This window comes from Globicatella sanguinis (assembly GCF_002847845.2).
Classification (GTDB): Bacteria; Bacillota; Bacilli; order Lactobacillales; family Aerococcaceae; genus Globicatella; species Globicatella sanguinis.
Genome location: NZ_CP126962.1, coordinates 1,326,444 through 1,384,114, shown reverse-complemented (window position 1 = coordinate 1,384,114; position 57,671 = coordinate 1,326,444). Strand labels below are relative to the sequence as shown.

The following is a 57,671-nucleotide window of genomic DNA, read 5'->3' as shown; positions in this document are numbered from 1 at the left end:
ATATTCAATTGTCCAGCATCTAACCACACCGAGTTATGAACAATTCGGTCCATAATCGCATCAGCATGAACCCCACCACCTAGTCGTTGATGCCAGTCGCTCTTCCTAAATTGAGTGCAGAAGATAGTTGAACCTGATTGATAACGTTTCTCAGTGATTTCAAAGATAAACTTTAAATCCTCGTCTGATAAGTCTTCTAACAACCATTCATCCAAGATAAGCAGGCCATAGTTCGAATATTTAGTAATCAGTTTTTTCATACCACTGGGTTTAAGCGTGGCTTCATCGCGTTCGACCAGAAGGTCAGGAAGTCGGATATAACGGGTTCGAACTTCTAACTTACAAGCCTCTTTACCTAGAGCGCAGGCTAAATATGTTTTCCCAGAGCCTGTGAATCCTTGAAAAACGACATTTCTATACCGATGAAGATAATTTCCTCTAGCCAGTTCTTGAATCACTTGTTGTTTAAGTTCTCGCTTCTCGTAGTAGATGGAGGTGACATCAGCTTCAGGCAAGCGGAAATTAGCCCGTTTGATCAATCCATGGACTTTCTTGTTATATTTCTCTTGATAGAGATAATCAATCGCTAATTGGAGTCGTTCATCAAAGGTCAGGGTGAGTGAATCATTCTCCAGTTCCTGCATTTCTAGCGCACTCACTAGCGGTTCTAAATCAAGCTGTCTCAACTTACGGATACTTTCACTGTTAATCATGATCTTCACCTCCGTAATAGGCTGCTCCTCTAACAAAGCCCATTGGCGGCTCGGGTTTGTGGTTCTCTTCGGATTGAGCTTGAACTGGATTGGTTAAGATGGCGTAGAGATGACGATATCTAGGGGAATGAATTCGCTCTAAGGCGATGTGACAAGCCGTTTCAAGGTCTTCATTCGAAAAAGATTGACTTAATTTGAGAATGGATTGACTGGGTTGGTAGCCTCGTTCTTTTAATGGTACTGTTTCAAAGACTCTTTGAATCACCTTGTGTGTGAAGGGTCCGATTGCTCTGGCTTGATTCAACAGCAAGGTATCATTCACTTGAGGACGATTGAATTGTTCGGGCAAATGCTCAGGGCTTGTCGAGAATTGATATTCTAAATAGCTTGGGAAGCGCTTATGAGTCGCGATACGTTCTTGATTGTAATAAACCTCAAGGAGACGATCTGTCACGCGTAAATCCACCTGTTTGCGAACATATTGGTAAGGGCAGGAATAGTTATTCTTTTGGAAAGTAATGTGACAGTCTAGTTTTACTTTGCGACCATAGACCCATTCTGCCACTTCATACGGTACCAACGGCAAGGGGCGCAAGGTTGGGTGTTCAACGGTTTCAAAAATTTGTTTGCGACTTCCTTCTCGTTTTTGGAACGGTGTTGCATTAAAGAGTGTGATACGTGTCATGATAGCGTCATTGAGTTCGTCAAGACGAGTAAAGATTTCATTTCTCAAAGGAGCAATAACTGCCATCGCAGTTTGATTGACGCCTCCTTCAACGGCAGCCTTTTGTTTAGGTTTCTTTACGCCCGTCGGCATAATCGCCATGACATAATGATCAGCTAAACCTTCATACTGGGCATTCAAAATAATATCGCCTTCTTTAGGATGTGAGATAACCCCCGTCTTTAGATTATCACTAATCAGGCGAATGGTTGTACCGCCCAGAAAATTAAAGAGGTTAACATGGCAACGAATCCAAGTATCACTGGTCATATCGAGGGTTCCTTCAACGTAAGTATATTGACTATAAGGTAGAACAGCCACAAAGAGATGCACTTCAATAAAGGCCCCGCTTTCAGGGTCTAAGAGTTGCATTGTCGCTCCAGCCCAATCCACTTGAGTAGAAACTCCAGGTTTATGTTTTAAGTGATTAGTGAGCTTATATTGGTCAATATGCTTATTGTAGTCTTCACAAAACTTACTGTATCCAACTGCAATGCTTTTCTGCTTCTTACATTCATCGACATACTCAGTCCACAACAACTTCAGTGTGACACCTACACGCTTAAGTTCCTCTTGCACATAATCGTAATCAGGCAAGGTATAGAGCGCCTCTGATTGGTGCTTGGAGGGAAAGAATTTTTGATAAACTTCTTGTTCAGATATGTTTTGGATATCTGCGTAAGTTAAATCTAACTCATCCGCACGTCGAAAGACTTCGCTGACAGAATCACGCCCGACTCTTTTTGGCTTAGCAATCATGTTTCTCGAGAGCCCTTGCTCTCTGAGTTCCATAATCAACTTGACCGGTATTTTTCTAGCCATTAAAAACAGCCTCCTTTTAGAATATTTTGAAGACGATGTCTTCAAAATAACTATACCTAAAAGAAAGGCCAAGGTGGACTCCAAACGTGGATTGATTGCCTTGATGTGCGGATTCGGGGTTAAAACAGGGGGTGCCTAGGGGATGCCTTGAATTGGCTACAGCCTGCCTTGAAAGCGTGGAATAATCAATTGCTATCATTTTCGGGAGTCACTGTCGATAGAGTCCATATAATTGTGTAAAAAGAAAGGGTCACTTATCCCTCCATAACTGGTACAATGTTTTTAGGAAAAATAAACAAACCAGGAGGAATTAAAATGACCCAAGTACATTTTACACTGAATTTAGAAGAAATTCAAAACTTAATTGACGTAGAAGTCAAAGACAACATAGCTAAGAGTATTCTAACCAAGGTTTTTAATCAACTGATGGAGAAAGAACGGGATGAATACTTAGATAACGAAGCCTATCAACGCGATCCCAATAGAATGACTTATCGTAATGGCTATTACAATCGTGACTACACAGCAAAACTCGGAACGTTAAACCTCAGAGTGCCAAGGACAAGAGATGGCAAGTTTTCAACAGAAATCTTTGAACGCTACCAAAGAAATGAAAAGGCACTTCCGTTAACCATGCTTGAAATGTATATCCAAGGTGTCTCTACAAGAAAAGTTTCGAAAGTCATTGAAAATTTATGTGGGAAAACCTATTCTAAATCATTTGTCTCTTCCCTTACGAAACAACTGGATGAAGAGGTTCGACAATGGCGTCATCACGATTTAAGTTCTGTCCAATACGCTTACCTAGTGGTGGATGTTATTTATATAAAAGTAAGAGAAAATCATAAGGTTGTATCCAAAGCTTGTCATATCGCAATCGGAATTAGTGAAGAAGGAAAACGAAGACTCCTCGGTTTTGACATCAGTGATGGCGAAAGTGATTACTCTTGGTCTCGCTTCTTTAACTACTTAAAAGAAAGAGGCCTAAATGGCCTTAAAATGGTTATATCTGATGCACACACGGGTCTAGTAAAAGTAATTAAGGAAAACTTTCTGAATGTTTCTTGGCAAAGATGTCAGGTTCACTTCTTAAGAAATATCTTAGCTAAAATACCGAAAAAAGAGACCAGAGAATTTAAAGAAGACATCAAGGCACTGTTTCGTATTCAGGATATTAAGATTGCCCGCATCGTTAAAAACGAACTTTTTAAAAAATATGAAGGAGAAAAGAAATATCAAGCCAGCTTAGCGATTCTTGATGAGGGATTTGAAGACGCCTTTACTTATCTTAACGAATCGGTTGTTCATCCTAGACTTAAAAGTACCAATTGTCTGGAACGATTAAATGAAGAGATTAGAAGACGGGAAAGAGTCATTCGGATTTTCCCTAATGTTGAATCCGCTTATCGCTTAATCGGAGCAATGTTAATCGATCAAGACGAAGAGTGGCTAACAGCAGATAGAATATATATTCAAATGTAATTCATTTTTTGCCCTTCAACATTTTAATTGCTTCTAAGAACCTGTCAGCAATTAGTTGATCGTTAAGGCAAAAAATGGAATAAAAAAATGTGCTAGTTATTTTTACACAATATTATGGACTTGACTTCACTGTCGAATGATTATCTTGATTTGTTAAATGAATGACTCGATTATTTACTTTGCTCTTTACTACGGTTATTAATATTTATCGAACCACTTCTACCACCAATCGTGATTTTGTCACCTAAGGCAATTGTACCACTTAATAGTAGTTCACTTAATTCATCTTCAATTTGTTTTTGAATAGCGCGTCGAATTGGTCTTGCACCATACTCTGGATCAAACCCTGCTTCAGCAATAATATCGACTGCGGTATCCGTTACACGGGCTTCAATTTCTAATTCTTCTAAACGTTTCACAATTTCAGCAGTATGTAATTTAACAATCTCACGAATATTTTCCTTACTTAATGAGTGGAAGACAACTGTCTCATCAATACGGTTTAAGAATTCTGGACGGAATGCACGTTTTAATTCTTCACGTATTCTAGATTCCATCGCTTCATGGTTTTGTGTTACTGAAACTGCACCAAACCCAACTGATTTCTCATCCCTTAAGGCTGTTGCTCCTAAATTGGACGTCATGATAATAATTGTGTTTCTAAAGTCTACTTTACGGCCTTTACCATCGGTTAAATGACCATCATCAAATACTTGTAATAAAATATTAAAGACATCTGGATGAGCTTTTTCGACCTCATCTAATAAAATAACACTATACGGCTTTTGACGTATTTTTTCAGTTAATTGCCCTGCTTCTTCATACCCCACATATCCTGGAGGTGATCCTACTAAACGAGAGACACTGTGTTTTTCCATATATTCAGACATATCAACCCGAATCATACTATCTTCGCTACCAAACATTGCTGTCGCTAAGGTTTTGGCTAATTCCGTTTTTCCAACACCAGTAGGTCCTAAAAATAGGAATGATCCAATTGGACGTTTTGGTGATTTCAAACCACTACGAGCTCTACGAATCGCTCTGGCAACTGCTTTGACCGCTTCATCTTGCCCGATTACACGTTCATGTAATTCAGCTTCTAGATTAATCAATCGTTTGCTTTCACTTGATTCCATTTGTTGGACTGGCACCCCCGTCGCTAAAGCAACTACCTGCGCCACATCTTGTGCTGTTACTTTCAATTGCGATACAGTTGAATCATCATTTGCTTTTTCTTTGGCTTTATCAAGTTCTGCTAATTGCTCTTCTAGAGCCACTTCTTTTTCTCTTAAATTTGCGGCTTCTTCAAAATCACGATTGAGAATTGCGGCTTCTTTTTTATTGCCAATTTCAGCTAACTGATGCTCAATTGTTTCAGTCGTGACTTTGTTTGGCATAATCGCAGAATCAATACGAACACGTGCAGAAGCTTCATCAATTAAATCTACCGCTTTATCCGGCAAGCGTCTTGCTGTCATATAGCGAGAACTTAATTTTACTGCGGCATCAACTGCTTCGTCAGTAATTTCGACTTTATGGTGATCTTCATATTTTTCTTTTAGTCCATTTATAATTAAGATAGATTCTTCTTGACTAGGCTCATCAATTTGTACTTTAGAGAAACGTCTTTCTAATGCCGCATCTTTTTCAATATACTTTTGGTATTCGTCTAAAGTAGTGGCACCTACTACTTGTATTTCTCCACGAGCTAAAGCAGGTTTTAATATATTAGAAGCATCAATCGCTCCTTCAGCTCCCCCAGCACCGATTAATGTATGCAATTCATCAATAAACAGAATAATATTACCGTCTTCAGAAATTTCTTCGATAATTTTTTTCATGCGCTCTTCAAATTCACCGCGATATTTCGTTCCTGCAACTAATGCTCCCATATCTAACATAATTAAACTTTTCTTAGCGATATCTTGAGGAACATCTCCTTGAATCATTCTTTGAGCTAATCCTTCTGCTATAGCTGTTTTACCGACACCTGGTTCCCCAACTAAAACCGGATTGTTTTTGGTTCTACGGCTAATAATTTGCACAATTCGGTGAACTTCTTTTTCACGTCCAATCACCGGATCCAATTCATTTTGTCTAGCTAGCTCAGTTAAATCTCTAGAAACTGAATCAAGTGTTGGTGTTTTAGACGTCTTTTGTGCCTCTTTATTGTTACGAGGATTTCTTCTACGTCGATTGTTACCACCACTGGTTGGGTCTTGACTAGCTAAGCCAATTAATTCATAAATTGTTTTGCGTAATTCATCAAAATCAACACCAACGTTTCTTAGTAAAACCGTTGCTAAAATTTCTTCTTTTAAAATACCTAATAATAAATGCTCAGTTCCAACTTTTGGTGCACCCAATCGTTTCGCATCATTAGAAGCATTCATAATAACTTTTTTAGCACGTGGAGAGTAAGGTATAACTCTTTCAGCATTGAGTCGCGGTTGACTAAATTTTCCATGTATGGCTTCTAATTCTAAAATCAATTCATTGAAAGTTGCACCATGTTCTCTTAATGCTTTTCCAGCAATTCCAGTTTCTTCACGAGATAAACCTAATAATATATGTTCTGTGCCGACTGCTTGATGTTGCATATAATAAGCTTGCTCTGCCGCATAAATCATCGCTTGTCGTGCACTTTCTGTAAATAGTTCTTCAAACATTTTTATTCACCTCTTATTCGTATGTATAACGGAGTTGGTATAGAAAAGTTTTTAATAATTGAGCTCTCGCTATTTGTTCTTCCTCCGTTATTGTTTGTAAAACAGCTTTTTCAATCACAGATAAAATCAAAGCAGCTTCCCTTTGAGTTATAATCTTTCTTTCTGTTAAAGTTTCGATGATATTGATCCCGTTTCGCTGACTTATCTGATTTCCAATTAAATCAATCATTTGATCGATTTCGTCTACTTCATCTACCAAATGGACTTTAAGTATCCGGATATAGCCTCCGCCACCTCTTTTACTTTCCACTAGGTATCCATGTTCTTGTGTAAAACGGGTATTAATAACATAATTGATTTGCGAAGGAACACAATCAAATCGATCGGCAATATCACTTCGCTTGATTTCAAGATGTTCTTGATTTTCTAAATACGCTTTTAAATACGCTTCAATAATATCCGTCATATTTCGTTGGGTCACAGTCTCGCCTCCTTTAACATTGACTTTCTTTGACCATTATACAATAATAATTCCTCTTTGAAAAGAGGAACGACTTAAAATCTTATATTTCGGTCATTATTTGACTAATTTTGTTTTAACCCTTGATAATTGACAGCATATCGTTGGAATAATTTATTCAATAATGGGAATAATAAGATAAAAAATACCACATTCCCAGCTGAATGAGCCAAATCAAAAGGTAAACCATTTAAATAATAAACCCAAAAGTTTTCTACTTGTATTAAAAAAGTCCACAACCACGAAATACTAAAGCCAAACAATATACCTGCAATACCGGTAACGACTGCTCGGCTACCAAATAATATATAATCTCTTTTTACCATTTTTTCTAATAATCTATTGCTGAAGTAGACAAAAATAACGACGATAAGATAGCTTATAATTTGTAACACGACCCATGGCCCCATTCCCAAAATGAGATTTGAAACTAGCATCGTCAAAGACGATACGATAACGCCATCTTTAAAACCTAATAAAATGGTCACAATTGCGATAATAGTTGTAACGGGTTGTACATTCGGTATGAACGCAAAGAAAATTCTCCCCACCACACATAATGTTGTTAATAAAGCAACTTGCGTAATCCATAATGTAAAACTTTTTTGTTTCACCAATTTTTTCCCACTCCTTACGACATTCGAAAATGCTTTTATCTATTTATATTCACTCACTATTATACCCGGAAACAGAGTAATTGTGTTCAAAATATTAATTAAATAAACAATTTTTTTGATGATTATAACGGGAGTGGGCCAGAAGTAGAAAATTCAATGATTTTCGCTTCGTTTGCCCACCCCGCACAGTTGGGAGTAGGCCAGAATTAGAAAATTGAATAATTTTCGCTTCGTCAGCCTACCCCCGCAAAGTTGAGTAGGCCTCAAACAAGTCGAAAGACGCAGGTTGAGGCTGCTCAACCACTGCGTTTTTAACTACCGAACAATTAGTTGATTGAATTTGTCAAATTTATACCTTACTTCTTTAAGACGCAATTTGAGGCCACTCAACCACTCCGCTTTTAATTACCGATCAATAAACTTGATTCAATTTATCAAAATGATGTCTAAATCTTAAGACGCAGGTGAGACCACTCAACCACTGCGCTTTTAATTAGCGAGCAATCAATTGATTTAATTTTTCAAGTTTATGCCCAGCTCATGAGCAATCATTTAAGAATTATTATTCATAATGACTACTAATACTACTAATAATTTATAAACTAAAGAGTTTTTTTATTAATACGTAATCAATTACGTAATAAAAAAAGACCCCAGTTACTACTACAACTGAAGCCTAGAAACATTGTTAAGTCAATGTTTAAATGATGCCGAGGACCGGAATCGAACCGGTACGGGTATCACTACCCGCAGGATTTTAAGTCCTGTGCGTCTGCCAGTTCCGCCACCCCGGCAAAGGATATTTTGGAACCTTTGATTATTACTAATCAATGCCGGCTAAAGGACTTGAACCCTCGACCCTCTGATTACAAATCAGATGCTCTACCAACTGAGCTAAGCCGGCCTGTGAATGTGATTCACAACATGATTAATAATACCTTATTTACATCTATATTGTCAATACAAATTATGACATTTTTACGAATTATTGCTGAAATCTTTCAATAAATTGGTCTCTTCCGGAACCTTGTCGATACCGTTGATAATGAGTAGGATTTTTCTTATAAAAATCCTGATGATAATCTTCAGCAACAAAAAATTCTGTTGCTTCAGTAATCGGTACTACAATTGGTTTTGAAAATCGTTGACTCAAATCTAAATGCTCTTTAGATTGTTCAGCTAATTCTTTTTGCTCAGGAGTTGTGTAAAATATTTCTGGTCGATACGAAGAGCCACGATCCACAAATTGTCCTTCTAAATCCGTAGGATCAATGACAGACCAGTATACTTCTAATAGCTTTTGATAAGGAATTATCGCTGGATCATAGGTAATTTTTACCGCTTCAGTATGGCCAGTCATTCCTGTTTTTACTTGTTCATAACTTGGGTTCATAACATGACCACCTGTATAACCTGATTCAACTGAAATAACTCCTGGCCACTGATCAAATGGATGTACCATACACCAAAAACAACCTCCAGCAAAAATAGCGACTTCTTGACTCATCTATATCACCTCTAATTAAATATGTTAGTAAAAAATTTTCGAATTGCTTCGATTATCGTTATAATAAATCTCATTACTGATTGTAAAAATTTTCCAAAAATTGATTTTTCAGGTATCGATTCATTCGCCACTACCTGTACTTCACTGTTTTGAGCCGTTGGTAAGTACTCGATGTTATAATGTTGAAAATCCATTTTTAATGTTCCTAAAAAATCTCCTTTATCTATTGGAGCGGTTATATAATTTTGGTATCCTGTTTTTTCTTCATTAGGTATAAATTGATAATCAATGTTTAATTGATTATCGCCTTTTGGTACACTGATTACGAAATCATCTGTATAGACAGAATGTATGATATCTCTCGTACCACCATCTACATTTATAACAGGGATTTCTTCCGTCAAACTCTCTTTTTTTACAATAATCTTCGTATCAAAACTGCTCTGAGCATATTGTATCAATTGTTCAACAGAATAATAGGGGTCTTCTAGATTCTCTGACACCCCGATTACTACTGCTAAATAGGTCGTTTCTTGATCGGTGCTACTTATCACTTGATTATAGCCATTTTGAGGAGCATAGCCAATAAACATTCCATTGACTGACAGTTTGGTGTCTTTTAATAATGGATTATTGCTTGTTGTTTGAAAAGCATCATCCGTATCTGCCTTAAAATTTAATTCCTTAGTCGAGGCATATTCTAAATATTGTGGATAATCTTTGTATAATCTGAAAGCCACTGTTATAATAGCCTCCGCACTCATTTTATTAGTTTGACCTTGATACTCTTCTACACCTCTCTCATAGTCATTAGGTAACCCCAAACTATCAACAAATTGATAATTTGAAAGTTGCCATTCACTTAACTTTTGTTCCATTAATTTTATAAAATCTGCTTCATTGGATGCAATTTTTTCAACTAGAGCCAACGCTGCACCATTCGCATTTTTTACTGCGATCGCCGTTATTAACTCTTCTACCGTATATGAAAAATCCTGTCTTAAAGGAACGTTCGGTATATCATAATCTTGACTGAGCTCATAAGCAGCATTAGAAATAGGGACTATATCCTCTAAATTAATTTTTTCTGTTTCAATTTGTTCAAAAACAATATATAGCAGTAATAATTTAGACAAGGAGCCAATTTCTAAAAGGTCTTCGGAATTTTTATTAAATAGAACCTGCCCATTATCGCCATTGATTAACATAATAGACTGAGCAGGTAAATTTTCAATATTTAATTCTTGAGCACTGACTAAACTATGCTTTGGTAGCACCAGGAATACAGATAATAATAAAATCAATATCTTATTAATCATCTTCATTTATAATCTACTCATCTCGATTCTAAATATCATTTCGTTATTCTCAATCATAGCATAAATGATACCATTATGTAACTCTACAATATTTCTAGCGATTCCTAAACCGAGTCCCGTCCCAGGAATAGCAGAATTTCTTGAGGTATCTGCCCGATAACTTCTTTGGAAAACTTTTTCCAATTCTTCTAATTTTAGAAGCTCACCATTATTGACTACATCCATAATAATCTGGTCATCATCATCTATTTGGTTAGCATTCATTTTTATTTTAGTGGCACCATGTCCATATTTTAGCGCATTTGATAATAAGTTATTAAATACTCGTGCCATTTTTTCTGGGTCAAAATGAACAATTAAGTTTTTAGGCATCACATTGATTTCAATTTCAATATTTTTTTCAGCTGCTTCTAATTCAAATTCTGCTGCCAGTTGTTCAAAGAAAAAATTTAGATGCACTTCTTCAGGGGTAACTTCATATGAAACTAATCTCGAAGCGGCGTAATCAAACAAATCATTAACCATCACTTGCATGCTCATTGCTTTTTTATAAGCAATATGCGTATATTCTAGTAACTGTTCTTCTGAATGATACCGTTTGTTTTCAATTAAACCTAGATAGCCGATGATAGAGGTTAAAGGGGTTCTTAAATCATGCCCCACATTGGCGATTAACTCATCTTTAGTCTTTTCTATTCGACGTTCTTCCTCCATCGCATGAACCGTACTATCAACCAAAGAATTAACACTCCGTACAATTTCTGATAATTCATCAACCTGCATATCTGGAATTCTTAATTGATAATTTCCTCTCGCAATATAAGTTAAGTATTCCAAAAGATGATTCAAGTGGATAGTAGAAATCTTACGCTTCATCTGCCAATATGCCAGTCCTATTCCTAAAAAAATTATCACAACAGCAAAAGATTGTTTTGCTAATTCTAACTTTGCAGGAGTCAACTTAAAATATTCATAAGCAGTCATTTCTTCTTCACCATACATACCTATAGGCACACTTAAGACCTCAATAAACAAGAGTGTGACACTCAAGTATAAAAAGTAAAGTACCCCCATGATAAGTAAAATTTCTAACACTAATTCAACTATTTCGTGTCGTCGAAATTTCACTGTAGGTAGTTTATCTTGACTAAGCTTCAATTTTATACCCAACACCCCATACTGTACGGATTACTTTTTCACCACCAGTCGCTTCCTCAATCTTATCTCTTAAGTGACTAACGTGAACCATAACCGTTTTGGCACTGACAACACTTTCTTGATTCCAAACAGCTTCAAAAATTTCATTCGCACTAAATACGCGATTAGGATGACTCGCTAATAGAAATAAAATTTCAAATTCTATTGCGGTAAGTTGAATTTGAACACCAGAAAGAGTGGTAACTTCATGAGATTCCTTCTTAATTTCCAGTGGACCGACCATGATGGTATCTGGTACTTCTGGTTGCATATAATTTTGTTGGCGTCTTAAAATAGATTTAATTCTCGCAACAACTTCTAATGGATTAAATGGTTTGGTGATATAATCATCGGCACCGCTAATTAATCCTTGTATTTTATCTGTATCTGATGATTTAGCACTTACCAGGATAACAGGCAAGCTCTTTTGGTTTTTTCGAATATATGATAAGACTTTCAAACCATCCACTTGCGGAAGCATAATATCCAATAATACCATATTTAGATTTGTTTCTTCCTCTAAAATATTTAACGCTTGTTGACCATTGTAAGCTTTTAAAACCTCGTAACCTTCGTTTTGTAAATAAATATTAAGCAACTCCACAATTTCACGATCATCATCTACGATTAAAATTTTTGTATTCATCACTTCACTTCCTTCTTCAATACTCTACTCTATTATACCTATTTTTTTAAAATAGTGTTAAAAAATCATTTAAAATAAAGAATTCTTAGGAAAATTTTATTTCATAGCAAAAAAAGGCTCTATACTTTTTGGTGTGGATTTATAGAAATGACTCTGTTCATTCACACCTTTATAAATCAATACAAAAAGTCATGGAATTCCGATATAATCTAATTAGCGACTAAACTATTAGAAAAGAGGAACTCACATGACCTATTCAGATGATATCAGAAAATTACTTGAAATAACAGACCCTAATATCACTTTTATTGAAGGATGTTTGGATCAAGATTCCATTACATTGAACGGTGTCGTTTACCAGACTGTATCTGCTAAGCTTTCTTATGACCCAGTGGCTTGCCCCTGCTGTCATCAAAAAAATATTAATAACTCTATTTTGAAGCATGGCTTTAAGCAAGTAAAAGTAAAATATGCTTGTTCTCTTGCCTGTCCTAAATTAATTCTGCTAAAAAACAACGTTTTATATGTAAAGCGTGTAAGAAAACCTTTATGGCACAAACCAATTTAGTAGAGCCAAATTGTCAGATTTCTAACTTACAAAAACAACTCGTAAAAGAACAATTGAGACTCGTACAATCTGCTTCACTGATTGCTAAAAATACCTATGTATCCATTAGTACGGTCTTTAGAGTACTCGATTCCTTGGAAACGCAGATGAAACCACAAACGAATACCCTGCCAACCACTTTATCATTTGACGAACTACGTACAACCAAATCATGTAAAGCAGAAATGTCCTTTATTTATGCCAATGCTTCTACTCACCAAATATTAGATTTATTAGACAGTCGTCAACAAGCGGATATCAAAAAACATTTTTTCCGTTTCCCATTGGACGTACGCCGTCAAGTTGAATGGATTACGATGGACATGAATCTTCCCTTTATTAGCATGATAAAGACACTGTTCCCATGTGCTAAGATTGTGATTGACCGGTTCCATATCATTCAATTACTCAATAGAGCCCTTAACAACCTAAGGATTCAAGTAATGAATCAGTATAAAAAGAAACCCTCGAAATGTGATTATAATAAGTTGAAAAAATTATGGAAATTACTTCTTAAAAACCGAGAAGATCTAGATTTTGAGAATTATCAAACCCATCGCCTGTTCGATGGATTAGTGACTGAAAAAATGATGGTAGAATATCTACTTACGCTTGATATAGGGCTTAGAAATGCCTATGAAAAAATAAATGATTTCAAATATGCCATTATGACACACGATGTCGAATTGTTTCATTATGAACTTCAAGAAATAAAAAAATATTCCTATCGTCAAGTGATTCGTACAGCGTTTAACACGATTACACGCTATCAAGAGTATATTACCAATGCTTTAACCGTCACATTGTCAAATGGACACCTGGAAGCAACCAATAATATCATTAAAACAATCAAACGAACTGGCCACGGTTATACTAATTTTAGACGTTTAAGATTAAGAGCACGCTATATTTTGTTAAGTAAGAACTGCACAAACCAAGACTATCGCCCTTTATATTTTAGTCAAGAAAAAGAATCAAAGACAAAGAAAACCGCTTAATTAGAAAAAACGGCCGTTCAACACAATTGTGTTGAACGACCAAAAATTCCGTGACCCACACCATTTGACAAAGAGCCCAAAAAAAAGAATGATGATTGCCATCATTCCTTTCTTATTTGTATAAAATAATAATCTATCGAAGATTATTTTACTTCTACAGAAGCTCCAACTTCTTCTAATGAAGCTTTTAATGCTTCAGCGTCTTCTTTAGATACGCCTTCTTTAATTGCTTTAGGAGCATTGTCAACTAATTCTTTAGCTTCTTTTAATCCTAAACCAGTAGCTTCACGAACTGCTTTAATAACTTTGATTTTTGAGTCTCCAGCAGATGCTAAGATAACGTCAAATTCAGTTTTTTCTTCAGCAGCAGCACCACCAGCAGCAGCTACAGCTACAGGAGCAGCAGCAGTTACGCCAAATTCTTCTTCGATTGCTTTTACTAAGTCATTTAATTCGATAATTGTTGCTTCTTTAATTTCAGCAATAATGTTTTCAATATTTAAAGCCATTTATATTTCCTCCGTTTATGTTTTTATAAGTAATAATTGATTATGCTGCGTCGTCTTCTTTAGATTCAGCCACAGCTTTGATAGCCAATGCAGTATTGCGAACTGGCGCTTGTAATACAGAAAGTAACATTGATAATAATCCATCGCGGTCTGGTAATTTCGCTAAAGCGTTAATATCTTCAGCTGAAGAAACTTCACCTTCAATTAAACCACCCTTGATTGATAAATGTTCTACTTTATCAGCAAATTCTGCAACAATTTTAGCAGGTGCCACTACTTCAGATTCAGAATAAACGATAGCTGATGGTCCTACGAAAACTGAGTCCATACCTTCGATACCTGCTTCTACTGCCGCACGACGTAAAATTGTGTTTTTAACAACTTTCATGTAAACATCGTTTTCACGTAATTCTTTACGTAAATTAGTAACTTCTTCTACAGTTAAACCTAATGAGTCTACAACGACTACTGATGCAGCTGCTTTTAATTTCTCTGCAACTTCTGTTACTTCTGCTTGTTTTTTCATGATTACTGTTTCTTTTGTCATAAGTTTCACCTCCGTCTTATTGAGCTAGAGATTTTCAAAAAAAATCTCTATGTCACCTTAGACACAGAGAGATAGATCCATAAATTCGGAACTTCCTCGGCAAGAAATTAAGGCGTTCGCCACTTGCTGTCTACGGTAGTTTAACACTTTATATATAATACAAAAAAGAATATTATAAGTCAACCCCTAAATGAGGTTGACTTTCATTTTTTTAAATTGTTGTTGGATCGATTTTAATTCCAGGGCCAAATGTAGTACTTAAAGCTAAGTTAGTGATATAAGTACCTTTAGCAGTAGCTGGTTTTAAGCGAACGATTTGATCGTGTAATGCTTTAAAGTTATCTGCTAATTTAGCATCTTCAAATGACACTTTACCAATTGGCACGTTTACGATACCTGCTTTGTCAGCACGGTAAGTAACTTGTCCTGCTTTAATGTCTTCAACAGCTTTAGTAACATCCATTGTTACAGTACCTGTTTTAGGGTTAGGCATTAATCCTTTAGGTCCTAATACACGACCTAAACGACCTACTTGACCCATCATATCAGGTGTTGCTACCATCACATCAAAGTCTAACCAACCATCGTTAATTTTATCGATTAAGTCAGCTTCACCAACAAAATCAGCACCTGCTGCTTCTGCTTCTTTAGCTTTTTCGCCACGAGCGATAACTACAACACGAGAAGTTTTTCCTGTACCGTGTGGTAATACCATAGCCCCACGAATTTGTTGATCAGCTTTTTTTACGTCAATGTTTAAATTGTATGAAACTTCAACAGTCGCGTCAAATTTTGCGAAGTCGATTTCTTTTGCTAAAGCGATAGCTTCAGTCATGTCATATTTTTTAGTGCGGTCAACTTTTTCTAAAGCTGCACTAAAGTTTTTGCTTTTTTTAGCCATTTTTTATTTTCCTCCTATACTTGTGGTTATAACGGTTTGACCTCCCACACCCGATAGAAAACGGGGCGAGAAACTACACTGCGCTTAATCTTGGACAGTGATACCCATAGAACGAGCAGTACCTTCAACGATGCGCATTGCTGCTTCTACGCTAGCTGCGTTTAAATCTTCCATTTTAGTTTCAGCAACTTCTTGAACTTGTGCTTTTGTAATAGTTGCTACTTTTGTTTTGTTTGGTACACCAGAACCTTTTTGGATACCAGCTGCTTTTTTCAATAATACTGGTACTGGTGGTTTTTTAGTGATAAATGTAAACGAACGGTCTTCATATACATCAATCACTACAGGAATAATGAATCCTGCTTGATCTTGTGTACGAGCGTTAAACTCTTTACAGAACCCCATAATGTTAACTTGCGCTTGACCTAAAGCTGGACCTACTGGTGGAGCTGGACTTGCTGCGCCGGCTGGAATTTGTAATTTAACTTGTTTTACTACTTTTTTAGCCACGAAAATTCCTCCTATATCTTTTTATTCGTGATGTGGTTTATGGAAAACCATTTCCTCCCACTCATTGTGCGTACTTGCGCACCCAAGTATACTAACATATAACGTGTTAGAAAGCAAGAAGAAAGTATTATTTTTCAATATCTGTTCTTGATTTTTGATTGAAAGTTCTAAAATTAAATTAGCCACTTAAATTGTGAATCCTCCCCATTTTTATGATTGAAAATAAAGCTGCTAGTTGCGGTTGGGAGGGGAACTATTTTATGGCTTTCAATACAACAGTAGCACTTTACTTAATGGGAGAATCGGGTAAGCTAAATGACTCGACCGAAAATTTAAGCGAAGTGCGGAAGGTCGGGGAGTGACCCCGCACCCGATTCGATGATTCAGTCAAGTGCTACGGTATAGAAAAAGTATAGAAAAAAACATCTCAAAACGTTATTATTGTAGTGACAAAACCAGAATAAAGGACGTTTTAAGATGTATCATCATTATAATTCATTTTCAGCAGAAAGCAAGACCCGAAATAAACATTTAACCTTGGACGATCGTCATAATATTGAGCGTTGGCACCATAGTGGTAAGTCTAATCGTGAAATTGCGCGTCTTCTAGATAAAGCCCCTCAAACGATTCATAATGAAATCAAAAGAGGGCTTGTGCTTCAACAAGTGAGAAAAGGTCGCTTCAAAAAGATTTATTCTGCTGAGTATGCTCATTCTCAGTATTTAAAACAGCGTGACAAGTGTGGCCGCAAAGTGTCACTTGATAAGGAAACCAAAGAAACACTCGTTCATTTTCTGACCGAAATGAAATATTCACCAGAAATGATCGTTCATTCTAATCTTGTCAACGTTCCTGTTTCAACGATTTACTATTGGATTCATAACGGACATTTAGGTTTAACATCGAATGACTTACTTTATCCACGTAAATCAAAGAAAAAACGTAAGAATACTAGCTCGCAATTTAGAGTGAAAGGTCAATCCATAGAAATGCGTCCGGAAGTCATTAATCAGCGTGGTGAGTACGGTCATTATGAAATTGACACCGTGATTCTAACGCGCAAGACCAATAAATGTTTACTCGTATTAACCGATCGTCGGACACGCCATCAAATTATTCGACTGATTCCGAATAAACAGGCGGCATCCGTCAATAATGCTTTATTAGATATACTCAATGAATATGCGATTAAATCAATTACTGCGGATAATGGTGTTGAATTTTTTAGACTGCATGAAGTCTTTCCTTATGAGCATATTTATTATGCCCATCCCTATTGTTCATATGAACGGGGAACAAACGAAAACCACAATCGACTAATAAGGCGGTTTTTACCTAAAGGAACAACAGATGTAACGGAATTAGAAGTAAAGAAAATTGAAAACTGGATTAATCATTATCCGAAAAGAATGTTCAACTACAAATCACCATTTGAGATGATGTACGCTGGCTAATTTAAACTTGAAATTTGCCTCTTGATTTTTGATTTTGTTGATTCTTTAAGTGTGTTAGATAGATAAATAATGCTACCATCATTACTCCTATCGCCAGTGTACAGATAAAAATCATATTGTTGGCATAAGGATATTGCTTATTATGATGTTGAATGGTTAATCCAAACACACCCAGTATGATTGCAATCATCATCATACCATTACCGTATTTTGCATAATAATAACTTGAAAATAAAGCTAATAACAATACCGTCATAATGGCCACAATCACCCATAACATGCCAGTAAATGTGATGCCAACTGACTTCATATAAGCGAATAAAGTCACAACGGTTTCAAATATTAACCAACCAACAAAAAATCCAGTTGGAAATTTAATTAACCAATTATTTTGTCGTAATTGACTATTTTGGCTAATGATTCGAATCCCTTTCAATAGATAATTAGTCGCAGCCGCAATAAATATTAATGACAATAATAAGGAATGATTCAACCAACTCACTATCCAAAAAATTGTCATTAAGCAACCAATACTGACTATTTCTTTCAATTGGTGATCAAAGATTTGTTTAAAGCGTTGATTCTTTGAGAAGTATTCAATATAAAGTAAATTCGTAATCAGCCAAAACATGCTGATTGCACCAATATACAAATAATTTTTATGAGGCATCAATAATGATTCGAATAGCTTTTGAAGGTTTTCCAAAGATGGTATCATCATATTTGGAAAAATTGCCAAACTTATTATTATTAGCGTGAAACCTAGTAATAATGGATAAATAATCGGAATTCTTTTAAATATCTCATTCATAGTAGATTAAATATCTTGTTTCTTAACTTGATGGAATTCGATTTCGGCTTCAGTCTCACGGCCAAACATTTCCAGTAAAACTTTTAATTTTTGATGTTCTTGATCAATTTCAACAATTGAACCGTTTAATCCAGAGAAAGCTCCTTCCACAATTTCAACATAATCGCCAACTTTTACATTCAATTCGACACGTTGTACTGGCGTTTCGACATCACCTAAGATTTGATCCATTTCTTCTTCTAATAAAGGCGATGGTTTACTTCCAGCACCGTGAGATCCGACAAAACCTGTCACTCCTGGTGTATTACGTACAATAAACCAAGCTTGATCAGACATCACCATTTCAATTAATACATAACCTGGAAATGTCTTAGCTACTTTTTTCTTTTCCTCTCCGTCGACTACTTCAATTATTTCTTCTTCCGGTACCACAATTCTGAAAATATTTTCTTCCATATTCATGCTTTCTTTACGTAATTCAATATTTTCTCGAACTTTATTTTCATAACCTGAATAAGTATGAAGTACATACCATTCTTTTTTTGCTTCCATCACAATTCCCCTCACTTATTTCCATAATAAAAAACCTACGGCTTGTAGGTTTTTGCTTTAACTCTATTATACAGATAAAATTTTAATTTGAAAACTATTTTATAATGATACTAACCAACTAATTAAATTAGCAAATACAGTATCCATACCTGCAAAATATAAACCAAACAAAATAATCATGACAATAACTGTCCATGTATATTTGTTAACTTCGCCTAAAGACGGCCAATTAACTCTTTTTAATTCTTCGAAAACACCTTTAATATATCCCATCGTTATCTTCCCATCCTAACTATTTCGTTTCTTTATGCACTGTATGTTTATTGCAATATCTACAAAACTTTTTAATTTCTAAACGGACATTTTTTCCAGATTGTGTTGGAGTCATGTGGTAATTGCGTTGGCCACACTCCGTACACGCTAAAGCCGTTTTCTTTTGTTGTGCCATAGCAATTCCTCCCCATCGATTTACTTACCACTATATGATATAAATCAATTACTTTTTTGTCAAGATAGAATAAAAGGTGTTGCGTTAAATGTTTGGTTATTTTGTTTTTGTGTAAGGATTGCTTTATCCCCTTTGTCATCTAAAATGCTGTCGACATTTTTTTCGGCAACGTGCTAGAGCATTTTCAATCACTCTTCTATCTTCGTTCATTTTTTTAGCAATATTAGACACACTATTATCTTCTTCCATCATACGATAGATAAAAACCATTTTTTCTAATTCAGATAAATCTTCAATTAATTGTTCAAGAGCATCTTTTGCGATTACCCATTCGAGGGTATCAGGACCCTCTTCAAATAATAAATCTCCATAAGTATACACTTCATTTTTGCCATCAACTAAACTCACCGGTTCATTTAATGATAGGAGATTTAGTTGTTTTTCACGCTTTTTTGCCATTATTTTCCTTAAATAATTAATTAAACGATTTTCATATATTCTCGCAAAATAACTGGCAACATAATATTTTCCCTCGATATCATAGTGTTCAATCACTAACATTAACGCAATGCGTCCTTCTTGAAAGTAATCATCCAATTCAAACCCCATAATAGGGTACTGTCTGAAACATTTTCGATATAAAGGTGTAAAACGATAAAATAATTCATTAAATGCTTCGTCATCAAACTCGGCCTGTAACATTACCACTAATTCTTCATTGCTTAAGTAGTCCAAACGCATGATTATCCTCCATTCAATTGGAGAAATGCATCCTCATTTATTCTTTATTTTTCGTTTCTAGCTCACGTCTCAAACGGTCTAAATCTGCTAACTGTTCAATTTGCCATGGGCTTCTTCTTCTTAGCATTCCATTATAATACGTTGAAATTTCAGTTTTAAGTTGCTGTTTTGTATAAGAAATTTCCACTGCTAATTCATTTGCCGATTGTCTTAACGCACCTCGTTGAAAAATTAGCCATTGCTCGGCATAGTCACTCGTTGCAACGACTACCCTATTTAGAGGTGTGATATATTGATTAACTTCTCTTTCGATATATGAGTCCGCCGTTTCCCCTTCTTTAGTGAACACAACTTGAAGATCGTACTCATCGTATCTTTGTGTAATCCCGGGAACTAAATAGGCATCAAAAATCACAAAAATTTCATCATAGCCTCTTACTTTTTTAAAATTAGATAGTTCCTGTAATAAGGTATCTCGAGCTAGCGCTAATTCATCTTTTTTCATCAAGCTCGCTAGATGTGGCCATGCCCCTATCATATTATAACCGTCGACAAATAGGATATCTTTTTTCTTAAGCATGTGACCACCTCCATATATTCTACTTACCTAGTCGATTGCGCGCCACTTCGTACATTAAAACACCTGCTGCTACACTAGCATTTAAGCTTTGAGTGGTTCCAGTCATCGGAATAGTGACTGTCCCATCACAAGCTGCTATCACATTTTGTGAAACTCCTTGGCCTTCATTACCAATAACGAGTGCAATGGCTCCTTCGCTATTCCAAGTACGCATATCTTCACCTGACATGGCGGTTGCAAAAACCCAGACACCTTTTTGTTTTAATAATTCGACTGTTTGAGCAATGTTGGTCACACGCACTACTGGTACTTTTTCAATTGAACCTGCTGAGGTCTTCGCCACGATACCGGTTAATCCAACGGCACGTCTTTTCGGTATAATGACACCATGAACACCAGTGGCTTCAGCTGTTCTTAGAATTGAACCTAAATTGTGCGGATCCTCTATGCCATCCAAAATTAATAAAAATGGAGCTTCTTCACGTTCTTGTGCCAATTGAAAGCAGTCTTCAAGTGTTTTATATTCAAATGGCGGCAAGGTAATTGCCACACCTTGATGATTCCCATTGTCAGTTAATTCATCTAATTTAGTTTTTGGGACTTCGATAAAAACGACTCCTTGTTGTTTCGCTGCTCTCAGTATATCTTTAACCCCGCTTCCCGTCAGTCCTTTTTGAATAAATAATTTATTTATTTGTTTTTTCTCTTTGAAAACTTTCATTACGACATGACGTCCGAATAAAACTTCAGAATATTCTTCTTTTTCGATTGATTTCGATCGTTTTTCAGAGTGTTGATGTTGTTTCATTTATTCTCCTCATTTTCAATATATTCAATTGCTAAAGTCATTAACTCAGTACATCGCTCTACTTGATTAGTTAAGGAGAGCCAACCAATTAGTGCTTCAAAGCCTGTCGCTTGACGATAATCGCCAATCGAGGCATTTTTTGCCTTGGTATTCGCTTTATTATTACGACCTCTTTTATAAATTTCAATCTCTTTTTTTGATAATCGTTCTTCTGAATCGATCCAGCTTTTCATAACTTTTGCTTGGCCTTCAGCTGATACATATTTTATCGCAGCACGATGCAACTTATTAGGGGACGTTTGTCCTGATTGAATCACATGTTTGCGCACAAACTGTTCATATACAGCGTCCCCCACATAAGCTAAGGCCGCACCGTTTAATAAGTCAAATGGATTAATCTCGGTCATTAAGGTGTCACTCTTTTCCAAGTTGTTCCCTGAGGCGTGTCATCTAATAAGATTCCTTGTGCTTTTAATTGATCACGAATCTCATCCGCTTTTGCAAAATTTCGTTCTTTACGTGCTTGATTACGTTCTTCGATTAATTGTTCAATTTCTTCTTCTAAAGTCTCTGTTTCTTTAAAAATAATACCAAAGATACTCATTAATTGCTCAAACTTAGATTGCATCCATTCAATCACTTCACGATTAACCACTGATGCTTCAAGGTACTTATTCATTACTTTGGTTAAATCGAAGATAACAGTTAAGGCATTCCCAGCTTGAAAATCATTGTCCATTTCAGCTTCGAATTGTTCAATTTTTTCTCTAATTGCTTGTTTATATTGTTGGTCTTGTTCTGTTAAATCCTGTGCTACTGCATCTTCTAAACGATGTTTTAGACGACGATTCACTTCTTTTAAGCGTTCCAAATTAATGGTCGCATCATGAATTGATTTTTCATCAAAACGCAAAGGTCGACGGTAATGGACCGTAGCTAATAAAAATCTTACCACTAATGGATCGACTTCCTTGATTAAATCACGTAATAGTACAAAATTCCCTAACGATTTACTCATCTTCTCATCGTCTTGACCAATCGTCACAAATCCATTGTGCATCCAATAGTTACTAAATGTATGCCCTGTAGCACATTCAGATTGAGCAATTTCATTTTCATGATGTGGAAATTGTAAATCTTGGCCCCCTCCATGAATGTCAATCGTCTCCCCTAAATATTTCGTTGCCATTACGGAACATTCGATATGCCATCCTGGGCGTCCTTCACCCCAAGGTGAATGCCAATGAATTTCTCCAGGTTTTGCTTGTTTCCATAGAGCAAAATCAAGCGGATCATTCTTTCTTTCCGCAATTAAATCTTGAACTCGCTCACTCGCACCCACTAATAATTCATCAATACTTTGGTCGGATAATTGACCATATTTATCAAATGAAGATGTTTTAAAATATACATCGCCTGATGATTCATACGCATAACCTTTTTCGATTAACACTTGGATGAATTCAATAATATCGCTAATATTTTCCATTACACGTGGATGAAGGGTAGCCGGCATGACATTGATTGCGGCGGTATCTTCTTTAAAAGCTTGAATGTATTTGTCGGCAATCGCTTCAGGAGTGATTCCTTCTTCATTAGCCGCTTTAATAATTTTATCATCCACATCAGTAAAATTGCTGACGTAATTCACTTCATAACCACGATAGATTAAATATCGACGGATAGTATCAAATGAGACGGCACTTCTTGCGTTACCAATGTGGATAAAATTATAAACAGTGGGACCACAAACATAAAAATTTACCTTTCCTTCTACTATCGGTTTAAAAATTTCTTTGGTTCTGGTTAAAGTATTATAAATTTGAATGGCCATAATATTCTCCGTTTCTATCAAGAAAGCCTGTCAAAAATGTGACAGGCTTCACTCTATTGATTATATTAAATTTAACACTTGATCGATATGATTAATTGCTTTTTCTTTTCCTAGAACTTCAATCACACTTGGTAATTCCGGTCCGTGCATTTGACCTGAGACCGCAATACGAATTGGCATAAATAACTGGCGTCCTTTAACACCTGTTGCTTTTTGTACTGCTTTGGTTAAAGGTTTAATATTTTCAGCAGTAAAATCTGCTTCGTCTAAATTCACTAATTGTTCACGCATGGCTTGGATAACAACTGGTGCGGTCTCATTCGCTAATTCTGCTTTAGCTGCTTCATCAATATGAAGCTCATCTCTGAAGAAAAGTTCAGATACTTCAACGACTTCAGCACCGTATGATACTTGTTCATGATATAAACTGACTAACTTAGTCACCCAGTCCATTTCTGCTGCAGATGGATTTTCACTGACTCTGCCTGCTGCTTTCAAATGTGGTAAGGCCAATTCCACTACTTTTTCTAGTGGAGCCTGTTTTACATAAGTATTGTTAATCCATTCTAATTTTTTAGCATCGAATGCAGCCGGTGAAGTTGATAAACGATTTTCATCAAATAAGTCGATTAATTGATCATGTGAGAAAATTTCTTCTTCGCCAACTGGTGACCAACCTAATAATGTAATAAAGTTAAACATTGCTTCTGGTAAGTAACCTAAGTTACGATATTGCTCGATAAATTGTAAAATACCACCATCGCGTTTACTTAATTTTTTATTGGTCTCACTATTCACGATTAAAGTCATATGCCCAAATCTTGGTACTTCCCATCCAAATGCATCATAAATCATCATTTGTTTAGGGGTGTTGGCAATATGATCATCCCCACGTAATACATGAGTGATTTTCATGAAATGATCATCGACTGTTACCGCAAAATTATAGGTTGGCATTCCGTCTCGTTTTTGAATGACCCAGTCGCCAGAAATATTTTTGGATTCAAAAGTAATGGGTCCTTTAACGATATCATCGAACTCATAAACAACATTTTCTGGCACACGGAAACGAATAACCGGAACCCGTCCTTCAGCTTCAAAAGCAGCTTCTTGTTCCTTAGTTAAGTGAGCATGTTGACCACCATAATGAGGCATTTCTCCTCTAGCTTTTTGCGCTTCACGCTCTTGTTCTAATTCTTCTTCTGTCATATAACATTTATAAGCCTTATCTTCAGCTAATAATTGTTCAATAAGTGGTTGATAAATGTGCAGACGTTCTGATTGACGATAAGGTCCGTATTCACCTGGTTTTTCTGGGGATTCATCCCAATCAATTCCTAACCAAGAAAGATTATCCATTTGACTTTGTTCACCATGCTCTAAATTACGTTTTAAATCTGTATCTTCGATACGAATGATAAATTCTCCGCCGTGATGACGAGCAAATAAATAATTAAATAAGGCTGTACGAGCATTCCCTATATGTAAATCTCCTGTTGGACTTGGTGCATAACGAACACGAATCTTTTGACTCATATTATAAAACTCCCTTTTTATCATTAGTTTCTATTCTACCATGTGAGTGGGCCGGTTTAGCAAAAATCATGCGCCCTGCTGCTGTTTGCAAAGCACTTGTCACAATAACATGGATCCACTCGTTCATATAATACTGACCATCTTCTACCACAATCATCGTTCCATCATCTAGATAAGCGACGCCTTGTTTGCGCTCAGTACCATCTTTTATTACTTGAACATACATTTGTTCACCTGGAATAACCACTGGTTTAATGGCGTTGGCTAAAGCATTAATATTAAACACCTTCACATTCTGAAATTCACAAACTTTATTTAAATTATAATCATTTGTGACAATCGCAGCATCCATTAATTTGGCTAATCGAATTAATTTACTATCGACTTCTGATATTTCTTCAAAATCACCTTCATAAAACTCAATCGGAATAAGTGCTTCTTTTTGCAACATATTTAAGGTATCAAGACCTTTACGACCTTTTGATCGTTTTAAGGAATCGGCAGAATCGGCAATAAATTGTAATTCTTCTAATACAAAATTAGGAATTACTAAGACCCCTTCAATAAAATTGGTCCTTACAATATCTACAATACGTCCATCAATAATAACACTTGTATCGAGTAACTTGTACTTATACATATTATCACTCGCTTTACGCTCTAGCAACTGTGAATCTTGATTAGAGGCAGTTTCTTTAACATTTTGTCTACTATTAATTAATTTCCCCCATTCTTCTTTACGACTCATCGCTGTTTGATACCCTACTAAAGCGGAAGTAACTGAAAAAATAAGTGGTAATGTTGAATTTAGAAAAGGTATATTTAGACTATTAAATGGTAATGAAAATAAATAACCAATTAATAATCCTACAAAAATACCAATCGTTCCTAATATTAAATTTGATGTAGCTAAGTTATTAACCCATTCGATTAATCGTTTAATTCCTTTTTCGATATATGGAGAAAGTGTCATCCCTAATAACATAAAAACAATAATAAAAATAATAGCATTCACATAGAGATTACTCATCCAAATCGGCGCATTAGGTATTCCTTTCCACAAAGATGGCGCAATGGTTAAACCAAAACTTAAACCAATTAACATCGAAAGAGCTGTAATAATTTTTTTAAACATCTTTTACCTCCTTTCTATTTTGGAAAAATTTTCATTAAAGCTTGTTTAATCGTTGATACCGGTATAATTTCTATTGCCAATTGGGTATCTTTAGGTGGCTGATTATTTTTTGGAATAAAAATACGTTTAAAACCTAATTTATTTGCTTCGCTAATCCGTTCTTTAATTTGGGTTACTCGACGAATTTCTCCCGTTAAGCCAATTTCACCAACGAAACAATCGTCGATATTGGTCGGTTTATTCCAGTAACTTGAGGCAATACTCACCGCAATCGCTAAATCGATAGCAGGTTCATCTAATTTAACTCCACCGGTTGTTTTAAAAAATGCATCTTGATTTTGTACCATCAAACCACAATGTTTCTCCATTACCGCTAATAATAAGGAAACCCGTTGGTAATCAATGCCACTCGCTGTTCTTTTAGCATTACCAAAAACAGTCGGTGTCATTAATGATTGTACTTCTGCTAATATCGTGCGTGTCCCTTCTAATGAAGGAACAACTGTTGATCCGGTAGCTCCAACCAATCGTTCTTCTAGAAATAACTCTGATGGATTATTTACTTCGGTCAACCCTACATCCAACATTTCAAAAACGCCAATTTCATTGGTAGAACCAAAACGATTCTTTACTGCTCGTAAAATTCTAAAGCGATTATACTTTTCACCTTCAAAATACAATACCGTATCGACCATATGTTCTAACATACGAGGTCCAGCGATATTGCCCTCCTTAGTCACATGACCCACAATAAAAATAGCAATTTGATTATCTTTCGCAATGCGCATTAATATATTGGTTGTTTCTCTAAGTTGCGATACACTGCCGGCTACTCCATTATGATTAGGTAAAGTCATCGTTTGAATCGAATCAATGATTACCATATCAGGTGATAAACGACTAATCTCATTCGCAATCACAGTTAAATCTGTTTCAGAATACAAGTAGAAATTATCACTATCCATCGAAAGGCGTTCCGCGCGCATTTTTATTTGTGATAATGATTCTTCACCAGAAACATATAATATTTTTTGGTTTTTATTCGCTAATTGTAATGAAACTTGCAATAATAGTGTGGACTTACCAATTCCGGGATCTCCTCCGATTAAAACCAATGAACCCGTTACGACCCCACCACCTAAGACACGGTCAAACTCTGAAAAAGCGGTATTGACCCTTGCTTCATTAATATATTGGATTTCATTTAGTTTTTTGGCATAATAATCGTCACCTGTTCTGTTGGACGCAATACTCGCTCGTTGAACCACTGTTGGCTGAACAATTTGTTCTTCCATTTGATTCCATGCGCCACATTCTGGACATTTTCCTAACCATTTAGGTGATTCATAACCACACGCCATACATTCATACATGATTCGTTTTTTTGCCATGTTGTTATTTTATCCTCCGCTTATTCATTATTAGATGAACCAAATCCTCCCGTTCTTTGCTTTTCACCACCGGTATCTTGATCTGTCTTCAAAAATTTAGTGAAAATGCCTTGTGCAATTCGTTCACCTTTTTGAATGGTCTGATCATTCAAACCAAAATTAATCATTTGCACATAAATATGACCTTCATTTGCTTCATTATTATAGTAATCTTGATCAATAATCCCGACACTATTAGGAATTGATAAAAAACGTTTTAGTGGATTACTTGAACGGTTAATAATCTGTAAGTATTCATCTTCCTGCATATAGGCTTTTAATCCGGTTGGAACTAAGGTTGGTTTCATCAATGTTTCTACTTTTATCGCTTCTTTTGACTTAGATTCCATAGGATGTTGAAAAATCCATTGTTTCATATCTTTCAAAAAATACGTAATCAGTAAACGCCAATAACTTGGTAATACCACCGTTTCTGCAGCTTCAATATCATATCCTGCGGCGTGATGAGTGGCTCTTTTGGGCAAATTGATTGCTTCATTTTGATACTTTGTAATAACTTCAAACCCTCTAATTGCTTGCTGAGTCATCGTTATCCTCCTTGATATTATTAATCATTCCTATTTTATCACTAAACCATTATTTCTCAAAACGTAATTTCTTGTTTTTTTAAAATATTTATTGAATCCCTAAATATTTTGAAAACCTTTTCTACAATATGTTGAATATATTTTGTGCACTGGGACGATAGATTATTAACCGTTTCCACTTTATAATTAAATCATACAAATAAAACAAAAGGGGTTATTATTGTTATGGTAGATATTAAATTAAAAAATATTCACAAAAAATATGAAGGTTCTGATTTTTATTCAGTAACTGACTTCAACTTAGATATTGAAGATCGCGAATTTATCGTTTTCGTAGGTCCTTCAGGATGTGGTAAATCTACTACTTTACGTATGATTGCTGGTTTAGAGGATATTACAGAAGGTGAATTATGGATTGGTGACACCTTAATGAACGATGTTGCTCCTAAAGACCGTGACATCGCGATGGTATTCCAAAACTACGCTTTATATCCACATATGACGGTATTCGACAATATGGCATTCGGATTAAAATTACGTAAATATCCAAAAGATGAAATTAAACAACGTGTTGATAATGCAGCTGAAATTTTAGGATTAAAAGAATATTTAGACCGTAAACCAGCAGCTTTATCCGGTGGTCAACGTCAACGTGTGGCTTTAGGTCGTGCAATTGTTCGTGATGCTAAAGTATTCTTAATGGACGAACCTTTATCAAACTTAGATGCGAAATTACGTGTGCAAATGCGTGCTGAAATTGCTAAATTACATCAACGTTTAAATACCACTACAATTTACGTTACCCATGACCAAACAGAAGCGATGACGATGGCCAGCCGTATCGTTATTATGAAGGACGGAATTATCCAACAAATTGGTACTCCTCAAGAAGTATATAATACACCTAACAACGTCTTCGTTGCTGGATTCATTGGCTCACCTGCTATGAACTTCTTCAAAGTAACCTATAAAGATGGTGTCATTTCTAATAACGAAGGATTACAATTAAATGTAACGGAACCACAACGTCAATTATTAGAATCTCGTGGATATAATGGTAAACAATTAACATTTGGTATTCGTCCTGAAGATATTCAATCAGAACAAGTCTTCTTAGATGCAAATCCTAACTCTATTGTTCACTCTACTGTCGTAGTTTCTGAGTTATTAGGTGCAGAAACAATGTTATATTCTAAAGTTGGGGATACTGAGTTTATCGCACGTGTAGACGCTCGTGACTTCCACAATCCAGGTGAAAATATTGATTTAGGTTTCAACATGAACAAAGCTCACTTCTTTGATAATGAAACAGAAGAAGTTATCCGCGCTTAATTTAAGAATGTTTAAATTTCGTGTATTGGGCAAAAAATAGAGAATATTCTTATTTTCACACTTTGCACAATGCTTGTAATGAATAGTATGAGATTTAAAAAGAAATTGTTAGATTTCTTTTTAAATCTCTTTTTTTCTCATTCATATTGCATTATAATTATTTTCTATGAAAATGAATAAAAATTATAATAATATTGTATTGAAAACGTTTTATAGTATCGTTATAATTAAATTATTAAAGTGGTATTTTTAGGAAAGGAGGACCGTATTTACTCCGCTTTTTTGCATTTATTTTTTGTTATCCCATTTAGGAGGAAATTATTATGATGAAATATTTACAACGTATTGGCCGTTCATTAATGCTTCCAGTGGCAGTATTACCTGCCGGCGCGTTATTAATGGGTATTGGTTATTGGATTGACCCAACCGGTTGGGGAGAAGGTAGTCCAGTAGCTAACTTCTTTATTAAAGCTGGGGGCGCCCTTATTGATAATTTACCATTGCTATTCGCAATGGGGGTTGCTTATGGTATGACTAAAAAACAAGATGGTGCTTCAATTATTGCAGGGGTAGTCGCATGGTTAACCATCACCAATTTATTAAATACAGATTCTGTTGCAAACTTAACTTCTATGCCAGTAGAAGAAGTTTCACCGGCTTTTGGTAAAATTGCCAATGCCTTTACTGGTATCTTATCCGGTTTAATCGGTGCTTTTGCTTTTGATAAATTTCATAATGTTCAATTACCAACTGCTTTTGCTTTCTTCAGTGGTAAGCGCTTGGCACCTATTATGGCGTCATTAATGGCGATTGTCGCGTCACTGGTTTTATTCTTTATTTGGCCAGCTGTCTATGGAGGATTAATTGCTTTTGGTACAGGAATGTCTAAATTAGGCGCTTTTGGTGCTGGTTTATTTGGTTTCTTTAACCGTTTATTAATTCCAACAGGATTACACCACGCTTTAAATGCTGTTTTCTGGTTTGATACAATTGGTATCAATGACCTTGGTAAATTCTGGGGTTCACCAGAATTAGGCGGGGTTGTTGGTGAAACAGGCCGCTACATGGCTGGTTTCTTCCCAATTATGATGTTTGGCTTACCTGGCGGGGCTTTAGCTATGTACCGCAAAGCACGTCCTGAAAATAAAAAAGTGGTCGCTTCATTATTTATCGCAGCTGCCACAGCGAGCTTTGTTACTGGGGTAACAGAACCATTAGAATTCTCATTTATGTTTGCAGCACCTGCTTTATATTTAATCCATGCTGGTTTAACGGGGCTTTCACTTTTCATCACTGCATCATTAAAATGGTTTGCAGGTTTTGGTTTCTCTGCTGGAGTACTTGACTATATTCTTTCATTTAGAGTACCTTATGCAACAAATATTATTATGTTAATTCCATTAGGTTTATTATTCTTTGCGATCTATTACTTTACATTTAGTTGGGCCATCGATCAATTCGATTTAAAAACACCGGGTCGGGAAGATGTCATCGCAGATGGTTTAGAAGAGGATAATCTTGATGCTCAAGTGACAGGAACACAATCTGACTATGCTCGTACCGCTAAAACAATCTTTGATGCTTTAGGTGGAAATGAAAATATTGAGGACATGACCTTCTGTGCAACTCGTCTAAGATTAAATGTAAAGGATTCTAGTATTATTGATGAAGCTAAAATTAAAGCAGCGGGTTCTCCGGGTATCTTAAAACCAAGTAAAACAACTGCTCAAGTGATTATCGGAACCCATGTACAATTTGTAGCTGATGAATTTGAAAAACTATTAAAATAGTGACATTATTTCTTTAAAAATAAGCTCTGGAGACTGGTTCTATAAAGAACCTATCTCTAGAGCTTTTTTGTGACATTTTTTATTTTTCAACCCAACAAGAAACACTGCCAGCTCTTACTGGAAAATCCGCATTACCATTCTTATCAATCGTAATTTGTGCATCATGATGACCTAAATAATCGATAAATACTTTACCAGCATTTAAAGTGCCAACGTTCATATTTTTCCAACCTTCATCTCCATTACTGATAACAACTGCCAAAGCATTTGGATGGTCTTCGGTTCCCAATCGTGTCCACCCTATACAATTTGGATGATCAAAATAACGGTTTTCTTCACCATAGGCATATTCTTTCCGTAAATATAATAATTTATCTAAAATCCATTGAAGCTTAGGTTGACCAAATTGATCATGATTAACTCCATAATAATCACCATAAAATACACATGGTTGACCATTTTGCATTAATAGGATCATCGCATATGCAGAAGGTTTAAACCAATCTTCCACATAAGACTGTAGGGCTTGACCTTTTTGAGTATCGTGATTTTCAACAAAAGTGACCGCTTCAAAAGGATTCTTTTCCATTAAAGTGTCATCTAAGATAGTCGATAAATCATAATGATTGCCATTTTTACTTGCTACATGAAAATTCATATGTAGTCCAACATCCACTAAATCAATTTCATAGTCTGTTTGAGCTAAATAAACCTCTTTCGCATTGACATCAGGATTCCAGTATTCTCCAAAAATAAAGAATTCCTCATCCGTATTATCATGGATGTATTCTATAAAATTCTTCATAAAATCAGCATCGATATGCTTAATTGCGTCTAATCTAAAACCTTGAATCCCCGTTTCTTGAATAAACCAATGAGCCCATTGATATAAATGATTTTTTACCTCAGGATGTCGAAAATCGATATCAGTAAACATTAAATAATCAAAGTTACCATTCTCAGTATCAACTAAGTCCCCATTGGCCCATCCTTTATTATCCCCAAGAATCATATAAATCCCTGTTTCATCATTACGCGCATCATAATCGGTACCGGTAAAATGATACCAATGCCACTCAAAATCACTATAAGTTTTATTTCTTCCTGGAAAATAAAAATGAGTCCAAGCTTCTATTTCATAAGGTTCAGATAATGGCTTTTGACGATTATTAGGATCCATTTTCAATACCATAAAGGACTCTTTTTCATCGCCATTAGCTTTGTGATTCAAAACAATATCGGCAATAGGTTTAATCCCTTGCTCCTTAAGTGCTTTAATGGCAGCCAGGTATTCATCTTTGGTGCCATATTTAGTTCGAACAGATCCATTTTGATCGAACTGACCAAGGTCATATATATCATAAACACCGTATCCGACATCATTAGTGCCAGTTGCTTTAAAAGCGGGTGGCATCCAAACTTGATTAATCCCTAACTCTTTTAAGTGTTGAGCATCTTCTTTTAATCGATTCCAGTGCTGTCCATCATCAGGTAAATACCATTCAAAATATTGCATAATTACTGGATTTATCATAGCTCCATCCTTTCATAATTCCAAATAATAAATAAGTTTAAGCAAGAATAGAAAACCGATAATGTTCACTTTTTTTATCTATTCCGCATAACCATGAGACATCGGGAGTGGACCAGAAGTAGAAAATCGAATGATTTTCGCTTCGTTTGTTCACCCCCGCACAGTTGAGTAGGTCTCAAACAAGTCTTTAAGACGCAGATTGAGACCACTCAACCACTGCGCTTTAAATTAACGAGCATTAATTTGACTGAATTTTTCAATTTTTTGTCCAGCCTCATCCCCCTTACCTCTTAAGCTTTAATATAACAATATGAGACTGGGCAAAAAATTAATAAAATTTCTGCTCAGTCTCATCATACCTTATTTTGTTCTGATTGGCTATTTTCTTAGTATTGAGTAAGATATTTATCTAATTCCCATTGAGTGACTTGTTTTTGATATGAGAAGTATTCAATTGTTTTTTCTGCAATAAAGTTTTGTGCAATATGATCGCCTAACGCATCCAATATTACCGGTTCTTTTTTCAATTCTTTTAATGCTTCACGTAATGATCCTGGTAAATCATTCACACCCTCAGCTAAGCGTTCTTCACGCGTCATTGAATAAATATTACGGTCGACAGCCATTGGGGGTTCAATTTTATCTTCAATTCCTTTTAATCCCGCTGCTAATAATACAGATAATGCAAGATATGGATTAGCAGAAGGATCAACACTTCTTACTTCTACACGAGTGGAATTCCCACGGGCTGCAGGAATACGAATTAATGGTGAACGGTTTTGACCACTCCACGCAATATAAACCGGTGCTTCATACCCTGGAACTAATCGTTTATATGAATTAACCAATGGATTACAAATAGCGGTGTATGCACGGGCATATTTTAATAACCCACCAATAAAGTACTTAGCTGTTTGAGATAATCCATCAGGAGCAGACTCATCGTAAAATACATTTCCTTCATCGTTAAATAAAGATAAGTTAAAGTGCATACCTGAACCAGCAATTTCAAAAATTGGCTTTGGCATAAAAGTAGCATGAAGATTGTGACGACGAGCAACAGACTTCACAATTAATTTAAATGTCTGAATATTATCACATGCAGTTAAGGCATCGCTATATTTCCAATCGATTTCATGTTGACCTGGTCCAACTTCATGATGGCTCGCTTCAATATCAAATCCTAAATCTTCTAATTCTAAAACAATATCACGACGACAGTTTTCAGCTAAATCATTGGGTGCAAGATCAAAATAACCACCTTCGTCATTTAAATCCATCGTCGGTTTACCAAATTCATCTAATTTGAATAAATAAAATTCTGGTTCAGGTCCTAAATTAAAACTTTTAAAACCCATCTCTCTCATTTTAACTAAACTGCGTTTTAAATTACTGCGTGGATCCCCTTTAAATGGTTCTCTTTTTGGAGTATGCACATCACATATTAAGCGCGCAATGCGACCAGTATCTTGATGCTCAGCCCAATTAAAAGTTAACCATGTATCATAATCTGGTATCAAATACATATCACTTTCTTCAATACGTACAAAGCCTTCAATCGAAGAACCATCAAACATCATTTGCATATTTAGAGCTTTTTCTAATTGAGCAATCGGTACTTCAACATTTTTTAAGGTCCCAGTAATATCCGTGAACATTAAACGTACATATCTAACATTTTTTTCGGCTGCATCGCGTAATATTGATTCTTTTGTCCATGTCATAAAATTTTTCCTCCAAATAATTAAAACCTACTCCGAATATCTAACTCATCACGCAAAATTCGTCTCACATCTTGGTCGGTCAACTGTTTTGACTCAACATGATTCATTGATTTTTCATTTTGATTTTCGTAAAATTTCTTAATTCCTTTCAAAGTCATTCCATCATCCATCATATCCATGATTTCTAAAAGCAGATCAATATCATTGAGTGAATATAATCTACGATTGGTCTCACTTCGTTTTGGGAAAATTAGTTGATAATCTTCATAATATCGAATCTGTCTAGCTGTTAACCCCGTTAAGCTCATAATTGTGCCTATTGGAAAAATTGCTAAAGTTCGTTTAATTTCTTTATTAGCCACTTAATTCCCCCTTTGAATTTTAATCATATTATAATAATCAATCAACGGCACGTCAATATTTAATTTACTTGTCATGTTATATTTTCTTACATGATAAATGTTTTTCATTTATATTACATTAGGCAAGTTCAATTCACTCATGAGTGTTTTTATGATACAATAGCTCTATGAAAAAATCGGAGGGCTTCAATGAAACGAAGTATACATCAAGTTGCAATTATCTTTACATTAATTGTGATATTAATAGGATCATTGCTAATCAATCAATTAAAAGAAGAAACAGAACTAAAAAATAATATTGCTCTAAACGAACAAATTCAACAACAGAAAGAAGAATCCTTGACCGAAACAACAATCGAGGAAACAACCGTTGTTGAAAAAATAGATTTCAATAGCTTACTAGCTGAAACGACCTCTCCTACATTAGCACAAGATATTACTCAACTCATCAAAGAACAATACAATGATTCATACTTAAAAGCGCAGGACGATATCGTCAATACGCTTAAAGAACAAAAATTAGATATTGAAAATACAGGCTATCTTTTTTTACCTGAACATCCTTCTAATTACACAGACTCAAAAGTTGAACAAATCGATATTCCGTTAATTTTACAAAAAAATAAAAAATGGCGGGCCCTTTCTTATGGAACGAATACCACCAAAGAATTAGGTGAAAATGGCTGTGCATTAGTGTCGTTATCGATGATTGAAAGTTATTATAAAAATCGTATTGTGGAACCCAATGAAATCCTAAATTGGAGTCAGAATGATTATTATGTTCATAATGAAGGTACTTCTTGGCAAATATTTTATGATTTCGCCATCGAGCATGGCTATCAGTTTGAAAATTTTGGATCGAATTTTTATGATGCCATGGAGGCACTCAATCAAAATCATATTGTCATTGTTTCAGTCCAACCTGGTCACTTCACTGAAGTGGGTCACATTTTATTAATTCGTGGCTATGATAGTGAAAATCGCAAAGTCTACGTTAATGACCCCAATGATAATGCTGAAAAAATGTTCAGTATCCAGGGAATTGACGAAGACATTCTTTTAGAAGATGCTTTAAACTTCTGGACTTTATATAAATAAGGAGTTTTTTAATGAATAACCACCAACAAAAAATACTGATGGCTGCTAGAGGAGCGGCTATCAGTGTTTCTGTCTATTTAATTCTTTCCATTTTAAAATTAGTATTTGCACAAATCTTTCATTCGAGCTCATTGCAAGCAGATGGATTAAATAACCTCTCTGATATTATCGCCTCTCTTTCAGTATTTATTGGGATCAATATCGCGAAAAAACCGGCTGATAACAATCACCATTTTGGTCATTCTAAATTTGAAACAATCGCGAGTTTTATTACTTCTGTCTTAATGTTTTATATCGGAATTGATGTTTTATCGAACAGCTTTCAGCGATTAATCAATCGAGATTTTCCCGTTACAGATAAAAAGGCAATGTATGTTTCTATTTTTTCAATGTTCGTCTTATGGTTTACTAGCCAGTATATTGCAAACCTCTCTAAAAAGACGAAGAGCCTTGGTTTAAAGGCTACTGCGACAGATATGAAGAATGACTTCCTAATAAGTTTTGGAACCTTATTAGGAACCATTTTTGCTCAATTTGGACTTCCAATAATGGATACGATTCTCTCTTTAATTGTGGCAGTCATTATTATTATTTCTGGTTATGATATCTTCAAAGAATCAACTTTTGTTCTATCAGATGGTTTCGATTTGGAAGAAATCGAAAAATATCGTGCCACTATTTTAAAACATCCAAAAGTACATGAGATCTCAAATCTAAGAGCCCGCCTTAATGGTAATAAAATTTATGTTGATGTGACCATTAAAATTGATGGTAATTTATCAGTAATTGAATCTCATCATATTACGGAAGAAATTGAAACAATACTCTCGTATAATTTTCAAGTTGAAGATTGTGATGTTCATGTTGAACCTTATTTTGAACCTAAAAAAGCCTAATAACTATTCACTCTATGTTAGAGAGAGTAGCTATTAGGCTCTTCTTTTATGGATAGATAACGAATTTAAACTGAACACTGGGTATTATAATGTAGGTGGAATTTCAGCAAATGTTAAACTAGAGAATTTATTATATTCTTTAGTAAAAAGGAGTCTAACCGTATCTCGGGCACCACTACGGTTTTTAGCAACAATAATTTCCACACTATTATCAGGTAAATCATCATTATGTTCGACCTCTTCATCGCCTTCTTGTTGGTGATAATCTTCACGGTATAAAAAGGCAACAATATCCGCATCCTGTTCAATCGATCCCGACTCACGAATATCACTTAACATTGGACGTTTGTTTTGGCGATGTTCTAATCCACGCGATAACTGCGAAAGCGCTATAACAGGCACTCCTAATTCTTTGGCTAATTTCTTCAATTGTCGTGAAATCTCAGAAACTTCTTGTTGTCTGTTTTCTTGTCCACTACCTTCAATTAATTGTAAATAGTCTATCACAATTAACCCAAGTTCAGGATGTTCTTGTTTTAATCGACGGCATTTTGCTCTAATTTCAGAGACACGAATTCCTGCTGTATCATCAATAAAGATTGGCGCTTCTCGTAAGGTATCCGCAGCAACTGTTAAACTATTCCACTCATCCTCTGTCAATTGACCGGTCTTCAAATTACCTGCGTGAATGTTACCTTCAGCACAAATCATCCTGTTAACCATATCAATTGCACCCATCTCTAAGGAAAATATAATCACTGGTACTTTTGACTTGGTAGCAACATTTTGTGCAATATTTAAAGCAAAAGCGGTTTTACCAACTGATGGCCGAGCTGCCAAAATAATCAATTGATCCGGTTGAAATCCACTCGTCAATTTATCTAAATCAGCGTAGCCTGAAGGTAATCCAACGACATCGGTTTGTGTTTCAGATAGTTCAATTATTTTTTCAAATGCTTCTTGAACTAACTTTTGCATTTCTTTCGGTCGATTGCTATGATTATTTTCACCAATCGATAGAATCAGCTTTTCACTCTTATCCAAAACATCTTGTACATCTTCTCCAGCCGCATAAGCATCATTCATAATTTGAGTCGATGAAACAATAAGTTTTCTTAAAATGGAATTACTTTTTACAGTATTGGCATAATTCTCCACATAAACAGTGGATGGTGCTTTGGAAATCACTTCAACTAGATATTCCGCACCCCCAATATTTTCTAATGCATCATTCGCATCTAAATATATTTGAATATTCCCGATATCAAATGAACCATCACGATCAAAAACCTTCTCAATAGCTTCAAATATTAATTTATGTGATTGACGATAGAAATCATCTTTTTCTAAAACCGCCTGTACCGTTCCCATTTTAGAGGGATCAACGAGTAATGCCCCAAGGACTGATTGTTCGGCTAATGTATCGTGTGGCATTACACGCTCATTCGATACTAATTCCATAATTAGGACCCTCCTTAATAGTATTTCTTCTCTAGTTTACTAAATCAATAGGGTACTTGCAAGGTCAAATATATGAACTTAACATCACGATTTATCCCTTTCATATGCTAATCTTTAAAAACAAAAACTAGACCTTTTTTAGTAAGGTCTAGTATTTTATATAAAATAATTGATGTTTAACTTATTTATATTTTAAGCTTCAACAACATGAACTTTTATTTTAGCAAATACATCCTGGAATAATTTAACTTCAACATTATGATATCCCAATGACGATAAATTTTGTTCCATTTGAATTTTTCTTCTATCAATTTCAATTTTATATTGTTTTTTTAATTCTTCTGCTATCTGTTTTGATGGAATCGTACCAAATAAACGACCATCTCCAGCTTTAGCTTTAATTTCAACAACCGTATCTTCTTTTTCAATAAACGCTTTAATCTCTTTTGCTTCAGCTAATTCTTCTGCTTCTTGTCTTTGCTGTGCAGCCTTTTGCGCTTTTAATTGATTCATTGAAGGCGCGTCAGCTAACTTAGCTAAACCATTCTTTATTAAATAGTTACGGCCATAACCATCTGATACTTCAATTACTTGACCTTTTTTACCTTGTTTCTTGACATCTTGTAATAATATAACTTTCATTAAAAAACCTCCATTATTTACTTTGATTGATTGCTTGCAATAACAAATCTTTTGCTTCGTCAACCGTTATATTTTCTAATTGTGCTGCTGCATTTGATAAATGACCACCGCCACCTAATGATTCCATTATTTTTTGCACATTAATCTTACCTAAACTTCGTGCGCTAATACCAATCGATGTCATCGTTCTTTGGAAAATTACAAAAGCAGCTTCCACATGTGTTAAAGATAACATACCATCTGCAGCTTGAGCAGCTGTCACATTATCAATCGGAAGACCTGATTCACTTTGAGTAATCGCATAAACTGAATCAAAAAATTCTGTACGTTCGATTAATTGATTACGCTTTTTAACATCTAATAAGTCTTCTTGTAACATTCTTTGAATTTGTTCAGTATCGGCTCCACGTGATTTTAAATAACTCGCAGCATCAAATGTTCTGGAACCTGTTCTCATACTAAAATTATTGGTATCTACAATGATTCCTGCCAATAAAGCCGTTGCTTCGAAACGATTAACCGGTTCACTGTCATTGCGTACATTCATAAAGAACTCAGTAACCAATTCACTCGTTGAAGAAGCAGTCGTTTCAATATAGGTTAATACCGTTTGTTTAGGAAATTCTTCACTTCGACGATGATGATCAATCACAACGATATTTGGACCATATACTAATAATTGTTCTGCTTCTGATAAGGAAGGGCGATGATGATCGACTAATATTAATAAAGTTTTTGGATTCAAATGTGTCTTAGCTGTTTCTGAATCAATGAATATATTTTTTAAATTATAACTAATTTGTGGACTATTCAATAGATTTTTAATATCGGTATTAAAAGTAGATTCATTAATAATGATTTTTGCTAATTTCCGTCGTTCAGTTGCAATTTTATAAATACCTAAAGCAGAACTTAAAGAGTCCATATCCGGGTACTTATGGCCACTGATAATCACATTACTAGCTTGATCAATTTGATTAATTAAAGCCTGATAAACTAATTTCGAGCGGGTATTGGTACGTTTTTCAGTAGGATTTGTATCGCCACCATAAAACCTTGCTGGTTCTTCATCCATTTTGACAACCACTTGGTCGCCACCACGCCCTAAAGCCAAATCTAAATTCATTTGAGCCTCTTTTGCTAAACGATTGATTTTCACTTTATCATCTGTTGAATAGGCTATCCCGATGCTCATTGATATTGGAATATTTCTAGCATAATATTTTTCACGAATTTCACTAAAATATTTAAATTTTTGATGTTCTAATTTTTCTAAGGTTTTAACATTTAATAGAAGCATGAACTTATCATCTTCTATCCTTTTAATATAAATATCTTGTTGTTGTGCCCAATTATTAAGTTCATTGATAAGATCTGCATCAAAATTAGATGCTTCTTGATCATTTAAAGACTGTACGACTTCATCGAAATCATCTAATAGTAAATATCCATAAACAATACGATTATTTTTATATTGTTGCTGAATATTATATTCATTTTCAAATTCAATCCAATAGATAGCACGACTATTGACATCATGAGAAACTCGATAATGTTTTTCATTATAGGTTATCACTTGCCATTCCTTATCAATGGTTTCAATAATAGTCATTAAATCGGGATTAATATCCTCCAATTTTTGCCCTACAGCATTTTTATAATTTATGATCGAATTTGCCAGTGAATTTCCCCAAGATAATCGATGATCTTGATCATATAATAGAATCCCAATAGCTGAGTTATCATATACATTTTCATTTACAACTTTAATATCTTTTGCTAATTGATTGGCTATCATTTTTATTCTAGATACAAAACGATTCGTATAATAATAAATAAAAATAAAGATTGCTATTAACAAAAGTAGAAGTAAAATACCAATTTCAAATTTTAGTACAAATGCAATTAGCATAATAATAATGTAAATTAAAAGTAAGGAATAAATTTGCCAACTTAGTTCAAGTTGATGAAAAAACCTTAAGAAGTTTTTTACACGGTCTAGTTTAATTAAAACCACCTCATTTCTCATTAATCTATTATAACATATCCGGTAATTGATATCTATTTAGCCATTAATGTTTCACGTGAAACATCTTAAGTGAAAAGAATCCGTATAAAGATGTCAAAAAATTATTGATAAAAATTTAGTTAGCTATATTTGATGGATTGTTTAGTATCCTAAACATAATGATGCAAAAAAACTTACTCAATATTCCTTTATTAAGTAAGTATAGAAAGTAATTGGTAAAAAGTAACATTTTATAACTGAGGTGATTATTTGACAAGGGCACTGTTAAATTAATTTGAGATGAATGTAAAGAGTATCCAATTAATAATAACCTTTAACGATGAAACTCAACTATATGTTTTACTTGAAGCTTGTAGTTCTTCGCAACCAGGATCAAAAGACTTATCGAAAAGATGGTCAATCAAAAATATAGAATTTTCAAAAATATCTCAAAAAGTCAGCAACGCTAATTATTTAGTTCTTTAAATCATTATAATGTATCTCATCCCAATCGATTATTCGCTAGAGAATCTCTACTATTAATTAAGGAAGATTTACTCAACTGGAGTCATGAGAACCAAAGTTATTCAGGCAAAGAAAAATCTTTTTCACAAAGTTTCATTTTTCAAAACCAGGTAAAATATTTTCATCTGAAAACTAATTGAACAATGTAAGCATTCCAAATGCACCACAAATAATAAAATAGCTAAAAACAAGCTTTTTTGTTTTCAGAGATTTTCAATATGTCTCATTATGAGACACAAAAACGACCTTTTTTGGATGTTTTTTTCATTTCTTGGATAGTAAAATTAAGCTAGAAAAATAAATAGGCCATTTGTATGGTATCCTAAACATACGAACACATGCTAAGGAAGGAGTACATACAAATGGCTTATACACATCTTACCATGAAAGAATTGATTTGGATAGAAAATTATTACGATAGCGGTAAAAAAGTAACGGATATCGCTAAAAAATTAAATCGGGCCATCCAAACCATTTATAACGTCGTTAATTTTCTTAAAAATAGTGGTAATATTCAGGAATACTACGATCAATATAAAGAGAATAAATCACGCTGTGGTGCCAAAAAGAAGGTCTTTAACACTAAACAAATCACATATATTAAGAAAAAAGTGGACCAGGGGTGGTCTCCTGACGTCATCATTGGTCGGAATGAACTCCCATTAGGATGTACAGCTCGAACACTTTATCGTCGTTTTAAAGACTCGGAACTCTTTGATCCCTCAACTTTACCGATGAAAGGTAAGAGAAAACCTAATGGGTATCAGGAAAAAAGAGGTAAACAACACTTTAGACGCACCATCGAAGATCGTCAAAAAGAAAATCCACAATATGAGAAAGAATTTGGACATCTAGAAGGTGACACGATTGTCGGAAAAGACCATAAGAGTGCCGTCCTAACACTGGTCGAAAGAATCAGTAAACTCATCATCCCGATAAAAATTAACAGTCGCAAAGCAAGTGATGTGCGAATCGCTTGTGATAACTGGTTTGCTTATTTACCGAGAAATTTATTTAAATCCATTACGTTTGATTGTGGAAAAGAATTTTCTGATTGGCAAGCCATTTCAAATGTCAATGACATCAATATTTACTTTGCTGATCCCGGTTGTCCGTCACAGCGAGGTTTAAATGAACACTCTAATGGACTACTTCGAAGAGATGGGTTATCTAAGGGGATGGATTTTACCTATATATCGCAGGAAATACTCAGCCAAACAGCTCATTTCCGCAATGAAATTCCACGAAAATCATTAGGTTATCGAACGCCAATTGAAGTTTTTATCGATTGTTGTAAGGAACTTGGATGGATAGATGCTTTCTAATGCACACAATGTGTTTGTTAAGACAGTGAATCCATTGCGTAAGGCACCTGATTGTTAGAGCTTGACTTGGTGCCTAGCTCGGCATGGTGATTTGGGGATGCTTTTTGGGTCTCCTACCCAAACCCTTTCCCCAACTCGCTATTCGCGAGTATCATACCGGAGCATCCAAGTAAAGCTCTAACGATTTAATGCATCAATTTGACTCACTACACTTGCCACAAATCTGACTTTGTGGAAACCTTAAAGTTAGTGGATAATTTATACTTGAACTTTCGAACAAGCATTTTAATTATCAATTAAACAAAAAGCAAACGTATTATGTGTTAGGTAAAAATTCTAGCTTAATTTGACAATCAAAATTTTCATAAAAATCCAAAAAATAAATCGCTAAACTTTATATATTCTTAATAATTAAGCAAAATATGTCTCAAAATGAGACACGAGCTTGTGAATGAAAATAATACGTGTTATAAATTACTTTTTAATAAGATTTTAAGCGCAAAATCACAAGCATCACATAGAGTTACCCTAAAAAAATTATGAACATTGTACATGCGAATAAAAAATAAAACTATCTAATATGAGGCTGGGCATAAACTTGATAAATTTAGTTAAGATTAATTTTCATTAATTAATAGCGCAGGGAGTGAGTGGCCTCAAGCTGCGTCTTAATGACTTATTTGAGGCCTACCCCCTTTATCCTTAAATATGTTTATTGTATTCTAAAAAGGGGCCAAAAATCGAAAGAATTGCAGCCGAAAAAGGGACCACCTGCAGTCAATTATCCGCTATAATATTTAGATAGAATTTTTATAGTGGAGGTTGCTTGGAGTGTTAAGTATGACTCTTGAATTTGAAATTATCAGTTGTTATCGTCGAGGAGAAACTAAAAGAGGAATTAGTCGTAAACTGGAGGTAGATAGAAAAGCTGAAATACTCAATGAGGAAGGCTATGATATTAAGTATCGAACGGTCGCTCACTATTGGGGACAATTGAATAAAAAGGCTAAGGAGGCTTTTATACGCCAAGAGTATGAATTAGGATCCCGAGTTGAATTTGACTTTGGAGAAGTTAAGCTGGAAATCAATGGAAAGGTGACAACACTTTACCTAGCGGTCTTTGCCAGCCCAGCTTCCGATTATTATTGGGCTTATTTATATACCCATCAGAAACAAGATGTTTTTCAAGACGCACATGTTCGCTTCTTTGAACAGGTAGGAGGTGTTTATTTAGAAGTTGTCTATGATAATATGCGTAACGTTGTTTCAAGATTTATTGGCAAAAGTGAAAAGGAGTTGAATGCTCGTCTGATTCAATTAGCTACTTATTATGGGTTTGATATCAACGTCACCAATTGTTTCAGCGGTAATGAGAAAGGAACAGTAGAAGGCAGGGTTAAAAAGGTGCGTCAAGCTTGTTTCACCAAAGTCTATCAGTTCGATAGTTTAGAAACAGCTTGTGACCATCTCCAATCCCAACTGGTAAAACTAAATGAAAGTAGCCAAATAGAAGCCGAAAAGGAACAGCTCTTATCTTATCGCCCACCTTTTGAATTAGCAGATTTCCATGAACTAAAGGTAAATCGTTATTCCGCTATTCATTATGAACGCAATCAGTATTCAGTACCCGATTACCTAGTTGGAAAAACTGTCCAAGTGAAAGCCTATCATGACCGCTTAGTTATCTATTCTAATGATCAAGAGGTCGCTAGGCATCAAAAAATAGAGGGTTCTCAAGGCTTCTGTCTCGATATCTTCCACTATATCAAAACTTTGAAAAAGAAGCCGGGGGCATTAAAGCATTCACATGCATTGAAGTATAACCCTGATTTGAAAATCCTCTATGAGAAATATTATAGCGATAAACCAAGAGATTTCCTAGAACTACTTGAAAAATATCAAGTTTTAAATCCTGAGGTTCGCATTCAAACCATTGAAGCCAGCCTTCTTTCTTCACTAGAAGAGCCCTCAATGGAGTCGAGTCAAGATGCCATCATCCAGCAGACTCAGCAGACTCTTCATCAATTCAATGACCTTTTCGGTTTGGAGGAAGTTATATGATGAAGATTGTTGAAGCAGCTAATGAGCTAAAATTGGCCTTTCTTAAAGAGAATCACCAGCAATTAATAAAAGAGTATCAAGCCAGAGGATTGAACATTGAAGAGGCCATCGAAGAATGGCTGAATGAAGAAGTGATGCATCGACGGGACCGTAGTCATCAAAGGCGAATCAAAGCGGCTAAATTTAATCAGAAGAAGTATTTGGTGGACTTTGATGACACAGTCTTTCAGGAGCCTGTTAGAAAGGAACTACGGAACTTAAAGACGTTACAATTTATTGAAGAAAAGGAGAATGCCATTTTTATAGGAAATCCAGGAACGGGTAAGACCCATTACAGTATTGGATTAGGGATGGAAGCTTGTTTAAAGGGTTATAATGTCTTATTTGTCAACGCCCCTAATCTAGTCATCCAGATGAAAGAGGCCGTCACTCAGAGTCAATTTTATCGTTTTAAGCAGCGCTTAAAGAAGGTAGATTTATTGATTATCGACGAACTTGGCTATTTATCCTTCGATGAATCGGGGGCTGAACTTATCTTTAATTTATTATCGAATCAGATAGGAAAGGGATCGGTGATTATTACCACTAATTTAACATTTGATCGTTGGCAAGAATGCTTTAAAGATCCTACTTTAACAGGAGCGCTTGTCGACCGTCTCGCTTACAAAGCCCATGTGGTAGATATGCGAGGAGAAAGTTACAGAATGAAGCAAACAAGCCTATGGAAAAAGGGACTAGAGAAAGGAGAAGATTAGCTCCTATTACCACTGCAAGGTGGTCCCTTTTTCGTCAGCAAAGTGGTCCCTTTTTCATTTGACATATACATAAATAATTAGGAGTAAATATCTATCAGATAAATCTAAGGCTCGAATGGTCGTATTATACCTATTAACCATTCATTCAAAAGCGATCCAAGGTAACTAATCCTGTTGATTTTTTCCAAATAATCAACCCATAATGACTAATTAAAACATTCGTTCTTGCTTAAGATTCGTCTTAAATAATTATAATTCCATTTGATAGTTAGAAATATAACTTTTATAAGATGAGTTAGTATCCTAAATTTATTTCTAATGATTATAGGGCTATTCAATTTTTGAAAGAGGGCACAAACAATAAAAGCATCTTATGTAATGTTAGGCCTTTAGTTAAACTGTCCAAATTGTTCTTTATCATCCAGTTACATTTAATTTCGAAAACACACAAAACTATTAGGACTATAAATAGATTTAGGTTAACTAAAATAACTTTATAAAGATAGTTAAATACAACTATTAACATAATCATTAAAGAAGCAAGGTCATTATAATGGATAAGGTGATAGTCTATTATGCTTTGTCCTAATTTAAAACCATATGAAAAGCCGAGAAACATCTTATTTTGAAATGTTTCTCGGCTTTATCTCTGGAATTTTTATTCCAGTTTACAAATATTATTTTAGTCTTGTACAGAGAATGGTAATAATCCCATAATTCTTGCACGTTTAATTGCTAATGTTAAAGCACGTTGATGTTTTGCACATGTACCAGTTACACGACGAGGTAAAATTTTACCTTTTTCCGATACAAAACGTTTTAATAATTCAACATCTTTGTAATCTGGGTGATCAATATGGTTTGCACAGAAAAAACATACTTTTCTTCTGCGTCTTCCTCCACGACGTTGTGCCATGTTTTATTCCTCCTTAAATTCTATTAAAATGGTAAATCGTCCTCAGAAATATCAACCGATGATCCATTGAAATCCTCAAATGGAGAAGATGATTGATTAAAATCATTATTGAACGAATAGTTATTTTGTTGACTTGATTGATTATTATAATTTGAATTTCCAAAGTTAGATGATGCTGGACCTTGATCATTTCTTTGTGATCTTGATTCTACAAAATAGAAATTATTTACATAAACTTCTGTTGTGTAAACTCTTTGGCCTTGTTGATTTTCATAACTACCTGTACGGATATTACCATCTACAGCAATTTTAGTCCCTTTTTGTGCATAACGAGCTAAAATGTCTGCGGCACCGCGCCAAATAGTACAATTAATAAAATCGGCATCATATTCACCTTGTTTATTTTTATAGCTACGATCGACAGCAAGTGTAAAACGGCCTACTGAATCACCTTGCGGTGTTTTTCTTAAGTCAATATCACGAGTTAGACGTCCAATCAATTGTACATTATTCATAACAAGGTCCTCCTTTGAAATGTTTCACGTGAAACAAATTAGTCTTCAATTTTAACAATCATGTGACGTAAAATGTCACGGTTGATTAAAGCTAAACGAGCGAATTCGTCGATACCTTTTGCATCAGAAGCTTCAACGTTTACTAAGTGATAAATACCTTCTTTATAATCGTTAATTTCGTATGCGAAGCGTCTTTTCGCCCAGTCTTTAGATTCAACAACTGTCGTACCATTGTCTGTTAGAATTTTATCGAAACGCTCAACTAATTCTTTTTTAGCGTCATCGTTTAAGTCAGGACGAATGATATATAAAATTTCATATTTTGTTGTTTGACTCATTACTGTAAACCTCCTTTTGGTCTTTTGGCTCTATTCAAGATAGAGCAAGGAGCGATAGCAAATTAATGCTAATTACTCACATTTATTAATTATACCGTGAAATGATTTCTATTTCAATACCTTTTTATCAGATGTTGAAAAATGGTTATTCTTCTAATTCTGAATCATTTCCAGCAATTATGTCGTCGTTTTCTTCCATACCCTCATCATTAGCAGATTCTAATGTTGCAACATCTTCTGCCTCATCATCTGTTTTGATGATTTTTGTAATAGAACTTACTATCGCATTATCATCGACTCTTATCATTTTTACCCCTAAAGTGGCTCTAGAGGTTTGAGAAATACTGTCAACATTGAATCGAATAATAACCCCTTGGTCGGTCATTAACATTAAATCTTCAGCTTCTGGATTATCTATTGTTACAATACCCGCGAGTTTACCACTTTTCTCACTAATATTGGAAGTTTTAACCCCTAATCCACCACGGTTTTTAATGCTATATTCAGTAGCTGCTGTACGTTTACCATAACCTTTTTCAGTGACAACTAAGACCTCACTGTCTGGTTTTAATAAAGCGGCCCCTACAACATAGTCGCCTTCGCGTAATTTCACACCACGAACACCTGTTGCTGTTCGTCCCATTACACGTACATCTTCTTCATTGAAAGCCATCGCATTGGCGTTATGAGTACCAATAATAATATTTTCACCACCATTGGTTACTAGGACTTTGATTAACTCATCTTCCTCACGCATATTAATCGCACGTAACCCATTATTGCGGATACTTGTAAATTCATTGGCATCAGAACGTTTCACGACACCTTGTTTCGTCACAAAGAATAAGTACTTATCGGTTTCTTTTCCTTCTGAACGAACTTTAATCATTTCTTTAACATATTCATCTTTTTCAATATTAATTAAATTGACGATTGGTAATCCTTTTGCTGTTCGTCCATATTCCGGAATGTCATAACCTTTGGTGCGGTATACTTTTCCTAAATTCGTAAAGAAGAGGAGAGTATCATGTGTTGAACATGAAATTAATGATTGAATTTCATCATCATCGGTTAATCCCATCCCTTTTACGCCTCGACCACCACGATTTTGTACTTGGAATTCATCTTGGGTCATACGTTTAATATAACCATTGGTTGTTAATGCAATTAAAACATCTTCCTCTTCAATTAAATCTTCATCATCAATATTAGTTAATTCTCCAACACGTAATTCCGTACGACGTTCATCGTCAAATCTTAATTTAATATCCGCTAATTCATCTTCTATAATCTCAAGAACGCGCGTTTCATTTGCTAAAATATCTGTTAAATCTTGAATTAACGCGATTAAATCATCGTATTCTTTATCGATTTTTTCACGTTCTAAACCAGTTAAACGAACCAAACGCATATCTAAAATCGCTTGCGCTTGAATAGGTGTTAAATTAAAACGTTCAATTAAAGTATTTTTAGCTATTTCCGCTTCTCTTGAACCGCGAATAATTGCAATTACTTCATCGATTACATCTAAAGCGATACGTAATCCTTCTAAGATATGCGCGCGGTCTTCTGCTTTACGTTTTTCAAAAGCAGTACGACGACGAATAACTTCAACTTGATGGTCTAAATATTTTTCTAAGATTTCTTTTAAAGAAAGTACTTTTGGAACACCTTTATCAATAGCTAGCATATTAAATCCAAAAGATACTTGTAAAGCTGTATATTTATATAAATTATTTAAAACGACATTGGCACTAGTGTCTCGTCTGACATCAATGACAATTCGCATACCTTCACGGCCTGATTCATCAGCAACATAAGTAATACCTTCGATACGCTTTTCTCTGGCTAATTCAGCAATTCTTTCAACAACTTTTGCTTTATTTACACCATAAGGAATTTCAGTTACAACAATCCGTTCACGATCACTTGAAAGTTGTTCAATTTCTACTCGTGAGCGAATAATTATTTTTCCTTTTCCGGTTTCATAAGCTTTGCGAATACCAGATTTACCCATTACGATTGCGCCTGTAGGAAAATCAGGACCAGGTAATACTTCCATTAATTCATTGACTGTTACCTCAGGGTTTCTCATTAATAAATTTAAAGCATCAATTACTTCACCAAGGTTATGCGGAGGGATGTTGGTTGCCATCCCAACAGCAATCCCACTTGTTCCATTCACTAATAAATTAGGGAAGCGTGCAGGTAATACAACGGGTTCTTTCTCTTCTTGAGAGTAGTTTTCTTGGAAATCAATCGTATCTTTATTGATGTCTTTCAACATCTCTAGGGCAATTTTACTCATCCTTGCTTCTGTGTAACGCATCGCAGCGGCACCATCTCCATCGACAGAACCAAAGTTCCCGTGACCATCGACTAACATTTGTCGATAGCTGAAAGGTTGGGCCATCCGAACCATTGCTTCATAGATAGCAAAGTCACCGTGTGGGTGATATTTCCCCATAACATCCCCAACAATCCGCGCTGATTTTTTATAAGGTTTATCAGGTGTTACACCTAATTCATTCATTCCATAAAGAATACGACGATGAACTGGTTTTAATCCGTCACGAACATCGGGAACCGCACGAGCCACAATAACACTCATCGCATAATCTAAGAATGAATTACGCATTTCGTCTGGTAAATTTATCGTTTCGAAATCTCTTTTTTGATCAAACAATTCACTCATTCATTATTTTTCCTTTCTATTCGTTTTCTAGATATCTAAGTTCTTAACAAAAACAGCATTTTCTTCTATGAAATTACGACGTGGTCCTACTTCGTCCCCCATTAACATGTCCATAACTTGATCTGCTTCACGCGCATCTTCAACTGACACTCTTAACATACGGCGATTTTCTGGATTCATTGTCGTTTCCCATAATTGTTCATAATTCATTTCTCCAAGACCTTTATAGCGTTGTAAAGAATAACGTGCATCAGGGTTTTCTTTTTGCCATTCGCGTAATTCTTCATCCGTTGCGATATAAATTTCTTTTTTACCTTGTTTAATTTGATACAAAGGCGGTTGAGCAATATACACATAACCTGCATCTAATAATGGACGCATGTAGCGGAAAACTAGTGTTAATAATAGCGTACGAATATGAGCGCCATCGACATCGGCATCGGTCATAATAATTAATTTATGATAACGAGCTTTGGCAACATCAAATTCGCCACCAAAACCAGTGCCCATTGCCGTAAATAATGAGCGTATCTCTTCATTATTTAAAATTTTATCCATCGAAGCTTTTTCAACATTTAAAATTTTTCCTCGTATTGGTAGGATGGCTTGGAACATTCTCGAACGTCCTTGTTTAGCTGATCCCCCAGCAGAATCCCCCTCGACAATAAACAATTCAGATTGTTCAGGGTCTTTGCTTGAACAGTCTGCCAATTTTCCTGGTAAATTAGCAATCTCTAGAACATTCTTTTTACGGGTCATTTCTCGTGCACGTTTAGCTGCCATTCTTGCTTTAGCAGCTAAAATACCTTTATCTACAATAACTCGAGCAATTTTAGGATTTTCCATTAAAAATTGTTCAAAACCAGCAGAGAAAATCCGGTCCGTAATGGTTCTCACTTCTGAATTACCTAGTTTTGTTTTGGTTTGTCCTTCAAATTGTGGATCTGGATGCTTAACTGACAAAATTAAAGTGAGTCCTTCACGCACGTCTTCACCACTTAAATTTTCATCGTTATCTTTAAGCAAATTAGACTTTCTTGCATAATCATTGATGACACGGGTTAAAGCCGTTTTAAAGCCAGCTTCGTGCGTTCCACCTTCATGTGTATGAATGTTATTTGCAAATGATAAAATATTGGTATGATAAGAATCAGTGTACTGCATCGCAATTTCGACTTGAATGCCTTCGGCTTCATCTTCTAAATAAATAGGATTTTCTACAATTGCCTGTTTATTTTCATTTAAATATTCAACATAGCTTTTAATCCCACCTTCGTAATGGAAGCTATTCTCTTGTTCACGTTCATCACGAACGTCTGTAATAGTCAGTCTCAATCCTTTATTTAAGAATGCTAACTCACGTACTCTTTGCATTAATTTAGCATAATTAAAATCAATCGTTTCTCTAAAAATAGTAGGATCAGGTAAAAAGTTTACACGTGTTCCCGTTTCAGTTGATTCACCTACTTCGGTTAAATCGTTTAATATTTTTCCGCGTTCAAATTTTTGTTGATAAATCTTGCCATTTCTTGACACTTCAACCGTTAAATAAGAAGAAAGGGCATTAACAACAGAAGCACCTACCCCGTGAAGTCCTCCAGAAACTTTATAACCGCCACCGCCGAATTTACCACCCGCATGTAAGACAGTAAACACTGTTTCAACAGCTGGTCTACCTGTCTTGGCTTGAATATCAATTGGGATACCACGTCCATTATCGATGACAGTGACACTATTATCTTTTTCAATAATGACTTCAATATGTGTACAATATCCTGCCAAAGCCTCATCAATTGAGTTATCGACAATTTCCCATACTAAATGATGTAACCCTTCACCACTTGTTGAACCAATATACATCCCTGGTCTTTTTCTAACGGCTTCAAGTCCTTCTAGAACTTGTATCTGATCAGCATTATATTGTTGTTGTTCTGTCATTTTATTACTCCTTATCTGGTTGAATTATTTCATTATTGATTGAAACAGAGCCCTTTTTTATATAGAAAATTTGCGGATCCTCTAATTGATGTATTTTTAGCCCATGTATCGTTGCAGTAGTTAAAAAGGTTTGCACTTTCCCTTCAATTTGTTGCATAAGTAACAACTGTCTTTGATCGTCTAATTCCGATAAAACGTCATCTAGCAGTAAGATAGGATATTCCCCTCGAATTTGATTAAACAACTCAATTTCGGCTAATTTAATACTTAACACGATCGTCCGTTGTTGTCCTTGAGAACCAAAAAATTGAGCAGGCTGATTATTAATATAAAATATTAAATCATCTCGATGGGGGCCATAAGCTGTCACACCAGTTTCTTTTTCTCTTTTAAGAGATTGTTTGAAGAGGGTTGTCAATTGTTGCGATAAAGTTGAAAGGGAATCATAATCTAATTTTGAACTACTTGCCTGATATTTAAGTGATAATTGATCACGCTCATTTGATAATTGATAATGAATAGGAAAGGCTAATTTTTCTAATTGTTGAATAAATTGCACACGATATTGAATAACTTTTGTTGCTTTTTCAATTAATTGCGTTGTGAGGACATCAAAAAATAGTTCATCGAATTGTTTAGAATAACCAAATTGTTTTAAATACTGATTACGTTGTTTTAAAATTCGATTATACTGTTGTAGTTCATTTAAATAGACTGGTTGTGATTGTCCAATTTCGACATCTAAGAAACGTCTACGAAGTGAAGGAGATCCTTTTATTAATTGCATATCTTCTGGAGCAAATAAAATTACATTCAATTGACCCACAAATTGACTTAATCTCGCTTGCTCAATGTGGTTAATTTTAGCAATTTTTCCTTTTTTATTTAAAATAATTTCTAATGGAAATTCATAAGATTTGTTTTCTACGATGGCTTTAACAATGGCATGTTCTTCATCCCAAAAAACCATTTCTTGGTCACGATTAGTACGATGACTTTTTGCTAAAGACAATAAAAAAATTGCCTCAAGGAGGTTGGTTTTACCTTGGGCATTCTCTCCTGTTAAGATAATTAATCCATCATTAAATTCTAGCTTTGTATGGCGATAGTTACGATAATTAATTAATTCAATTTCTTTAATTTTCATTTTTTTGTATTGGAGATGAAATCGTTACTTCAAGATTTTCATTTAAAAATGAAATCACATCTCCAGTATATAATTTTTTACCTCTTCGATTTTCAGGTTCGCCATTTAAGGTTACCGGAAATTCACTTAGATACCATTTAGCCATACCACCACTTGAAATAATGGATTCAAACTTTAATAATTGACCTAAAGTTATAAATTCCTCTTCAATTTTAATTATCTTTTTCTCCATGAACTCACCTATTCATTCTATTATTTCTTGTCAATCTTATAATTAGCTATATCTTAAATTATACATCTTTTATCGTAAAATCACAAATAATTCTAAAAAAAAAGGCGCTATTACAAAAGGAAGTGATTTTAGTATGTTTTGTTTATTTAACCTTATTATTAAAAATAAGTATCTTTTTTTAAATAATAAAGCATCAAAGAATAATTTCTCCTGAAAGAAAACGTTTTATTTAGAAAAAGTAAAATCCTTCGCATTCTCCAATTAAAAAGTTTATGATATAATAAAAACAATTCATTATTAAAGGAGAATATTGTGAAAAATAAAATTTTTACTTTGTTTTTACTTTTGTTAAGTATCTTATGCGTTTCGAATATTCAAGCACAAACTGAGACCACTTATCAATTACCAGATGTTGAGGCTATACGCCCAAGTGACGATTCGATAACCATTGATCAATTGATTAAAGAGTTGCCAGAAACAGCGAGTATAGATAATCCTTTATTATTTTTAGTTAACCGCGATAATTTATTAGAATACGATCCTTACATTCCTTTTGTTTATTCTGAAAATGGCCAACCTTATCACGAAGCAATGGCCGCTCCTTTAGCCGAAATGCGTGCAGCAGCTGCTGAGGCAGGTTATTATTATAATTTCATTTCAGGATATCGCAGTATTGCTGAACAAGCTTTTAACTATGAAAGTCGTTTTAATAGTTATTTATACGAAGGTTATAGTGAAGCCGATGCTCAATACATGACGGATCAGTATGTTGCACCAAGTAATGGCAGTGAACATACTACTGGATTAGCGGTAGATTTATTAGGGGCTGAATTTGGTTATGAATTATATGTGAGTTACCAATATGAACCCTCAGCTCAATGGTTAGCTGAAAATGCTCATCATTATGGTTTTATATTAAGATATTTAGAAGGTAAAACCGATATTACTAAAATAAATTTTGAACCGTGGCATTTTAGATATGTCGGCGTTGAACACGCTGAATTCATCCATAAACATGGTTTAGTTTTAGAAGAATATATTGCCTTGATTCAAGAACGTGATAGTCGTCAAAAGCTAGATCAAAATTAAAATTAAATATAATAAAATTAACGGTATTAAGAGAATGAAGCTAAACTTCAATAAAGCTACTCTTAATACCGTTTTTTATTTGAAAAATAGCAAAGCATAAACATAAATTGTACATTAAAAAAAGGGAGTGAACCAGAAGTAGAAAATTTAATAATTTTCTACTTCAGGTCTACTCCCATTCTGATTATTTATTATTTTAATGTGTACGAATCGGAGTTAATAATTGTAATAGACGATTATTTTCAATTTCACTTGGTGTGTCTAACTGTAATAATAAGGGTCTTACAGCTGATTGCATCTGAAGTGAAATATCAGAACCATCAAATGATTTTAATGCGTCTTTCATATAGTCTGGGTTGAAGGAGATCTTAATATCTTTTCCTTCGATATTTTTAGTTTTAATCACTTCCGCTACTTTTCCTAATTCGTTGCCACGAACGGATAATACCACTTCTCCATTTTCAATCGTCATTTGTACGACATTACTGCTTCCTTCACGTGACATTAATGAAGCGCGATCAATCGCATTTAAAAATTCAGTTGAATTCACTACAATTTCACTTTGATATTCTGTTGGAATTAAACGTTCGGCATCAGGATACATTCCTTCTAATAATCTAGAGTAAATAGTAACACCATTTAACAAGAAAATAACTTGTTGTTGAGAGATAATCATCGTTAAGTCTTGTTCATCTTCTGCAATACGCATTAACTCTAACATCGTTTTTTTAGGTATAGTAATCGATTCGAATTCAGTTTCGCTTACTTCATTAGTAAAAGGCATTTCTCGTTTACTTAATCGATGGCTATCGGTTGCGATCGCTGAAACGAATGATCCCTTATTAATGAGATGAAGTCCAGTTAAGATAGGTCTACTTTCTTGATTTGAAGCAGAAAAGATTGTTTGATTAATTAATTGTTTAAAAATAGTAGAAGGTAAATTAATACCGTTTGTAGTTTCTACTGTTGGTAACTTAGGATAAGCGTCACCTGCAACGCCAATCACATTAAATGTTGCTTGACCAGATGTGATGGTAGCTGTATATTGATCGTTCACTTCAATCGTTAATTTATTAGTCGGTAATTTCCGGATAATTTCATTAAATAATCGTGCAGGTAATACCACACTACCCGTTTTTTCAATTTCTAATTCATTTAAATCATCATTTACTGAAATAATACTTTCAATAGAAATTTCAGAATCACTACCAATTAATGTTAATTGATCATTGGTTAAATCTAATTTTACTCCAGTTAAAATAGGGATCGTGGATTTACCTGGTATAGCTCGAGTTACATTTGATAATTGATTTAAAAAGATAGATCGTTTAATAGAAAATTTCATTTGGAACTCCTTTAATAATATATAGTTTATTATATATATAATAGTATTAGTAATAAGTGCTGTTGATTATGTTGATAAATCATGGTAGAGCTTATTATGAACGCATTCTACCTGTCTAAAACTATGTGGATTGTCTCTTGATATCTTTAAAAGTTATCCACAGGTTAATTTTTTAGCCTTTGTTTTAATTCTTTTACTTCTTGTCTTACTTGTGGATCTGATTCAATTAATTCGGCTATTTTTTCGTATCCATGCATCACAGTAGTGTGATTTTTATTTCCGAAATCTTCTCCGATTTTTGGATAAGATAAATCAGTGAGTTCACGTGATAAATACATCGCAACTTGACGTGGAAACACAATATTTTTCACCCGTTTTGAACCTTTGATATCATCAGCTGTAATGGAATAAAACTTAGCGACAGTTGTAATAATATCATTGATATTCGTTTCCTTTTCAGTAGTAGAACCAATTAAGGCATTTAGGGCTTTTGCAGCTAAATTAGTGGTAATTTCTTCCCCACTTATAGCTGCATAGGCAATAACTCTTAATAAAGCTCCCTCTAACTCACGAATATTTGAATCCACATTATTAGCAATATAAGTTAAGGCTTCTGAGTTAATGTCTAAATTATCATTTAAAGCTTTTTTTCTTAAAATCGCAATTCGAGTTTCTAGATCAGGAGGGGTAATATCGGTAGATAAGCCCCACTTAAATCGAGAAATTAGGCGTTCTTCTAAGCTATCAATATTGTTAGGGAGACGATCACATGTTAAAACGATTTGTTTTCCAGCATTGAATAAATCATTAAAAGTGTGGAAAAATTCTTCTTGTGTTTTATCTTTTTTGGATAAGAACTGAATATCATCCATTAAAAGTACGTCAATATCATCACGATACATTTTTTTAAATTGTTCAGTTTTATTATGGGTAATACTATTAATGAAATCATTGGTAAAGGTCTCAGTCGTTGCATATTTGATCCGTGCATTAGGATTTTTTCGTTTAATTTCGTTACCAATCGCATGCATCAAATGCGTTTTACCTAAACCAACACCGCCATAAATAAGAAATGGATTATAAGTTTTCCCAGGACTATCACATACTGCTAAAGCTGCACCGTTTGCCATTTTATTATCTTCACCAACAACAAATGTATCAAAGGTATAATTTGGATTTAAACCAGAAGCATAGTTATTCCCTTTAACAGGGTTCATACTGGGGGGTTCGACTGGAAAATCAATATTCGCGACCTCACCTACCACAATAAAAATAGGTGAAATTTCTCTACCATAATATTCCAAACTATATTGAAGGATATAGCCAGCTAAATGTTTTTCCCATCGCGTTTTGATTAAATTATTGGGAACTGTTAGAGAAATAGTGTCTTCTGTAATTCTAGATGGTTTAACTGGTTTAACCCAATTAGAAAAAGAAGAATCTGATAAAATTTCTTGTAAATATTTCGTGACACCTTGCCAAAATTCTTCTTTATCAATCATTTCTTCACCTCACTTAATAATTTACTTTGTAAGTAAAATTATAACATAAATTGTGGATAACTATGATAATAGAATCATCCACATTTAAACAAAAGAGTTATCAACATGTTAATAAAAAATGTGGATAACTGTTTATAAGTCAATAATTTCCACAAGGTTCTGTGGATAATATGAAACTAACGAGCTTATTATAACACATATTGTTAGAGTTATGCACAGAAATTGTGGATAAATACTTAAAAAGTATCCGACCTGTTTATATGTGCATAATT

At 34.8% G+C, this 57,671-nt stretch carries 53 protein-coding genes, 2 tRNA genes and 1 other annotated feature (1 of these 56 only partly in view); of the genes, 12 read left to right on the top strand and 43 right to left on the bottom strand.

The features are described 5' to 3' along the window. Positions 1 to 713: the 5' portion of an ATP-binding protein gene (locus CYJ72_RS06035; RefSeq protein WP_284628647.1), read on the bottom strand. The gene continues 28 nt to the left of window position 1, outside the view; only the first 713 of its 741 coding nucleotides appear in the window; the start codon lies at positions 711 to 713; its stop codon lies beyond the left edge, outside the window. Further along, positions 706 to 2,259 (bottom strand): IS21 family transposase, encoded by a 1,554-nt coding sequence (istA, locus tag CYJ72_RS06030; protein ID WP_284628645.1) that lies wholly within the window; start codon positions 2,257 to 2,259, stop codon positions 706 to 708. Before istA ends, CYJ72_RS06035 begins: the two co-directional genes overlap by 8 nt. Before the next feature lie 315 nt (positions 2,260 to 2,574). Between istA and CYJ72_RS06025 the strand changes: the two genes are divergently transcribed. After that, the gene (locus CYJ72_RS06025; protein ID WP_284628644.1) at positions 2,575 to 3,741 is read left to right on the top strand and encodes an IS256 family transposase; all 1,167 of its coding nucleotides are present in this window, start codon (positions 2,575 to 2,577) and stop codon (positions 3,739 to 3,741) included. Positions 3,742 to 3,911: 170 nt separating this feature from the next. Here CYJ72_RS06025 and CYJ72_RS06020 read toward each other — a convergent pair whose 3' ends face one another. From CYJ72_RS06020 to CYJ72_RS05980, 9 genes are all read right to left on the bottom strand, one after another. After that, the gene (locus CYJ72_RS06020) at positions 3,912 to 6,413 is read right to left on the bottom strand and encodes an ATP-dependent Clp protease ATP-binding subunit (RefSeq protein ID WP_066126977.1); all 2,502 of its coding nucleotides are present in this window, start codon (positions 6,411 to 6,413) and stop codon (positions 3,912 to 3,914) included. A 13-nt stretch (positions 6,414 to 6,426) separates the two neighbouring features. Continuing rightward, on the bottom strand, positions 6,427 to 6,894 hold the full coding sequence (locus tag CYJ72_RS06015) for a CtsR family transcriptional regulator (RefSeq protein ID WP_101813770.1): 468 nt from the start codon (positions 6,892 to 6,894) through the stop codon (positions 6,427 to 6,429). 104 nt (positions 6,895 to 6,998) lie between these two features. Then, positions 6,999 to 7,547 (bottom strand): ECF transporter S component, encoded by a 549-nt coding sequence (locus tag CYJ72_RS06010; protein ID WP_180764834.1) that lies wholly within the window; start codon positions 7,545 to 7,547, stop codon positions 6,999 to 7,001. Positions 7,548 to 8,258: 711 nt separating this feature from the next. Next, positions 8,259 to 8,344: transfer RNA gene (locus CYJ72_RS06005), tRNA-Leu, on the bottom strand. A 37-nt stretch (positions 8,345 to 8,381) separates the two neighbouring features. After that, positions 8,382 to 8,454: transfer RNA gene (locus CYJ72_RS06000), tRNA-Thr, on the bottom strand. A gap of 81 nt (positions 8,455 to 8,535) precedes the next feature. Further along, complete coding sequence (gene msrA, locus CYJ72_RS05995; RefSeq protein ID WP_066125059.1) at positions 8,536 to 9,057, bottom strand: peptide-methionine (S)-S-oxide reductase MsrA; 522 nt, start codon at positions 9,055 to 9,057, stop codon at positions 8,536 to 8,538. 11 nt (positions 9,058 to 9,068) lie between these two features. Beyond that, positions 9,069 to 10,382, bottom strand: a complete 1,314-nt coding sequence (locus CYJ72_RS05990) for a D-alanyl-D-alanine carboxypeptidase family protein (RefSeq protein ID WP_101813772.1) — start codon at positions 10,380 to 10,382, stop codon at positions 9,069 to 9,071. Continuing rightward, complete coding sequence (locus CYJ72_RS05985) at positions 10,383 to 11,390, bottom strand: sensor histidine kinase (protein ID WP_284628636.1); 1,008 nt, start codon at positions 11,388 to 11,390, stop codon at positions 10,383 to 10,385. It lies immediately after the preceding gene. A 133-nt stretch (positions 11,391 to 11,523) separates the two neighbouring features. Beyond that, on the bottom strand, positions 11,524 to 12,219 hold the full coding sequence (locus CYJ72_RS05980) for a response regulator transcription factor (protein WP_101813774.1): 696 nt from the start codon (positions 12,217 to 12,219) through the stop codon (positions 11,524 to 11,526). 247 nt (positions 12,220 to 12,466) lie between these two features. Between CYJ72_RS05980 and CYJ72_RS05975 the strand changes: the two genes are divergently transcribed. Further along, positions 12,467 to 12,787, top strand: coding sequence for a hypothetical protein (locus tag CYJ72_RS05975; protein ID WP_284628634.1), 321 nt, complete (start codon positions 12,467 to 12,469; stop codon positions 12,785 to 12,787). Then, positions 12,769 to 13,824: an ISL3 family transposase gene (locus tag CYJ72_RS05970; RefSeq protein WP_284628633.1), complete on the top strand. Its 1,056-nt coding sequence runs from the start codon at positions 12,769 to 12,771 to the stop codon at positions 13,822 to 13,824. Before CYJ72_RS05975 ends, CYJ72_RS05970 begins: the two co-directional genes overlap by 19 nt. Before the next feature lie 143 nt (positions 13,825 to 13,967). Here CYJ72_RS05970 and rplL read toward each other — a convergent pair whose 3' ends face one another. The 4 genes from rplL to rplK all read right to left on the bottom strand — a co-directional run bounded on the left by rplL (position 13,968) and on the right by rplK (position 16,291). Beyond that, positions 13,968 to 14,333 (bottom strand): 50S ribosomal protein L7/L12, encoded by a 366-nt coding sequence (gene rplL, locus CYJ72_RS05965; protein ID WP_066125051.1) that lies wholly within the window; start codon positions 14,331 to 14,333, stop codon positions 13,968 to 13,970. 40 nt (positions 14,334 to 14,373) lie between these two features. After that, a complete protein-coding gene (gene rplJ / locus CYJ72_RS05960; protein ID WP_066125049.1) occupies positions 14,374 to 14,880 on the bottom strand; it encodes a 50S ribosomal protein L10 in 507 nt (168 codons plus the stop codon). Positions 14,881 to 14,909: 29 nt separating this feature from the next. Then, positions 14,910 to 15,034: a sequence feature (ribosomal protein L10 leader region), on the bottom strand. A 57-nt stretch (positions 15,035 to 15,091) separates the two neighbouring features. Beyond that, positions 15,092 to 15,781, bottom strand: coding sequence for a 50S ribosomal protein L1 (gene rplA, locus CYJ72_RS05955; protein WP_066125047.1), 690 nt, complete (start codon positions 15,779 to 15,781; stop codon positions 15,092 to 15,094). A gap of 84 nt (positions 15,782 to 15,865) precedes the next feature. Next, complete coding sequence (rplK, locus tag CYJ72_RS05950; RefSeq protein ID WP_066125045.1) at positions 15,866 to 16,291, bottom strand: 50S ribosomal protein L11; 426 nt, start codon at positions 16,289 to 16,291, stop codon at positions 15,866 to 15,868. A 477-nt stretch (positions 16,292 to 16,768) separates the two neighbouring features. On the opposite strand from rplK, the gene CYJ72_RS05945 reads away from it, so the two are divergent. Next, a complete protein-coding gene (locus CYJ72_RS05945) occupies positions 16,769 to 17,746 on the top strand; it encodes an IS30 family transposase (RefSeq protein ID WP_101813433.1) in 978 nt (325 codons plus the stop codon). Between the two features lies 1 nt (position 17,747). On the opposite strand, the gene CYJ72_RS05940 is transcribed toward CYJ72_RS05945, so the two are convergent. From CYJ72_RS05940 to CYJ72_RS05880, 13 genes are all read right to left on the bottom strand, one after another. Further along, positions 17,748 to 18,557 carry a hypothetical protein gene (locus tag CYJ72_RS05940; RefSeq protein WP_489639030.1) on the bottom strand — a complete coding sequence of 270 codons (810 nt, stop codon included), beginning with the start codon at positions 18,555 to 18,557 and terminating at the stop codon, positions 17,748 to 17,750. A 6-nt stretch (positions 18,558 to 18,563) separates the two neighbouring features. Further along, complete coding sequence (nusG, locus tag CYJ72_RS05935; RefSeq protein WP_071407823.1) at positions 18,564 to 19,109, bottom strand: transcription termination/antitermination protein NusG; 546 nt, start codon at positions 19,107 to 19,109, stop codon at positions 18,564 to 18,566. Positions 19,110 to 19,208: 99 nt separating this feature from the next. Next, positions 19,209 to 19,382 (bottom strand): preprotein translocase subunit SecE, encoded by a 174-nt coding sequence (gene secE, locus CYJ72_RS05930; RefSeq protein ID WP_284628624.1) that lies wholly within the window; start codon positions 19,380 to 19,382, stop codon positions 19,209 to 19,211. Positions 19,383 to 19,401: 19 nt separating this feature from the next. Beyond that, entirely contained in the window at positions 19,402 to 19,557 is a 156-nt protein-coding gene (gene rpmG / locus CYJ72_RS05925; RefSeq protein WP_071407821.1) for a 50S ribosomal protein L33, read from the bottom strand. A 135-nt stretch (positions 19,558 to 19,692) separates the two neighbouring features. Then, positions 19,693 to 20,298 (bottom strand): sigma-70 family RNA polymerase sigma factor, encoded by a 606-nt coding sequence (locus CYJ72_RS05920; RefSeq protein ID WP_284628621.1) that lies wholly within the window; start codon positions 20,296 to 20,298, stop codon positions 19,693 to 19,695. Positions 20,299 to 20,335: 37 nt separating this feature from the next. Beyond that, on the bottom strand, positions 20,336 to 20,878 hold the full coding sequence (locus tag CYJ72_RS05915) for an NYN domain-containing protein (RefSeq protein WP_078755132.1): 543 nt from the start codon (positions 20,876 to 20,878) through the stop codon (positions 20,336 to 20,338). Positions 20,879 to 20,897: 19 nt separating this feature from the next. Beyond that, positions 20,898 to 21,686, bottom strand: a complete 789-nt coding sequence (gene rlmB / locus CYJ72_RS05910) for a 23S rRNA (guanosine(2251)-2'-O)-methyltransferase RlmB (protein ID WP_066125031.1) — start codon at positions 21,684 to 21,686, stop codon at positions 20,898 to 20,900. After that, positions 21,683 to 22,093: a Mini-ribonuclease 3 gene (locus tag CYJ72_RS05905; protein ID WP_101813776.1), complete on the bottom strand. Its 411-nt coding sequence runs from the start codon at positions 22,091 to 22,093 to the stop codon at positions 21,683 to 21,685. Before CYJ72_RS05905 ends, rlmB begins: the two co-directional genes overlap by 4 nt. Then, positions 22,093 to 23,520: a cysteine--tRNA ligase gene (cysS, locus tag CYJ72_RS05900; protein WP_284628614.1), complete on the bottom strand. Its 1,428-nt coding sequence runs from the start codon at positions 23,518 to 23,520 to the stop codon at positions 22,093 to 22,095. Before cysS ends, CYJ72_RS05905 begins: the two co-directional genes overlap by 1 nt. A 60-nt stretch (positions 23,521 to 23,580) precedes the next feature. Beyond that, a complete protein-coding gene (gltX, locus tag CYJ72_RS05895) occupies positions 23,581 to 25,056 on the bottom strand; it encodes a glutamate--tRNA ligase (RefSeq protein ID WP_101813778.1) in 1,476 nt (491 codons plus the stop codon). Between the two features lies 1 nt (position 25,057). Next, entirely contained in the window at positions 25,058 to 26,191 is a 1,134-nt protein-coding gene (locus CYJ72_RS05890) for a PIN/TRAM domain-containing protein (RefSeq protein ID WP_101813779.1), read from the bottom strand. Positions 26,192 to 26,205: 14 nt separating this feature from the next. Continuing rightward, on the bottom strand, positions 26,206 to 27,582 hold the full coding sequence (radA, locus tag CYJ72_RS05885) for a DNA repair protein RadA (protein ID WP_284628609.1): 1,377 nt from the start codon (positions 27,580 to 27,582) through the stop codon (positions 26,206 to 26,208). A gap of 20 nt (positions 27,583 to 27,602) precedes the next feature. After that, positions 27,603 to 28,169, bottom strand: a complete 567-nt coding sequence (locus tag CYJ72_RS05880; protein ID WP_066125020.1) for a dCTP deaminase/dUTPase family protein — start codon at positions 28,167 to 28,169, stop codon at positions 27,603 to 27,605. Between the two features lie 225 nt (positions 28,170 to 28,394). On the opposite strand from CYJ72_RS05880, the gene CYJ72_RS05875 reads away from it, so the two are divergent. Both CYJ72_RS05875 and nagE read left to right on the top strand, forming a co-directional pair. Next, positions 28,395 to 29,501 carry an ABC transporter ATP-binding protein gene (locus tag CYJ72_RS05875; protein ID WP_101813781.1) on the top strand — a complete coding sequence of 369 codons (1,107 nt, stop codon included), beginning with the start codon at positions 28,395 to 28,397 and terminating at the stop codon, positions 29,499 to 29,501. Positions 29,502 to 29,824: 323 nt separating this feature from the next. Beyond that, positions 29,825 to 31,291: an N-acetylglucosamine-specific PTS transporter subunit IIBC gene (nagE, locus tag CYJ72_RS05870; protein WP_284628605.1), complete on the top strand. Its 1,467-nt coding sequence runs from the start codon at positions 29,825 to 29,827 to the stop codon at positions 31,289 to 31,291. Between the two features lie 79 nt (positions 31,292 to 31,370). On the opposite strand, the gene CYJ72_RS05865 is transcribed toward nagE, so the two are convergent. The 3 genes from CYJ72_RS05865 to CYJ72_RS05855 form a co-directional block, all read right to left on the bottom strand. Next, positions 31,371 to 32,825 carry an alpha-amylase gene (locus tag CYJ72_RS05865; protein WP_101813983.1) on the bottom strand — a complete coding sequence of 485 codons (1,455 nt, stop codon included), beginning with the start codon at positions 32,823 to 32,825 and terminating at the stop codon, positions 31,371 to 31,373. Positions 32,826 to 33,211: 386 nt separating this feature from the next. Continuing rightward, positions 33,212 to 34,549, bottom strand: a complete 1,338-nt coding sequence (glnA, locus tag CYJ72_RS05860) for a type I glutamate--ammonia ligase (protein ID WP_066126428.1) — start codon at positions 34,547 to 34,549, stop codon at positions 33,212 to 33,214. A 20-nt stretch (positions 34,550 to 34,569) separates the two neighbouring features. Beyond that, a complete protein-coding gene (locus CYJ72_RS05855) occupies positions 34,570 to 34,911 on the bottom strand; it encodes a MerR family transcriptional regulator (protein WP_284628599.1) in 342 nt (113 codons plus the stop codon). Between the two features lie 189 nt (positions 34,912 to 35,100). Between CYJ72_RS05855 and CYJ72_RS05850 the strand changes: the two genes are divergently transcribed. Together CYJ72_RS05850 and CYJ72_RS05845 are read left to right on the top strand one after the other, a co-directional pair. Beyond that, complete coding sequence (locus tag CYJ72_RS05850) at positions 35,101 to 36,009, top strand: C39 family peptidase (RefSeq protein ID WP_066126430.1); 909 nt, start codon at positions 35,101 to 35,103, stop codon at positions 36,007 to 36,009. Positions 36,010 to 36,020: 11 nt separating this feature from the next. After that, entirely contained in the window at positions 36,021 to 36,905 is an 885-nt protein-coding gene (locus CYJ72_RS05845) for a cation diffusion facilitator family transporter (protein ID WP_066126431.1), read from the top strand. An 84-nt stretch (positions 36,906 to 36,989) separates the two neighbouring features. Here the strand turns inward: CYJ72_RS05845 and dnaB are convergent, their stop codons facing one another. The 3 genes from dnaB to CYJ72_RS05830 form a co-directional block, all read right to left on the bottom strand. Beyond that, positions 36,990 to 38,366, bottom strand: a complete 1,377-nt coding sequence (dnaB, locus tag CYJ72_RS05840) for a replicative DNA helicase (protein WP_066126434.1) — start codon at positions 38,364 to 38,366, stop codon at positions 36,990 to 36,992. Positions 38,367 to 38,558: 192 nt separating this feature from the next. Continuing rightward, positions 38,559 to 39,008, bottom strand: a complete 450-nt coding sequence (gene rplI, locus CYJ72_RS05835; protein WP_066126437.1) for a 50S ribosomal protein L9 — start codon at positions 39,006 to 39,008, stop codon at positions 38,559 to 38,561. 13 nt (positions 39,009 to 39,021) lie between these two features. Further along, positions 39,022 to 41,025, bottom strand: coding sequence for a DHH family phosphoesterase (locus CYJ72_RS05830; RefSeq protein ID WP_066126440.1), 2,004 nt, complete (start codon positions 41,023 to 41,025; stop codon positions 39,022 to 39,024). 878 nt (positions 41,026 to 41,903) lie between these two features. Here CYJ72_RS05830 and CYJ72_RS05825 point away from each other — a divergent pair. From CYJ72_RS05825 to istB, 3 genes are all read left to right on the top strand, one after another. Then, positions 41,904 to 42,866, top strand: a complete 963-nt coding sequence (locus CYJ72_RS05825) for an IS30 family transposase (protein ID WP_284628591.1) — start codon at positions 41,904 to 41,906, stop codon at positions 42,864 to 42,866. A gap of 840 nt (positions 42,867 to 43,706) precedes the next feature. Further along, positions 43,707 to 44,927, top strand: a complete 1,221-nt coding sequence (locus CYJ72_RS05820; protein ID WP_284628589.1) for a Mu transposase domain-containing protein — start codon at positions 43,707 to 43,709, stop codon at positions 44,925 to 44,927. Continuing rightward, complete coding sequence (gene istB, locus CYJ72_RS05815; RefSeq protein ID WP_071408384.1) at positions 44,924 to 45,682, top strand: IS21-like element helper ATPase IstB; 759 nt, start codon at positions 44,924 to 44,926, stop codon at positions 45,680 to 45,682. The genes CYJ72_RS05820 and istB overlap by 4 nt, the downstream gene beginning before the upstream one ends. A 682-nt stretch (positions 45,683 to 46,364) precedes the next feature. Here istB and rpsR read toward each other — a convergent pair. From rpsR to yaaA, 7 genes are all read right to left on the bottom strand, one after another. Then, on the bottom strand, positions 46,365 to 46,598 hold the full coding sequence (gene rpsR, locus CYJ72_RS05810) for a 30S ribosomal protein S18 (RefSeq protein ID WP_066126588.1): 234 nt from the start codon (positions 46,596 to 46,598) through the stop codon (positions 46,365 to 46,367). Between the two features lie 23 nt (positions 46,599 to 46,621). After that, positions 46,622 to 47,113, bottom strand: coding sequence for a single-stranded DNA-binding protein (gene ssb, locus CYJ72_RS05805; protein WP_284628587.1), 492 nt, complete (start codon positions 47,111 to 47,113; stop codon positions 46,622 to 46,624). Positions 47,114 to 47,151: 38 nt separating this feature from the next. Next, positions 47,152 to 47,451 (bottom strand): 30S ribosomal protein S6, encoded by a 300-nt coding sequence (rpsF, locus tag CYJ72_RS05800; protein WP_066126585.1) that lies wholly within the window; start codon positions 47,449 to 47,451, stop codon positions 47,152 to 47,154. A gap of 145 nt (positions 47,452 to 47,596) precedes the next feature. Further along, on the bottom strand, positions 47,597 to 50,146 hold the full coding sequence (gene gyrA / locus CYJ72_RS05795) for a DNA gyrase subunit A (protein WP_284628586.1): 2,550 nt from the start codon (positions 50,144 to 50,146) through the stop codon (positions 47,597 to 47,599). Between the two features lie 27 nt (positions 50,147 to 50,173). Next, the gene (gyrB, locus tag CYJ72_RS05790; RefSeq protein ID WP_066126580.1) at positions 50,174 to 52,084 is read right to left on the bottom strand and encodes a DNA topoisomerase (ATP-hydrolyzing) subunit B; all 1,911 of its coding nucleotides are present in this window, start codon (positions 52,082 to 52,084) and stop codon (positions 50,174 to 50,176) included. Between the two features lie 4 nt (positions 52,085 to 52,088). Further along, a complete protein-coding gene (gene recF / locus CYJ72_RS05785) occupies positions 52,089 to 53,231 on the bottom strand; it encodes a DNA replication/repair protein RecF (RefSeq protein WP_284628582.1) in 1,143 nt (380 codons plus the stop codon). Beyond that, positions 53,221 to 53,463, bottom strand: coding sequence for a S4 domain-containing protein YaaA (yaaA, locus tag CYJ72_RS05780; protein WP_066126577.1), 243 nt, complete (start codon positions 53,461 to 53,463; stop codon positions 53,221 to 53,223). Before yaaA ends, recF begins: the two co-directional genes overlap by 11 nt. Before the next feature lie 312 nt (positions 53,464 to 53,775). Between yaaA and CYJ72_RS05775 the strand changes: the two genes are divergently transcribed. Next, a complete protein-coding gene (locus CYJ72_RS05775) occupies positions 53,776 to 54,552 on the top strand; it encodes a M15 family metallopeptidase (protein WP_284628578.1) in 777 nt (258 codons plus the stop codon). A 196-nt stretch (positions 54,553 to 54,748) separates the two neighbouring features. On the opposite strand, the gene dnaN is transcribed toward CYJ72_RS05775, so the two are convergent. Then, positions 54,749 to 55,897: a DNA polymerase III subunit beta gene (gene dnaN / locus CYJ72_RS05770; protein ID WP_066126968.1), complete on the bottom strand. Its 1,149-nt coding sequence runs from the start codon at positions 55,895 to 55,897 to the stop codon at positions 54,749 to 54,751. Positions 55,898 to 56,061: 164 nt separating this feature from the next. Continuing rightward, positions 56,062 to 57,399, bottom strand: coding sequence for a chromosomal replication initiator protein DnaA (gene dnaA / locus CYJ72_RS05765; RefSeq protein ID WP_071408369.1), 1,338 nt, complete (start codon positions 57,397 to 57,399; stop codon positions 56,062 to 56,064). Between the last annotated feature and the right edge of the window lie 272 nt (positions 57,400 to 57,671).

Excerpts from the sequence above, each read along its gene's own strand:
- CYJ72_RS05825 (WP_284628591.1), top strand. The coding sequence starts at position 41,904 with ATGGCTTATACACATCTTACCATGAAAGAATTGATTTGGATAGAAAAT.
- CYJ72_RS05915 (WP_078755132.1), bottom strand. The coding sequence starts at position 20,878 with ATGCTTAAGAAAAAAGATATCCTATTTGTCGACGGTTATAATATGATA.
- CYJ72_RS05850 (WP_066126430.1), top strand. The coding sequence starts at position 35,101 with ATGAAACGAAGTATACATCAAGTTGCAATTATCTTTACATTAATTGTG.
- CYJ72_RS05845 (WP_066126431.1), top strand. The coding sequence starts at position 36,021 with ATGAATAACCACCAACAAAAAATACTGATGGCTGCTAGAGGAGCGGCT.
- CYJ72_RS05980 (WP_101813774.1), bottom strand. The coding sequence starts at position 12,219 with ATGAATACAAAAATTTTAATCGTAGATGATGATCGTGAAATTGTGGAG.
- yaaA (WP_066126577.1), bottom strand. The coding sequence starts at position 53,463 with ATGGAGAAAAAGATAATTAAAATTGAAGAGGAATTTATAACTTTAGGT.
- CYJ72_RS05945 (WP_101813433.1), top strand. The coding sequence starts at position 16,769 with ATGTATCATCATTATAATTCATTTTCAGCAGAAAGCAAGACCCGAAAT.
- nagE (WP_284628605.1), top strand. The coding sequence starts at position 29,825 with ATGATGAAATATTTACAACGTATTGGCCGTTCATTAATGCTTCCAGTG.
- CYJ72_RS05905 (WP_101813776.1), bottom strand. The coding sequence starts at position 22,093 with ATGACCGAGATTAATCCATTTGACTTATTAAACGGTGCGGCCTTAGCT.
- CYJ72_RS05865 (WP_101813983.1), bottom strand. The coding sequence starts at position 32,825 with ATGATAAATCCAGTAATTATGCAATATTTTGAATGGTATTTACCTGAT.
- rpmG (WP_071407821.1), bottom strand. The coding sequence starts at position 19,557 with ATGGCACAACAAAAGAAAACGGCTTTAGCGTGTACGGAGTGTGGCCAA.
- CYJ72_RS05890 (WP_101813779.1), bottom strand. The coding sequence starts at position 26,191 with ATGTTTAAAAAAATTATTACAGCTCTTTCGATGTTAATTGGTTTAAGT.
- rpsR (WP_066126588.1), bottom strand. The coding sequence starts at position 46,598 with ATGGCACAACGTCGTGGAGGAAGACGCAGAAGAAAAGTATGTTTTTTC.
- dnaN (WP_066126968.1), bottom strand. The coding sequence starts at position 55,897 with ATGAAATTTTCTATTAAACGATCTATCTTTTTAAATCAATTATCAAAT.
- gyrB (WP_066126580.1), bottom strand. The coding sequence starts at position 52,084 with ATGACAGAACAACAACAATATAATGCTGATCAGATACAAGTTCTAGAA.
- CYJ72_RS05990 (WP_101813772.1), bottom strand. The coding sequence starts at position 10,382 with ATGAAGATGATTAATAAGATATTGATTTTATTATTATCTGTATTCCTG.
- glnA (WP_066126428.1), bottom strand. The coding sequence starts at position 34,549 with ATGACATGGACAAAAGAATCAATATTACGCGATGCAGCCGAAAAAAAT.
- CYJ72_RS05820 (WP_284628589.1), top strand. The coding sequence starts at position 43,707 with ATGACTCTTGAATTTGAAATTATCAGTTGTTATCGTCGAGGAGAAACT.
- nusG (WP_071407823.1), bottom strand. The coding sequence starts at position 19,109 with ATGGAAGCAAAAAAAGAATGGTATGTACTTCATACTTATTCAGGTTAT.
- istA (WP_284628645.1), bottom strand. The coding sequence starts at position 2,259 with ATGGCTAGAAAAATACCGGTCAAGTTGATTATGGAACTCAGAGAGCAA.
- CYJ72_RS05875 (WP_101813781.1), top strand. The coding sequence starts at position 28,395 with ATGGTAGATATTAAATTAAAAAATATTCACAAAAAATATGAAGGTTCT.
- CYJ72_RS05970 (WP_284628633.1), top strand. The coding sequence starts at position 12,769 with ATGGCACAAACCAATTTAGTAGAGCCAAATTGTCAGATTTCTAACTTA.
- rpsF (WP_066126585.1), bottom strand. The coding sequence starts at position 47,451 with ATGAGTCAAACAACAAAATATGAAATTTTATATATCATTCGTCCTGAC.
- gyrA (WP_284628586.1), bottom strand. The coding sequence starts at position 50,146 with ATGAGTGAATTGTTTGATCAAAAAAGAGATTTCGAAACGATAAATTTA.
- dnaB (WP_066126434.1), bottom strand. The coding sequence starts at position 38,366 with ATGGAATTAGTATCGAATGAGCGTGTAATGCCACACGATACATTAGCC.
- rplL (WP_066125051.1), bottom strand. The coding sequence starts at position 14,333 with ATGGCTTTAAATATTGAAAACATTATTGCTGAAATTAAAGAAGCAACA.
- CYJ72_RS06025 (WP_284628644.1), top strand. The coding sequence starts at position 2,575 with ATGACCCAAGTACATTTTACACTGAATTTAGAAGAAATTCAAAACTTA.
- CYJ72_RS05920 (WP_284628621.1), bottom strand. The coding sequence starts at position 20,298 with ATGCGTTTGGACTACTTAAGCAATGAAGAATTAGTGGTAATGTTACAG.
- CYJ72_RS06020 (WP_066126977.1), bottom strand. The coding sequence starts at position 6,413 with ATGTTTGAAGAACTATTTACAGAAAGTGCACGACAAGCGATGATTTAT.
- ssb (WP_284628587.1), bottom strand. The coding sequence starts at position 47,113 with ATGAATAATGTACAATTGATTGGACGTCTAACTCGTGATATTGACTTA.
- radA (WP_284628609.1), bottom strand. The coding sequence starts at position 27,582 with ATGGCAAAAAAACGAATCATGTATGAATGTATGGCGTGTGGTTATGAA.
- rplJ (WP_066125049.1), bottom strand. The coding sequence starts at position 14,880 with ATGACAAAAGAAACAGTAATCATGAAAAAACAAGCAGAAGTAACAGAA.
- CYJ72_RS05880 (WP_066125020.1), bottom strand. The coding sequence starts at position 28,169 with ATGACTCAGCAAGCAATTAGAGGGTTTGAAGTTATTACAAAGTATCAA.
- rlmB (WP_066125031.1), bottom strand. The coding sequence starts at position 21,686 with ATGAAACAACATCAACACTCTGAAAAACGATCGAAATCAATCGAAAAA.
- rplI (WP_066126437.1), bottom strand. The coding sequence starts at position 39,008 with ATGAAAGTTATATTATTACAAGATGTCAAGAAACAAGGTAAAAAAGGT.
- gltX (WP_101813778.1), bottom strand. The coding sequence starts at position 25,056 with ATGAGTCAAAAGATTCGTGTTCGTTATGCACCAAGTCCAACAGGAGAT.
- dnaA (WP_071408369.1), bottom strand. The coding sequence starts at position 57,399 with ATGATTGATAAAGAAGAATTTTGGCAAGGTGTCACGAAATATTTACAA.
- CYJ72_RS05975 (WP_284628634.1), top strand. The coding sequence starts at position 12,467 with ATGACCTATTCAGATGATATCAGAAAATTACTTGAAATAACAGACCCT.
- CYJ72_RS05940 (WP_489639030.1), bottom strand. The coding sequence starts at position 18,557 with ATGAATGAGATATTTAAAAGAATTCCGATTATTTATCCATTATTACTA.
- secE (WP_284628624.1), bottom strand. The coding sequence starts at position 19,382 with ATGGGATATATTAAAGGTGTTTTCGAAGAATTAAAAAGAGTTAATTGG.
- cysS (WP_284628614.1), bottom strand. The coding sequence starts at position 23,520 with ATGGCCATTCAAATTTATAATACTTTAACCAGAACCAAAGAAATTTTT.
- recF (WP_284628582.1), bottom strand. The coding sequence starts at position 53,231 with ATGAAAATTAAAGAAATTGAATTAATTAATTATCGTAACTATCGCCAT.
- rplA (WP_066125047.1), bottom strand. The coding sequence starts at position 15,781 with ATGGCTAAAAAAAGCAAAAACTTTAGTGCAGCTTTAGAAAAAGTTGAC.
- msrA (WP_066125059.1), bottom strand. The coding sequence starts at position 9,057 with ATGAGTCAAGAAGTCGCTATTTTTGCTGGAGGTTGTTTTTGGTGTATG.
- istB (WP_071408384.1), top strand. The coding sequence starts at position 44,924 with ATGATGAAGATTGTTGAAGCAGCTAATGAGCTAAAATTGGCCTTTCTT.